Annotated in this window: 42 protein-coding genes and 2 pseudogenes; 14 read left to right on the plus strand and 30 right to left on the minus strand. The window is 63.9% G+C overall.

What is annotated here, in order from left to right; genetic code table 11:
* A partial coding sequence (locus CF161_RS24695) for a collagen-like triple helix repeat-containing protein (protein WP_020299354.1) occupies nt 1–1,200 on the minus strand: 1,200 nt, incomplete at its 3' end.
* 416 nt (nt 1,201–1,616) lie between these two features.
* Here CF161_RS24695 and CF161_RS24700 point away from each other — a divergent pair.
* Nucleotides 1,617–2,066 (plus strand): DMT family transporter, encoded by a 450-nt coding sequence (locus tag CF161_RS24700; protein WP_020299355.1) that lies wholly within the window; start codon nt 1,617–1,619, stop codon nt 2,064–2,066.
* Nucleotides 2,067–2,074: 8 nt separating this feature from the next.
* Here the strand turns inward: CF161_RS24700 and CF161_RS24705 are convergent, their stop codons facing one another.
* Together CF161_RS24705 and CF161_RS24710 are read right to left on the minus strand one after the other, a co-directional pair.
* Entirely contained in the window at nt 2,075–2,929 is an 855-nt protein-coding gene (locus tag CF161_RS24705) for a MaoC family dehydratase (protein ID WP_043230320.1), read from the minus strand.
* Between the two features lie 2 nt (nt 2,930–2,931).
* Nucleotides 2,932–4,284, minus strand: a complete 1,353-nt coding sequence (locus CF161_RS24710; protein ID WP_020299357.1) for a 3-oxoacyl-ACP reductase — start codon at nt 4,282–4,284, stop codon at nt 2,932–2,934.
* Nucleotides 4,285–4,469: 185 nt separating this feature from the next.
* Here CF161_RS24710 and CF161_RS24715 point away from each other — a divergent pair, with 185 nt between their 5' ends.
* Complete coding sequence (locus CF161_RS24715; protein WP_020299358.1) at nt 4,470–5,747, plus strand: acetyl-CoA C-acetyltransferase; 1,278 nt, start codon at nt 4,470–4,472, stop codon at nt 5,745–5,747.
* 39 nt (nt 5,748–5,786) lie between these two features.
* On the opposite strand, the gene CF161_RS33750 is transcribed toward CF161_RS24715, so the two are convergent.
* Nucleotides 5,787–6,554, minus strand: coding sequence for a methyl-accepting chemotaxis protein (locus CF161_RS33750; protein WP_371106543.1), 768 nt, complete (start codon nt 6,552–6,554; stop codon nt 5,787–5,789).
* 90 nt (nt 6,555–6,644) lie between these two features.
* Nucleotides 6,645–8,015, minus strand: a pseudogene (locus CF161_RS33755) (cache domain-containing protein); the annotation flags it as partial.
* Nucleotides 8,016–8,221: 206 nt separating this feature from the next.
* Here CF161_RS33755 and CF161_RS24725 point away from each other — a divergent pair.
* Nucleotides 8,222–9,118 carry a PA4780 family RIO1-like protein kinase gene (locus CF161_RS24725; protein WP_020299360.1) on the plus strand — a complete coding sequence of 299 codons (897 nt, stop codon included), beginning with the start codon at nt 8,222–8,224 and terminating at the stop codon, nt 9,116–9,118.
* Nucleotides 9,119–9,265: 147 nt separating this feature from the next.
* Here the strand turns inward: CF161_RS24725 and cueR are convergent, their stop codons facing one another.
* The 3 genes from cueR to CF161_RS24740 form a co-directional block, all read right to left on the minus strand.
* A complete protein-coding gene (gene cueR / locus CF161_RS24730) occupies nt 9,266–9,679 on the minus strand; it encodes a Cu(I)-responsive transcriptional regulator (RefSeq protein WP_020299361.1) in 414 nt (137 codons plus the stop codon).
* Nucleotides 9,676–12,072, minus strand: a complete 2,397-nt coding sequence (locus CF161_RS24735; RefSeq protein ID WP_020299362.1) for a heavy metal translocating P-type ATPase — start codon at nt 12,070–12,072, stop codon at nt 9,676–9,678. The genes cueR and CF161_RS24735 overlap by 4 nt, the downstream gene beginning before the upstream one ends.
* Nucleotides 12,073–12,189: 117 nt before the next feature.
* Complete coding sequence (locus tag CF161_RS24740) at nt 12,190–12,573, minus strand: hypothetical protein (protein ID WP_020299363.1); 384 nt, start codon at nt 12,571–12,573, stop codon at nt 12,190–12,192.
* 147 nt (nt 12,574–12,720) lie between these two features.
* On the opposite strand from CF161_RS24740, the gene CF161_RS24745 reads away from it, so the two are divergent.
* Together CF161_RS24745 and CF161_RS24750 are read left to right on the plus strand one after the other, a co-directional pair.
* A complete protein-coding gene (locus tag CF161_RS24745) occupies nt 12,721–12,918 on the plus strand; it encodes a heavy-metal-associated domain-containing protein (RefSeq protein WP_020299364.1) in 198 nt (65 codons plus the stop codon).
* Nucleotides 12,919–13,013: 95 nt separating this feature from the next.
* Nucleotides 13,014–14,210 (plus strand): multidrug effflux MFS transporter, encoded by a 1,197-nt coding sequence (locus CF161_RS24750; protein WP_020299365.1) that lies wholly within the window; start codon nt 13,014–13,016, stop codon nt 14,208–14,210.
* A gap of 1 nt (nt 14,211) precedes the next feature.
* On the opposite strand, the gene CF161_RS24755 is transcribed toward CF161_RS24750, so the two are convergent.
* The 3 genes from CF161_RS24755 to CF161_RS24765 all read right to left on the minus strand — a co-directional run bounded on the left by CF161_RS24755 (nt 14,212) and on the right by CF161_RS24765 (nt 15,863).
* Nucleotides 14,212–14,391, minus strand: a complete 180-nt coding sequence (locus tag CF161_RS24755) for a hypothetical protein (protein ID WP_020299366.1) — start codon at nt 14,389–14,391, stop codon at nt 14,212–14,214.
* 133 nt (nt 14,392–14,524) lie between these two features.
* Nucleotides 14,525–15,538, minus strand: coding sequence for a zinc-binding alcohol dehydrogenase family protein (locus CF161_RS24760; protein ID WP_020299367.1), 1,014 nt, complete (start codon nt 15,536–15,538; stop codon nt 14,525–14,527).
* A 31-nt stretch (nt 15,539–15,569) separates the two neighbouring features.
* On the minus strand, nt 15,570–15,863 hold the full coding sequence (locus CF161_RS24765) for a putative quinol monooxygenase (protein WP_020299368.1): 294 nt from the start codon (nt 15,861–15,863) through the stop codon (nt 15,570–15,572).
* A gap of 119 nt (nt 15,864–15,982) precedes the next feature.
* Here CF161_RS24765 and CF161_RS24770 point away from each other — a divergent pair, with 119 nt between their 5' ends.
* Together CF161_RS24770 and CF161_RS24775 are read left to right on the plus strand one after the other, a co-directional pair.
* The gene (locus tag CF161_RS24770) at nt 15,983–16,912 is read left to right on the plus strand and encodes a LysR family transcriptional regulator (protein WP_020299369.1); all 930 of its coding nucleotides are present in this window, start codon (nt 15,983–15,985) and stop codon (nt 16,910–16,912) included.
* Nucleotides 16,913–17,020: 108 nt separating this feature from the next.
* Nucleotides 17,021–18,397 carry an MFS transporter gene (locus tag CF161_RS24775; protein WP_020299370.1) on the plus strand — a complete coding sequence of 459 codons (1,377 nt, stop codon included), beginning with the start codon at nt 17,021–17,023 and terminating at the stop codon, nt 18,395–18,397.
* A 110-nt stretch (nt 18,398–18,507) separates the two neighbouring features.
* On the opposite strand, the gene CF161_RS24780 is transcribed toward CF161_RS24775, so the two are convergent.
* The 3 genes from CF161_RS24780 to CF161_RS24790 all read right to left on the minus strand — a co-directional run bounded on the left by CF161_RS24780 (nt 18,508) and on the right by CF161_RS24790 (nt 21,750).
* Nucleotides 18,508–19,461 (minus strand): adenosine deaminase, encoded by a 954-nt coding sequence (locus CF161_RS24780; RefSeq protein ID WP_020299371.1) that lies wholly within the window; start codon nt 19,459–19,461, stop codon nt 18,508–18,510.
* Between the two features lie 96 nt (nt 19,462–19,557).
* Nucleotides 19,558–20,523, minus strand: a complete 966-nt coding sequence (locus CF161_RS24785) for a 2-oxoglutarate and iron-dependent oxygenase domain-containing protein (protein ID WP_020299372.1) — start codon at nt 20,521–20,523, stop codon at nt 19,558–19,560.
* A 144-nt stretch (nt 20,524–20,667) separates the two neighbouring features.
* Complete coding sequence (locus CF161_RS24790; RefSeq protein ID WP_020299373.1) at nt 20,668–21,750, minus strand: BMP family ABC transporter substrate-binding protein; 1,083 nt, start codon at nt 21,748–21,750, stop codon at nt 20,668–20,670.
* Between the two features lie 314 nt (nt 21,751–22,064).
* Here CF161_RS24790 and CF161_RS24795 point away from each other — a divergent pair, with 314 nt between their 5' ends.
* The gene (locus CF161_RS24795) at nt 22,065–23,153 is read left to right on the plus strand and encodes a calcium:proton antiporter (RefSeq protein ID WP_020299374.1); all 1,089 of its coding nucleotides are present in this window, start codon (nt 22,065–22,067) and stop codon (nt 23,151–23,153) included.
* A 47-nt stretch (nt 23,154–23,200) separates the two neighbouring features.
* Here the strand turns inward: CF161_RS24795 and CF161_RS24800 are convergent, their stop codons facing one another.
* From CF161_RS24800 to CF161_RS24810, 3 genes are all read right to left on the minus strand, one after another.
* Nucleotides 23,201–24,559, minus strand: coding sequence for an 8-oxoguanine deaminase (locus CF161_RS24800; RefSeq protein WP_020299375.1), 1,359 nt, complete (start codon nt 24,557–24,559; stop codon nt 23,201–23,203).
* Between the two features lie 179 nt (nt 24,560–24,738).
* Entirely contained in the window at nt 24,739–25,425 is a 687-nt protein-coding gene (locus CF161_RS24805; RefSeq protein ID WP_020299376.1) for an SDR family oxidoreductase, read from the minus strand.
* A gap of 25 nt (nt 25,426–25,450) precedes the next feature.
* Nucleotides 25,451–25,801 carry a MerR family transcriptional regulator gene (locus CF161_RS24810; RefSeq protein ID WP_020299377.1) on the minus strand — a complete coding sequence of 117 codons (351 nt, stop codon included), beginning with the start codon at nt 25,799–25,801 and terminating at the stop codon, nt 25,451–25,453.
* Between the two features lie 82 nt (nt 25,802–25,883).
* Here CF161_RS24810 and CF161_RS24815 point away from each other — a divergent pair, with 82 nt between their 5' ends.
* A complete protein-coding gene (locus CF161_RS24815) occupies nt 25,884–26,318 on the plus strand; it encodes a hypothetical protein (RefSeq protein WP_020299378.1) in 435 nt (144 codons plus the stop codon).
* 42 nt (nt 26,319–26,360) lie between these two features.
* On the opposite strand, the gene CF161_RS24820 is transcribed toward CF161_RS24815, so the two are convergent.
* From CF161_RS24820 to CF161_RS24850, 7 genes are all read right to left on the minus strand, one after another.
* Nucleotides 26,361–27,287 (minus strand): ABC transporter permease, encoded by a 927-nt coding sequence (locus tag CF161_RS24820; protein WP_020299379.1) that lies wholly within the window; start codon nt 27,285–27,287, stop codon nt 26,361–26,363.
* Nucleotides 27,287–28,393, minus strand: coding sequence for an ABC transporter permease (locus CF161_RS24825; RefSeq protein WP_020299380.1), 1,107 nt, complete (start codon nt 28,391–28,393; stop codon nt 27,287–27,289). Before CF161_RS24825 ends, CF161_RS24820 begins: the two co-directional genes overlap by 1 nt.
* An 11-nt stretch (nt 28,394–28,404) precedes the next feature.
* Entirely contained in the window at nt 28,405–29,970 is a 1,566-nt protein-coding gene (locus CF161_RS24830; RefSeq protein ID WP_020299381.1) for an ABC transporter ATP-binding protein, read from the minus strand.
* A gap of 551 nt (nt 29,971–30,521) precedes the next feature.
* A complete protein-coding gene (locus CF161_RS24835; protein ID WP_020299382.1) occupies nt 30,522–31,103 on the minus strand; it encodes a YigZ family protein in 582 nt (193 codons plus the stop codon).
* A gap of 11 nt (nt 31,104–31,114) precedes the next feature.
* On the minus strand, nt 31,115–31,777 hold the full coding sequence (locus tag CF161_RS24840; protein ID WP_020299383.1) for a TetR/AcrR family transcriptional regulator: 663 nt from the start codon (nt 31,775–31,777) through the stop codon (nt 31,115–31,117).
* Between the two features lie 87 nt (nt 31,778–31,864).
* Nucleotides 31,865–33,259 carry a uracil-xanthine permease family protein gene (locus CF161_RS24845; protein WP_020299384.1) on the minus strand — a complete coding sequence of 465 codons (1,395 nt, stop codon included), beginning with the start codon at nt 33,257–33,259 and terminating at the stop codon, nt 31,865–31,867.
* Between the two features lie 131 nt (nt 33,260–33,390).
* The gene (locus tag CF161_RS24850) at nt 33,391–34,311 is read right to left on the minus strand and encodes a LysR family transcriptional regulator (RefSeq protein ID WP_020299385.1); all 921 of its coding nucleotides are present in this window, start codon (nt 34,309–34,311) and stop codon (nt 33,391–33,393) included.
* 125 nt (nt 34,312–34,436) lie between these two features.
* On the opposite strand from CF161_RS24850, the gene CF161_RS24855 reads away from it, so the two are divergent.
* Together CF161_RS24855 and CF161_RS24860 are read left to right on the plus strand one after the other, a co-directional pair.
* The gene (locus CF161_RS24855) at nt 34,437–35,786 is read left to right on the plus strand and encodes an aspartate aminotransferase family protein (protein WP_020299386.1); all 1,350 of its coding nucleotides are present in this window, start codon (nt 34,437–34,439) and stop codon (nt 35,784–35,786) included.
* A 74-nt stretch (nt 35,787–35,860) separates the two neighbouring features.
* Nucleotides 35,861–37,355 (plus strand): annotated as a pseudogene (locus CF161_RS24860) (CoA-acylating methylmalonate-semialdehyde dehydrogenase).
* Nucleotides 37,356–37,421: 66 nt separating this feature from the next.
* Here the strand turns inward: CF161_RS24860 and CF161_RS24865 are convergent.
* Both CF161_RS24865 and CF161_RS24870 read right to left on the minus strand, forming a co-directional pair.
* The gene (locus tag CF161_RS24865) at nt 37,422–38,210 is read right to left on the minus strand and encodes an IclR family transcriptional regulator (RefSeq protein WP_020299389.1); all 789 of its coding nucleotides are present in this window, start codon (nt 38,208–38,210) and stop codon (nt 37,422–37,424) included.
* A gap of 351 nt (nt 38,211–38,561) precedes the next feature.
* A complete protein-coding gene (locus CF161_RS24870) occupies nt 38,562–38,993 on the minus strand; it encodes a PaaI family thioesterase (RefSeq protein WP_020299390.1) in 432 nt (143 codons plus the stop codon).
* A gap of 393 nt (nt 38,994–39,386) precedes the next feature.
* Between CF161_RS24870 and CF161_RS24875 the strand changes: the two genes are divergently transcribed.
* The 3 genes from CF161_RS24875 (at nt 39,387) to CF161_RS24885 (ending at nt 43,614) form a co-directional block, all read left to right on the plus strand.
* A complete protein-coding gene (locus CF161_RS24875) occupies nt 39,387–41,090 on the plus strand; it encodes a long-chain fatty acid--CoA ligase (RefSeq protein ID WP_020299391.1) in 1,704 nt (567 codons plus the stop codon).
* A gap of 48 nt (nt 41,091–41,138) precedes the next feature.
* Nucleotides 41,139–42,500, plus strand: a complete 1,362-nt coding sequence (locus tag CF161_RS24880) for an MFS transporter (protein WP_043230323.1) — start codon at nt 41,139–41,141, stop codon at nt 42,498–42,500.
* A gap of 109 nt (nt 42,501–42,609) precedes the next feature.
* Nucleotides 42,610–43,614 (plus strand): nitronate monooxygenase family protein, encoded by a 1,005-nt coding sequence (locus CF161_RS24885; protein ID WP_020299393.1) that lies wholly within the window; start codon nt 42,610–42,612, stop codon nt 43,612–43,614.
* A 36-nt stretch (nt 43,615–43,650) separates the two neighbouring features.
* On the opposite strand, the gene CF161_RS24890 is transcribed toward CF161_RS24885, so the two are convergent.
* The 4 genes from CF161_RS24890 to CF161_RS24905 all read right to left on the minus strand — a co-directional run.
* Nucleotides 43,651–44,904, minus strand: a complete 1,254-nt coding sequence (locus CF161_RS24890) for an OprD family porin (protein ID WP_043230326.1) — start codon at nt 44,902–44,904, stop codon at nt 43,651–43,653.
* A 372-nt stretch (nt 44,905–45,276) separates the two neighbouring features.
* Nucleotides 45,277–46,419 (minus strand): acyl-CoA dehydrogenase family protein, encoded by a 1,143-nt coding sequence (locus CF161_RS24895; protein WP_020299395.1) that lies wholly within the window; start codon nt 46,417–46,419, stop codon nt 45,277–45,279.
* A 10-nt stretch (nt 46,420–46,429) separates the two neighbouring features.
* Nucleotides 46,430–47,626 carry an acyl-CoA dehydrogenase family protein gene (locus CF161_RS24900; RefSeq protein ID WP_020299396.1) on the minus strand — a complete coding sequence of 399 codons (1,197 nt, stop codon included), beginning with the start codon at nt 47,624–47,626 and terminating at the stop codon, nt 46,430–46,432.
* 15 nt (nt 47,627–47,641) lie between these two features.
* On the minus strand, nt 47,642–49,264 hold a 1,623-nt coding region (locus CF161_RS24905; RefSeq protein ID WP_020299397.1), incomplete at its 5' end, for a 3-hydroxyacyl-CoA dehydrogenase.

A 49,264-nucleotide genomic window follows, 5' to 3' on the forward strand; every position in this document is an offset into this window, starting at 1 on the left:
GAGGCCGGTGGCCGCACCGACTTGTTGAGTCAGGCCGCTGACGCTGCTGGTGACCGGGTTGAGCGCCGAGCCGAAGTTGCCGCCGACGCTGGCCAGAGGAGCACTGACCACCAGGTTCGGGCTGCCGCTGCCGCCGAGGGCGCCACCGACCGAAGCGATCAGGCCGCCGATCGAGGCACCGGCCACGCCGCCAGCGCTGACCACGCCATTGCTGTTGCCAGCGTTCAGGCCGTTGCTGAGATTGGCCACTGCGCCGCCCACGGTTTCCAGCAGGCCGTTGTTGCTGGTGCCTCCAGAACCTGTGCCGGTGCCGTTGGGGCTGACATAGCCGCCGACTTTGCCGACCGCGGTGCCGACGTTGCTCAGGGCGCCACCGAGGGTGTCGGTGAGCGGGTTGCCGTCACCGGCATCGGTGACTTTATCGCCGGCACCGTCAACCGCCTGGGCGACTCCATTGAGTACCCCTTTGACCGGAGCGCCGAGACCGGTTGCGCTGCCGACTTTGCCGGTCAGGCCTTCCGCCAGGGTGACCACGGGCACCAGCACATTGTTGCCCACGCCATCGGTCAAGTTGCCGACCGGGCCGCTGCTGGTCACGGTATTCAGGGTGTTGCCGAGCATGGTCACCCTGTCCCCCACACCGTCCAGCACCGGAGCGACTTTGGTGACGATGCCACCCACCACTGGAACGCTTTGGGTGGTGGTGGCGAGTTTGCCGCTGAGGTCGGAAACACCGTTGCCGACATCGCTCACGACATTGCCCACCACGGCGGTGGTTTTGCTCACGGCTTTAGGGTCGGTGCCCAGTTTGCCGAGGCCGTTGGTCAAGCTCGAACCCACGGTGTCGACCACATTGCCGGTGGTATTGACGGCGCTCTGGACCACGCCGCCGACCACTGGAACCGCGGCCAGGGAGTCGCCCAGGTCGCTGACGCCATTGCCTACGCCGCTGACGGTGCTACCCACGGTGGACACCAGGCTGCTGGTGACCAGTGGGGTGGTAGTGCCACCGCCGGTGCCTCCACCGGTACCACCGCCAGTACCACCACCCGTGCCGCCGCCGGTACCGGTGGTGCTGTCAGGGGTGGAGCTGCTGGAACTGCTTTTGTGGCCGCCACCGCCGCTGCTGCAGCCTGCCAGGCTGAGGGAGAGGATAAGGGCTATTGCTGTGCTTGTTTTCAACCAGACTTGAGTGTTCATGAGAGAAATTCCTTGCACCTGTACAACGTTCGTTGTTTTCGATAGCTCTCCAGTTCTGTCGCTGGAGATGCCTTCGTCCGTTGTCTACATAAAAGGCTCAGGGGCTGTTTCCCACCATTCTCAACTTGGTATTAACAACTTATATATTGGCTCTCCGATCTCGCGTAGTGACTAATACCAAGGGGGAGGGTGACGGTATTTTGTTGCGATAAAAGCCTTTGAAATCAAAGGCTGTCAGCTTTCTGTCGGTGGGCGTGGGGCGGCTTAAAACTTAAGTTATATATATACAATTAATCATCGGATTCAGCGCTCGAGGTGCTGGGCGAGGGAGTTTAAGTGTTGACCCGCTACACCCATCTTTATCGCCGGGCGGATTAACCTATACTGCGCAGCCAAAAATCCTGCCGGAGTTCCTTATGCCCGCCCCAGTCTGGTGGCTGTTGTGCCTGCCTTTTATTGCCGGTGCCTTTTTGCCCTTGCAAGCCGGAATCAATGGCCAGTTGGCCAAGCAGGTCAGCAGTGTGCTGGCCGCGGCCTTGATTTCCTTTTTTGTCGGGACCCTGGCCCTGCTGGTGCTGGTGATGATGCAACGTGAAGTGCCGAGCCTGGGGGCGCTCAAGGGCCTGACCTGGTGGCATTGGTGCGGTGGCCTGCTGGGGGCGTTTTTCATCACCACGGCGGCTTTCGCCGGCCCGCGGATCGGCGCCATGCTGTTTATGTCCCTGGTCCTGGCGGGCCAGTTGGGCATGGCGCTGGCCCTGGACCACTTCGGCTGGGCCGGTTTTCGCGAGGCGCCGATCAGTGTCGGCAAGGCCGCCGGGCTGGTGTTGATCCTGGCGGGCGTGTTCCTGATTCGTCGCGGTTGAGACGCCGCTCAGGCAATCGGGCGCCAGCTGCCCAACATGTGCTGCAACTCGCCTGCACCCACCAGTTGCAGATCGCCGCTTGAGCCTGGCGCGCTGCTCAGCAGCGTGACCTCGCTGGGCAGGCGCACCGGCTTCCTGAACTCCACGGCAATCTCGATGTTGGCCGCCGGCAGATGCTCGGCCAGCGCGGCCAGGGTACGTGCCTTGTTCCACAGGCCATGGGCGATGGCCTGGGGGAAGCCGAACAGTTTGGCGCTGGCGGCGCTAAGGTGGATCGGGTTGTAGTCCCCGGACACCTTGGCATAACGCCGACCGATGTCCGCCGGGGCTTGCCAGCGCGTCAGCTCTTCAAGGGCAGTGGAGGCCTGCAGGCTGTCGGCCGGCGGCGTACCGGGCAGCTCCACACCTTTGCACAGCATCCGGCTCTCGGCTTCCCACAAGGGGCCAAGCTGGTCGTCGACCTGGGTGATGATATCGAACACCGCGCCCTTGGCATGGGCTTGCAGATTGCGCACCCGCACCCCGACCTGCAGCCGGCCGACACCGCCCAGGGGGCGGATGACACGGATCCGGTTGGCCAGGTGAATCAGCCCCAGCAACGGAAACGGAAAGTCCTTGGCGGTCAGCAATTGCATCTGCAGGGCGAATGCCAGCACATGTGGATAAGTGGGCGGCAGCAGGCCGTTCTCGGCAAAGCCGCAGACCTTGCGATAGGCCGCGAGCTTGCCGGGCTCGACATCCAGCCACAACCGCAGGCCGGATTCCGGGAGCTGGGTGCCGGTGATCTTGCGGCGCAGGGCCGCCCGCAGGTACAGCTCGGGCAGTTTGGGTGGGGCGTCGAGTTGCTGCCAATGCTCAGCCATGGTCATGCTCCCAATACGCTTTGCCCGCAGACGCGCAGGGCTTGCCCGGTGACCGCGCCGCTGCCGGGCTGGGCCAGCCAGGCCACGGCTTCGGCGACGTCCTGGGGCAGGCCGCCCTGGCCCAGGGAACTCATGCGGCGCCCGGCTTCGCGCAGGGCGAAGGGAATATGCGCGGTCATCTGGGTTTCGATAAAGCCCGGTGCCACCGCGTTGATGCTGATGGCGCGTTGCTGCAACAGCGGCGCCCAGGCCTGGGCCAGGCCGATCAGCCCGGCCTTGCTCGCGGCGTAGTTGGTCTGCCCGCGGTTGCCGGCGATGCCGCTGATGGAGGCCAGCAGAATCACCCGGCCCTCGTCATGCAGGGTGCCGCTGTCGAGCAGGGCCTGGGTCAGGATCTGCGGCGCATTGAGGTTGACCGCCAGCACCGCATCCCAGAATTCGGGCGTCATGTTGGCCAGGGTCTTGTCGCGGGTGATGCCGGCGTTGTGCACCACAATGTCGATGCCATCGGGCAGTTGTGCGATCAATTGTTCGGCGGCGTCGCTGGCGCAGATGTCCAGGGTAATGCTGCGCCCGCCCAGGCGTGCAGCCAGGGCCTCAAGGTCGGCCTTGGCCGGGGGCACGTCGAGCAGCACCACGTCGGCGCCATCCCGGGCCAGGGTTTCGGCAATCGAGGCGCCAATGCCTCGGGCGGCCCCGGTGACCAGGGCCTTGCGCCCGGCCAGGGGGCGACTCCAATCCTGCACCTGGGCCGCGCAGGCCTGCAGGCGCACGACCTGGCCGGAGACGAACGCGCTCTTGGGCGACAGGAAAAACCGCAGCGCCCCTTCCAGCTGTTCTTCGGCGCCGGCCCCCACGTACAGCAACTGCAGGGTGCCGCCGTCGCGCAGCTCCTTGGCCAGGGAACGGCTGAAGCCTTCCAGGGCGCGCTGGGCGCTGGCGGCGAAGGGCTGGTCGAGGGTTTCCGGGGCGCGGCCGAGAATCACCAGATGGGGGCTGTGATCGAGGTTTTTCATCAGCGGCTGGAAGAACTCGCGCAACTGCTTGAGCTGGTCGGTGTGCACCAGGTCACTGGCATCGAACACCACTGCCTTAAGCTTGGGTCCGTGGCCGGGAATCCATGGGGTGCCCAGGCTGGGGTCGTTGCCGTAGTGATAGGTGGCATCGGTCAGGCGCTTGGCCAACTCACCCACCTGCTGCGTCAGCGGCCCGCCGCCGATCAGCAGAGCACCGTCGATGGGCCGCAGGCGGCCGGCCTGCCAGCGTTCCAGGCGTACCGGTGACGGCAGGCCAATGGCCGAGACCAGACGATGGCCGAAGGCCGAGTTGGCGAAGTCGATATAACGGTCAGACATGGAATGCTCTCCGATTCAGGCTGTCTGAAAACTGCTGCGTGCTGAACGCGTTCGGCGCCCGGTCCACTCTCAGCCTGGTTGCTGGGGGGTTAAGACTGTGGACCACCTCGGGCCTTCAGTCGTTCGATCCACGAGATACAACCTACGCTTGTGGGTTGTCGCACTCACAGAATAGGGAGCTTTCCATGACTCAGCTGCGCCGCGTCGCGATTATCGGCGGTAACCGCATCCCCTTTGCCCGCTCCAACGGCCCGTACGCCACCGCGAGCAACCAGGCGATGTTGACCGCAGCGCTCGAGGGCCTGATCGAACGCTATAACCTGCACGGCCTGCGCCTGGGGGAGGTCGCCGCGGGGGCGGTGCTCAAGCATTCGCGGGATTTCAACCTGACGCGCGAATGCGTGCTCGGCTCGCGCCTGGCGCCGACCACGCCGGCCTATGACATTCAGCAAGCCTGCGGCACCGGCCTGGAAGCCGCGTTGCTGGTGGCCAATAAAATTGCCCTGGGGCAGATCGAATGCGGCATTGCCGGCGGGGTGGACACCACCTCCGACGCGCCGATCGGGGTCAATGAGGGCTTGCGCAAAATCCTGCTGCAGGCCAATCGGGAAAAGAGCCTGGGCGCCAAGCTCAAGACCTTTCTCCAACTGCGTCCCCATCACCTCAAGCCCGAGCTGCCGCGCAATGGCGAGCCCCGCACCGGGCTGTCCATGGGCGAGCATTGCGAGTTGATGGCGCAGACCTGGAACATCCCCCGCGCCGAGCAGGATCAACTGGCCCTGGAAAGCCATCAGAAAATGGCCGCGGCCTATGCCGAAGGCTGGCACAACGATCTAATCACGCCTTTTCTGGGCCTGACCCGCGACAACAACCTGCGCCCGGACCTGACCCTGGAAAAACTTGCCAGCCTCAAGCCCGCGTTCGAGCGCAGCGCCAAGGGCACCCTGACCGCCGGCAACTCCACCCCGCTGACCGATGGCGCTTCCCTGGTGCTGCTGGGCAGCGAGGAATGGGCTAAAGAACGCGGCTTGCCGGTGCTGGCCTACCTGCGCGACGGCGAGGCGGCAGCGGTGGATTTCGTCAACGGCGCCGAGGGCCTGCTGATGGCGCCGGTGTATGCCGTGCCGCGCTTGCTGGCGCGCAATGGGCTGACGCTGCAGGACTTTGATTACTACGAAATCCATGAGGCGTTCGCAGCCCAAGTGCTGTGCACCCTCAAGGCCTGGGAAGACGCGGACTACTGCAAAAGCCGCCTCGGGCTTGAGGCGCCATTGGGGGCTATCGACCGCAGCCGCCTCAACGTCAAGGGCAGTTCGCTGGCGGCGGGGCACCCGTTTGCGGCCACCGGCGGGCGCATTGTGGCCAATCTGGCCAAGTTGCTGGAGGTGGCAGGGCAGGGGCGCGGGCTGATCTCGATCTGCGCCGCCGGTGGCCAGGGCGTGACGGCGATTATCGAGCGCTGAAGGAGGGCGCCTGCCGGACAGGGGCAGGCGCCGCTTGCATCAGGTCTTGAAGCGGCGGACCAGGCTGTCCAGTTCATCGGACAGGCCGGCGAGGCTCTGGGAGTCCTGGCGCGCCGAGTTGGCCAGTTCCGCCACCAACTGCGCATCGCCATGGATCTGGCTGATGTGGCGGTTGATGTCTTCCGCCACCTGATGCTGTTCTTCGGCGGCGGTGGCGATCTGGGTGTTCATGTCGCGGATCACGTCCACCGACTCGCGGATCTGCCCGAAGCTGCTGCGCGCCAGGCCGATACGGCTCACTGACTGCTGCGACACTTCCAGGCTGGCGTGCATCTGCTGGGTCACCGCACTGGTGCGCTTGGCCAGGTTGCCCAGCAGGCCGTCGATTTCCGCGGTGGAGTCGGCAGTGCGCTTGGCCAGGGCGCGAACTTCGTCGGCCACCACGGCAAAACCACGGCCCTGTTCACCGGCACGGGCCGCTTCAATGGCCGCGTTCAGGGCCAGGAGGTTGGTCTGTTCGGCAATTGAGCGGATGGTGCCGAGGATCGACTGGATGTCATTGCTGTCGCGTTCCAGTTGCTGCATCGACTGCGCCGACTGTTCGATTTCCTGGCTCAACTGATCGACGCTGTGCACGGCGGCGTCGATCTGCTGCTGGCCTTCCCGGGCCTGGCGCTGGCCGCTGTCAGCCGACTCGGCGGCCTGGCTGCAGGAGCGGGCGACTTCGTTGGCGGTGGCGACCATTTCGTGGAACGCGGTGGAGACCATGTCCACGGCTTCGCGCTGGCGTCCGGCGGCTTCGGCCATGTCGTTGGAGACCTGGGTCGAACTGCGGGAGGTGGCGAGAATCTTGTTTGCTGCCTGGCCGATGCTCTGGATCAGATTGCGGATCGCGGTCAGGAACTGGTTGAACCAGTTGGCCAGTTGCGCGGTTTCATCGCTGCCCCGGATGTTGAGGTTCTGCGTCAGGTCGCCTTCACCCTGGGCAATGCCTTCCAGGCCGCTGGCCACACTGCGGATCGGGCGCACGATCACGCTGGCGAAACTGGCGCCCACCACCGCAAACAGCACCGCGAGCACGCCGGCAATGAGTGCGATCAGCCAGGTCAGCTGGGTCGCTGCGCCCATCACTTCGTTCTGTTTGATCAGGCCGATGAAGGTCCAGCCCAATTGCTCCGACGGCCAGACGTTGGCCATGTAGCGTTCGCCATTGAGTTCGACTTCCACCAGGCCCTTGCCGGCCTTGGCCAGTTGGGCATAACCCGCGCCCAGGCTGTCGAGGGCCTTGAAGTTGTGTTCCGGCAGTTTCGGGTCCACCAGTACGGTGCCGGTGTTTTCCAGGAGCATCAGGTAGCCGGACTCGCCCAGCTTGATCTGCTTGACGATCTCGGTGAGCTGCTTGAGCGATACGTCGATGTTGACCACGCCGCCCTGGGCGCCCAGCTGGTTGGCCACGGCGCGCACGGTGCTGACCAGCACGGCGTCGTCACCGGCCCAGTAATAGGCGGCAGTCCGTACGGTCTTGCCCGGGTTGGCCATGGCGGTCTTGTACCAGGGGCGGATGCGCGGGTCATAGTTGGACATTTTCGGGTCCCCGGGCCAGAAGGCGTAACCGCCACTGGACAGGCCGTAGGACACATAGGAATACGCCGGGTGGCTGGCGGCCAGGCTGGCGAACAGATCAAACAGCTGCGTGTCCAGCTCGCCGTCGGGGAGTTGCGCGGCATCGGCACCGACGCGGCTCTTCACGCTGGCGTCGGCCGACTTGACCAGGGGTTGGCTGGCCAGGTAATCGACGTTCTGGCTGATGCCCTCGAAAAACAGCTGCATGGCGTTGCTGACCTGGCGGATTTCCCGGGCGCTGCCGTCGACGAAATCGTCCTTGGCCTCGCTGCGCAGGTTCAGCACCACAAGCGTGGCGACCAGCACCACCGGCAAGCAGGCGATGATTGCAAAGGCCCAGGTCAGTTTCTGTTTGATGTTCATCCGCGCTCCAGATTTTTTCTTGTAGGCCCACGACGTGCACATGACTCGCGGATTAACGGCAGCTTTAAACAATGCGGTGGTTTGCGTCCGTTGGGCGGGCATCGAGCGAGGCAGGGCGAACGAATGCCGGGTGCTGACGTCTCTATCGGATTGTCGAACAAACTCCTTTTGTCCCTGATGACTTCGGCTGCATAAAGGGAAAATTGAGGTGCTTCGAGAAAATTCCTGCGCTAAACAAGGAAAAATATCTCGGCCTGTATTGGAAATGTCTGCGACTTGCATCCCCACGGCCTGGCTGCCACTGGGCTATGATCTGCGTCGGTCGATTGGCGTCGGCTGATGTGTTCGATTTATCTGGCACATTGAGTGCATCTTTACCGTTGCTATCTGCGGTTCATAGGTCGGCACCCTCTCCCCGCCATGCGAGGATTGCCGTATAACGAGTGACATTCGCGTGTTCGGTAATAAAGGACCCACAATAAAAGCTGATGAAGACTCCAAAACGCATTGAACCCCTGATCGAGGACGGTCTGGTCGACGAGGTGCTGCGCCCACTCATGAGTGGTAAAGAAGCAGCTGTTTATGTGGTGCGCTGCGGCAACGAGTTACGTTGCGCCAAGGTTTACAAGGAGGCGAATAAACGAAGTTTTCGTCAGGCGGCCGAATATCAGGAAGGCCGCAAGGTGCGTAACAGCCGGCAGGCGCGAGCCATGGCCAAGGGCTCCAAGTTCGGTCGTAAAGAAACCGAGGATGCCTGGCAGAACGCTGAAGTGGCGGCCTTGTTCCGTTTGGCGAGTGCCGGCGTGCGAGTGCCCAAGCCGTTCGATTTCCTCGAAGGCGTGTTGTTGATGGAGCTGGTGGCCGACGAATACGGCGACGCCGCCCCGCGCCTTAATGACGTGGTGCTGGAGCCGGACCAGGCCCGTGAATATCACGCGTTCCTGATCTCGCAGATTGTGCTGATGCTGTGTACCGGCCTGGTGCACGGTGACCTTTCCGAGTTCAACGTGCTGCTGACGCCGGACGGTCCGGTGATCATCGACCTGCCACAGGCGGTGGATGCGGCGGGCAACAACCACGCGTTCAGCATGCTGGAGCGTGACGTCGGCAACATGGCGTCCTACTTCGGGCGCTTTGCCCCGGAGCTCAAGCGCACCAAGTACGCCAAGGAAATGTGGGCCCTGTACGAAGCCGGGACCTTGCACCCGGCCAGCGTCCTGACCGGTGAGTTCGACGAGCCGGAAGAGCTGGCAGATGTCGGCGGGATCATGCGCGAGATCGAAGCTGCGCGTCTCGACGAAGAACGCCGGCAAGCGGTGCGTGCCGCTGACGATGCGCCCCCCGGCAAATCCGAAGAGCCGCCGCCTCCGCCCTGGATGCAGTAAGCCTCAAAAAAATCCGGCCTTGGCCGGATTTTTTTTGCCCCTGAATCGGTAGTCGTTGCCGAAGGCTTGGGCCGCTGTGAAAGGTCAGCGCTATGACGTGCGTTGCAGGGGGCCAGCGCCGCCTTCGGCAGCGGCTACAGGTATTGCTCAGGCCGGAACAGGCTCGCAGCAGCTACCCGATGCCAATTCCTTGAGGATTGGACAGTCCGGTCGATGATCGCCCTGACAATGCTCCACCAGGTCCTGCAAGGTGTCGCGCAGCGCGGCCAGTTCGCGGATCTTCTGGTTCAACTCGTCGATATGCTGCCGAGCCAGGGCTTTGACATCGGCGCTGGCCCGCTGGCGGTCCTGCCACAGGGTCAGCAGCTTGCCGACTTCCTCCAGGGAAAACCCCAAATCCCGTGAGCGCTTGATAAAGGCCAGGGTGTGCAGGTCGTCCTGGCCATACAGGCGGTAGCCGCTGTCGCTGCGATGGGCCGGCTTGAGCAAGCCGATGGATTCGTAATAACGGATCATCTTCGCGCTCAGGCCGCTGTGGCTGGCTGCTTGGCCGATGTTCATTCCAGCTTCTCCAGGTCTTTGGGTTTCCAGGTCTTCAAGAGCAGGGCGTTACTGACCACGCTGACGCTGGACAGCGCCATCGCCGCGCCCGCCAGCACCGGATTCAGCAGGCCGAAGGCCGCCAGCGGGATGCCGATCAAGTTATAGACGAAGGCCCAGAACAGGTTCTGGCGGATTTTCGCATAGGTCTTGCGGCTGATCTCCAGGGCCGCAGGCACCAGGCGCGGATCGCCACGCATCAGGGTGATCCCGGCCGCATGCATCGCCACGTCGGTGCCGCCGCCCATGGCAATCCCGATGTCGGCGGCCGCCAGGGCCGGGGCGTCGTTGATGCCGTCGCCGACCATGGCCACCACCCCGGTTTTCTTCAGTTCGGCGACGGTGGCGGCTTTATCCGCCGGCAGCACTTCGGCGTGCACATCGGTGATGCCCAGGGCCTCGGCCACGACTTTGGCGCTGCCGCGGTTGTCGCCCGTCAGCAGGTGGCTGCTGATATGGCGTGCGTTGAGTTGTTGCACCGCTTGCAGGGCGCCCGGCTTGAGGGTGTCGCCAAAGGCGAACAGGCCCAGGACCCGCAGTTGCGGACTTTGCTCGATCAGCCAGGACAGGGTCCGACCCTCGGTCTCCCAGGCCTGGGCCGACTCGGCCAGGTCGCCGGCGCTCAGGCCGCTTTCTTCGAGCATGCGTTTATTGCCCAGGGCCAGTTGCCGGCCGTCGAGGCTGCCGGCGATGCCGCGACCGGTCAGCGACTGGCTGGAGCTGACGTCGGCCACCGGCAATTGACGTTCGGCGCACAGGTCCAGTACCGCCTTGGCCAGGGGGTGTTCGCTGCCACGTTGCAGGGCGCCGGCCAGTTGCAGCAGGGTGCTTTCATCGGTATCCACCGCGCGCAGGTGGGCGATCCGCGGTGTGCCGGAGGTCAGGGTGCCGGTCTTGTCGAATACCACGGCGCTGACTTCATGGGCGCGTTCCAGGGCTTCGGCATCCTTGATCAGAATGCCGTGGCGGGCGGCGACCCCGGTGCCGGCCATGATGGCGGTCGGCGTGGCCAGGCCCAGGGCACAGGGACAGGCAATGACCAGTACCGCGACGGCGTTGATCACGGCGGTTTCCAGCGGTGCGCCGTACAGCCACCAGCCGATCAGGGTTACCGCTGCCAGCAGGATCACCACCGGGACGAACACCTGGCTGACCCGATCCACCAGCTTCTGGATCGGTGCCTTGCCGGCCTGGGCGTCTTCTACCAGGCGGATAATGCGTGCCAGCACGGTTTCCGCGCCGAGGGCCAGGGTCCGTACCAGCAGCCGGCCTTCACCGTTGATGGCGCCACCGGTGACCTGGTCGCCCGGCTGTTTCGGCACGGGCAGGCTTTCGCCGCTGATCAGGGCTTCATCGGCGTGGCTCTGGCCTTCGATCACTTCGCCGTCCACCGGGAAGCGCTCGCCCGGCTTGACCATGACCAGGTCGCCCAGGCGCAGGGCACTGATGGCGACGTCCTGTTCGCGGCCGTCGATCACTTGTATGGCTCGTTCCGGACGCAGGGCTTCCAGGGCGCGGATGGCGCTGGCGGTCTGGCGCTTGGCCCGGCTCTCCAGGTATTTGCCCAGCAGCACCAGGGCGATCACCACGGCCGAGGCTTCGAAGTACAGGTGCGGGGTGTGGCCATGCATGGCCGTGGCCCATTCGTAGAGGCTCAGCCCATAACCGGCACTGGTGCCCAGGGCCACCAGCAGGTCCATGTTGCCGGCGCCGGCGCGTACGGCTTTCCAGGCAGCCACGTAAAAACGTGCGCCAAAGATGAATTGCACCGGAGTGGCCAGGGCGAACTGGGCCCAGGCCGGCAGCATCCAGTGCAGGCCAAAGGGTTCCACCAGCATCGGCAGGACCAGGGGCAGCGCGAGGAGGATGGCCAGCACCAGGGTCCAGCGTTCGCGGCGCAGGCGTTGCTGCTGATCATCGGGTGCTTTCTGGTCGGCTTGCCACAGGCTGGCGCTGTAACCGGCCTTGGTCACCGCGTCTATCAACACCGCAGGCTCGACCTGGCCCAGCAACTCCACATGTGCGCGTTCGTTGGCCAGGTTGACGCTGACGCGGCTGACCCCCGTCACCTTGTTCAGAGCCCGCTCGACACGGCCGGCGCAGGAAGCGCAGGTCATGCCGCCGATGCTCAGTTCCAGGCTCTGGGCCGGTACGCTGTAGCCGGCGCTGTGCACCGCCTCCAGCAAAGCCGGCAAGCTGTCCGTGGGCGCCTCGACCCGGGCCTGTTCGGTGGCCAGGTTGACGCTGACCGCGCGAGCGCCGACGACCTTGCTCAGGGCGCGCTCCACGCGCCCGGCGCAACTGGCGCAGGTCATGCCGGCAATGGGCAGGTCGAAGGTGGTTGATTCAGACATCGCTGACACTCCCTGTAAAAGTTGCCTACAGGATCAACCTTGCCATGCGGGCAAGGTCAAGCACCATGACGCGGGGTGCTTCAATTTGTCTCGCCGGCCCCGGTGTGGGGCCCGCGCTCAATAACCCAGGGCGGCGGGTTTGAGGTAAATACCGGACTCGCTCATGGCGATGCGGTATTTGACGACGTCACCGGCCTTCAGGGAAATGTCCTGGGAGCCCGGTGCGAGCAGGCCGGGGCTGCAACCCGGGGCCTGACCCGGCAGCAGTTTCAGGCGAAGCGAAACTTTGCCTGGCGGCAGGTTGAACGAGGCGGACTGCTCCTGAAACAGTCGGCCTGCCAACTGATCCTGAATGTACAGGCCGATTTCGCAGGAGGTGGCGACTTCCAGGCGTTCCCTGGAAATGATCAGAACCCCGTAGTCTTCTCCGGCGGCGCTGGCCGCAGGCGCGGCTGCCAATAAACCAAGCAGGCTGAATAGGCTGAAAGCTGACCAGCGCATGGCTGAATCTCCTACTGTCGTGTCATAGAGGGGCAAGCTTGGCCGAGCGCGGCGCTGATTGCCAGCCCGGCAGTGCAACGCAGAACTTGACCTTGCCATGGTGGCAAGGAAGAGACTGCGTCCAACCCTCACAACAGGAGCAACCTCATGCAAGTATTCAATGTTCAAGGTATGTCGTGCGGCCACTGCGTCAAGGCCATTACCCAGGTGTTGCAGGCCAAGGATCCGGCGGCCGAGGTCAAGGTCGACCTGGGCGCGAAGGAGGTCGGTGTGCAAAGCCGGCTGACCGACGACGAGGTCATCGGCCTGATCAGCGGCGAAGGCTACAAGGTGCAATTGGCCTGAGTCTTTTTGATAGGTAGCGACCTATCGGAATGTTCAAGGCATCCAAGCGCGGCTAGACTGTCGGGTTGCTGACTGATGCTCGACTTGGATGCCTGATGAATTTACGCACGATCCTGATTCTGGGCGCCCTGAGCGCCTTTGGCCCGCTGGCGATCGACTTCTATCTGCCGGCTTTTCCGGCGATGGCGCTGGCTTTTGGCACCGATGAAAAACACGTTCAACTGACCCTGGCGGCCTATTTCCTGGGGCTGTCCATCGGCCAACTGGCCTATGGCCCGGTGGCGGACCGCTTCGGGCGGCGCATGCCGTTGCTGGTCGGCGTCAGTTTGTTCACCCTGGCGTCGCTGGCCTGTGCCTATGCGCCGAACCTTGAGTGGCTGATTGCGGCACGCTTCGTCCAGGCCCTGGGCGGTTGCGCAGGGATGGTGATTTCCCGGGCGGTGGTCAGCGATAAATGTGATGCCGTGGGTTCGGCCAAGGTGTTTTCCCAGCTGATGCTGGTGATGGGCCTGGCACCGATCCTGGCGCCGATGCTCGGTGGCCTGCTGGTGAACCTCTATGGCTGGCAATCGATCTTCATCATGCTCACCGCGTTCAGTGCCCTGTCCGGCCTGGCGGTGGCCCTGGGCTTGCCGGAAAGCCTGCCGGCCGGCCTGCCACGCCAGCCGCTGTCCGGTTCGTTGCGCCAGTACGGGCGCCTGCTGGCCGACCGGATATTCCTCGGCCACGCCCTGACCGGCGGCATCGCGATTGCCGGGATGTTTGCCTATATCGCCGGTTCGCCCTTTATCTTCATCAAGCTGTATGAGGTGCCGGCCGAGCATTTTGGCTGGTTCTTCGGGATCAACGCCGGCGGTTTTATCCTGGTGGCGCAGATCAATGCGCGGTTGTTGGCCAAGCGTGGCCCGACCTTCCTGCTGGCGCGCACGGTGTGGATCTACCTGGCGGCGGCTCTGGTCCTGCTGGGCATCAGTTCAATGCACACGCAAAAGCTGTGGCCGCTGTTGCTGCCGCTGTTTGTGTGTATTGCCAGCCTTGGCTGCATTATTCCCAATGCCTCGGCATGCGCCATGAACGGTCAGGGCGCGCGCGCCGGCAGTGCCTCGGCCTTGCTCGGTTGCCTGCAGTTCAGTGTGGCGGCCGGGGCGGCCTGGCTGGTGGGGTTCCTGCACGATGGCAGCGCCATGCCGATGGCCATGGTGATCAGCCTGTGCGGCATTCTTGCGGTGACGATGGCCGTGCTCACCCGGCGTTTGCAAAACGCCAGGGCAGTTGAGGCGGCGAAGCTCTGACTCAGCCGGCAGCGCGCTGCTGGCTTTCGGGGAATCGGTGGGGAGCTTGCAGACGGGCTTCCAGGGTTTGAGCGAAGGCGCGGGCTTCGGCTTCGCTGCGAAAGGTGACCGCATGCTGGTCCAGGCGGACCTGCCATTGGGAGCCTTGGGGTTTCGCCAATTCTTTTATCAGGATCTTCATTACTGACCTCCTCGGGTAAAAGACTGCGTTGCAAAGGCCTCCAGTGTAGACCCGAATACGGTCATGAATATGACAAGCGTCAACTCTCGGACTGACGGCATTGCCCCTTTGGCAATGCCGCCTGCCCGGGCCTTCAGAAGCCTTCGAGGACGATCTTGCCCTTGGCCGTGCCGCTTTCCAGCAGGGCATGGGCCCGCCGCAGGTTGGCCGCATTGATGGTGCCGAAGTGCTCGCCGACCGTGGTTTTCAAGGTGCCGGCGTCGATCAGCGCGGCGATGCGGTTGAGCAAGACATGCTGTTCTTGCATGTCTGGGGTTTCGAACAACGAACGGGTGTACATGAACTCCCAGTGCAGCGACAGGCTCTTGCGCTTGAGCTTGGTCACGTCGAGGCTTTTCGGGTCGTCGATCAGCGCCAGCTTGCCTTGGGGGGCGAGGGCTTCCACCAATTGGTCGAGGTGCAAATCGGTCTGGGTCAGGCTGGCGACGTGGGTCACGCTGGCGTGGCCGGCACGCTTGAGTTCCTCGCTCAGCGGCTGGCTGTGATCGATCACCAGGTCGGCTCCCAGGTCTTGCACCCAGCGTTGGGTCTGTTCCCGTGACGCGGTGCCGATGACCTTGAGCCCGGTGAGCTGGCTGGCCAACTGGGTCAGGATCGAACCCACGCCACCGGCGGCGCCGACGATCAGCAGGCTCTGGCCCTGGTCTTCGCGGCCTTCGCGGATCTGCAGGCGTTCAAACAGCAGCTCCCAGGCGGTGATCGCGGTCAGCGGCAGGGCCGCCGCTTCAGCAAAGCCCAGGGTCTTGGGCATATGGCCGACAATCCGCTCATCCACCACGTGCAACTCGCTGTTGCCGCCGGCACGGGCGATGGAGCCGGCGTAGAACACCTTGTCGCCGGCCTTGAACAGGCTGACTTCGCTGCCCACGGCCTTGACCACCCCGGCCACGTCCCAGCCCAGGACCTTGGCCGCGCCACCTTCGGGCTGGGCGTTCTGGCGCACCTTGGTGTCCACCGGGTTGACCGAGATGGCTTTGACTTCCACCAGCAGATCACGGGGGCCGGCGACGGGCTCGGGGAGTTCGATGTCCTGCAGGGACTTGGGGTCGTTGATCGGCAGGGCGTTGTAATAGGCGATGGCTTTCATGCTGGGTTCCTGATGAAGGGGGCGAAGAGGGTCAGATAATCAACTGCAGGCGCTTGAGCTCGAAATGCTCGATCGCCTCGCGGGTCTGGGCAATGAAATGCTGGAAGTGCGCGGTGTTGTTGTGAAACTCCAGGGCCGCCTCATCGTCCCAGCGCTCCAGCACGTAGAAGGTGCCGGGCTGTGCGGCGTCCTGGTGCAGTTTGTAGTACTGGCAGCCGGCTTCGTCGCGGCTCGGTGGGACCAGGGCGCTGAGCTCGCGCTGCAGCGTGGCCTGTTGATCGGGCTTGGCAATCAGGGTGGCAATGGCGGTGAAGGACTGGGACATGTGGGGTTCCTGAAGTAGCTAGCGGGGCGATGGACAGATGATTGGCTATTTCTCTTGAAGATAAAACCGGCTAAAAGAGCAGGCTCTTTCAATATTTTTTTGATAATTCCGGGTGCAAGATGCTGCGATTCGACGACCTGCAATTGTTTGTGCGCGCGGCCGACCTGGGCAGCCTGTCGGCCGCGGCGCGGGTCATGGACATGTCGGCGGCCGTGGCCAGCGCCGCCCTCAAACGCATCGAACTGCAATTGGGCGCGCGTTTGCTGGCGCGCTCGACCCGCAGCCTGCGCCTGACGGCCGAGGGCGAGGGGTTTCTCGAATATGCCCGCGCGGCCCTGAGCAACCTCGACGAAGGCCGGCGTCTGCTGGCCAGCGGCCAGGATCAGGTCAGCGGGATTCTGCAGTTGTCGGCGCCCTCGGATTTCGGGCGCAATCTGCTGCTGCCCTGGCTCGACGAATTCCAGCGCGAGCACCCCAAGTTGACCCTGCGCCTGCTGCTGGGGGACCGCATCGCCGATCTGTTTCGCCAGCCGGTGGACATCGCCCTGCGCTACGGCGAGCCCGAAGACTCGAGCCTGGTGGCGCTGCCGGTTGCCCCGCAGAATCGCCGGGTGCTGTGCGCCGCCCCCGGCTACCTGGCCAGGCATGGCGAGCCGCGCCAGCTGGAGCAACTGGCGCAGCACAATTGCCTGCTTTATATGCTCGGCAGCCGGGTCCACGACCACTGGAGTTTCCATGACGGCAAGCGCGAAGTGGGCCTGACCGTCAGCGGCGACCGCTTCAGCGACGACGCCGATGTGGTGCGCCTGTGGGCGGTGGCCGGGGCGGGGATTGCCTACAAGTCCTGGCTCGATGTGGCCGCCGACGTGCTGGCCGGGCGCCTGAAAGTGCTGATGCCGGAACTGCTCTGCGAGCGTGCGCCGCTGAACCTGTTGTGCGCCCACCGCGCGCAGTTGAGCAAACCGGTCAATCTGCTGCGCGAGATGCTCCAGTCGCGCTGCGCCGCGATTTCCGCCCACTACCCCGCCGGCAGCGCTTTGGATCAATGATTACAGGGCCCGCGCGTCGTTCTCGGACGCAGCCGAGTCGCATCCAGCAATAGCCGCCAGCCTCGATCGCGCACACTCGATTGCAGACCATCAATCGGGGGACGGGCTATGAATATTCAGGGGTACAGCGCCGCAGAGCGCCTGGAACGGTTGCCCATCAGTGGCTATCACCGGGTTATTTTCATCATCATTGCCCTGGCGTTTTTCTTCGACTCCATGGACCTGGCGATGATGACGTTCCTCCTGGGCTCGATCAAAACCGAGTTCGGCCTGAGTTCGGCCCAGGCCGGGTTGCTCGCCAGTTCGAGCTTTTTCGGCATGGTGCTCGGGGCGTCCCTGTCGGGAATGCTCGCCGACCGTTTCGGCCGCAAGCCGGTGTTCCAGTGGAGCATCGTGCTCTGGGGGATCGCCAGTTACCTGTGCTCCACGGCGCAGACCGTCGAGAGCCTGACGCTGTTCCGCATCCTGCTGGGGATCGGCATGGGCATGGAGTTTCCAATCGCCCAATCGATGCTGTCGGAGATGATTCCGGCCAAGCGCCGCGGGCGTTACATCGCGTTGATGGACGGCTTCTGGCCCCTGGGGTTTGTGGCCGCCGGGGTGCTGTCGTACTTCCTGCTGCCGTTGATTGGCTGGCGCGATATCTTCCTGGTGCTGGCGATACCGGCGGTGTTTGTGCTGGTGATCCGCTTTTTTATTCCCGAGTCGCCGCGCTGGCTGGAGCAGGCCGGGCGACACGCCGATGCGGACCGGGTGCTGTGCGCCATCGAGGACAAAGTCCGTGCTTCATTGCAGCGTGTCGACCTGCCCGAGCCCATTGCCTTGCCCCGGGTTGAAAGCGCCCCGGGCACGTTCTTTTCGGCGTTGCGCGAGATCTGGTCGCCGCTCTATCGCCAGCGCACGATGATGATCTGGAGCGTGTGGTTCTTTGCCCTGCTCGGGTTTTACGGGCTCACGTCCTGGCTCAGCGCCTTGCTGCAACAGTCGGGGTTCGCGGTCACGCAGTCGGTGTATTACACGGTGCTGATTTCCCTGGGCGGGATTCCCGGGTTCTTGATGGCGGCCTGGCTGGTGGAGCGCTGGGGGCGCAAGCCGGTGTGCATCGTCACCCTGTTGGGCGGCGGGGTGATGGCGTTTCTCTACGGGCAGAGCGCGGTGTTTGGCGGCAACGTCAGCCTGCTGATCGGCTCCGGGCTGTTGATGCAGTTTTTCCTGTTCGGCATGTGGGCGGTGCTCTACACCTACACCCCTGAGTTGTACCCGACCTCTGCGCGGGCGACCGGCTCCGGGTTTGCTTCGGCAATCGGGCGGGTGGGCTCGTTGCTCGGGCCGTTGGTGACCGGGCTGGTGTTCCCGATCACCGGACAGGGCGGGGTGTTCGCCCTGGGGGCACTGTGCTTCGCGATTGCCGCGGCAGTGGTCTGGCTATTCGGCATGGAAACCCGCGGCAAAACCCTCGAGGAGTTGAGCGAAGCCAGCGTGTAGCCGTTGCCGGCAGGCTGCGCTGGCCACACCAGACACCGTCCACTGACCTGGCACCCCTCGGCGATCTGCCGGGCCCGCGCAGCTTCGCGAGCTCGGCAGCAGCGACAGACTTACGGTTTGACCAGGCGCGCGTCGAGGCTGTTCTGGGCCAGGCGTTTGGCCTGGTCCTGGGTCATGCCGAGGTGAGTGTGCAGGGCGTGGAAGTTTTCGGTGACGTAGCCGCCGAAGTACGCCGGGTCGTCCGAGTTCACCGTGACCTTCACCCCACGCTCGAGCATGTCGAGGATGTTGTGCTGGGACATGTGGTCGAACACGCAGAGTTTGGTGTTGGACAGTGGGCACACGGTCAGCGGGATCTGCTCGTCGATGATCCGCTGCATCAAACGCTCGTCTTCGATGGCGCGCACGCCATGGTCGATGCGCTGGATTTTCAGCAGGTCGATGGCTTCCCAGATGTATTCCGGTGGTCCTTCTTCGCCGGCGTGGGCCACCGTCAGAAAGCCTTCGTGACGCGCCCGGTCGAACACGCGCTGGAACTTGCTCGGCGGGTGACCCATTTCCGAACTGTCCAGGCCCACGGCGACAAAGGCGTCACGGAACGGCAGCGCCTGGTCCAGGGTTTTCTCGGCTTCTTCTTCGCTTAAATGGCGCAGGAAGCTCAGGATCAGGCCGCTGGTGATGCCCAGTTGCTGTTCGCCATCTTTCAACGCAGCGGCGATGCCGTTGAGCACCACTTCAAACGGCACGCCACGGTCGGTGTGGGTCTGCGGGTCGAAGAAGGGCTCGGTGTGAATCACGTTCTGCGCCTTGCAGCGCAGCAGGTAGGCCCAGGTCAGGTCGTAGAAATCCTGGGAGGTGCGCAGCACGTCCGCGCCCTGGTAATACAGGTCGAGAAACTCTTGCAGGTTGTTGAAGGCGTAGGCCTTGCGCAGGGTTTCGACGTCGCTCCACGGCAGGGCGATCTTGTTGCGTTCGGCCAGGGCGAACAGCAGCTCGGGCTCCAGCGAACCTTCAAGGTGCAAATGCAGCTCGGCCTTGGGCAGGGCGTTTAGCCAGTCGTACATGGTTCAGTCTCATCAGGTGCAGTCGGGTGCTGCGAAAAGCTCGCCATTCTACAGGCGCTCGCTGAAATATTCGGTAAAACCTGACCAAGCGGTTGCTCAGGCGTCTTCCCGCTCACGCCGGTAAGCATAGGTGTCGGCAAAGCGCGAGAGCAGGAATTCGGCGCAGCTGGTGGCCGGGTATTTTGCGGGTTGTTCGGCGCTCTGGCAGCCGGGCAGGCACTCGATGCGGGTGTCGGGATGGGGCTCGGCGAAGAACGGCATCGAATAGCGATCGACCCCCAGCGGGCTGATGACCCGGTGCGGCGTCGACAGGTAACGGTCGTTGCTCCAGCGCGCCATCATGTCCCCCAGGTTGACCACGAACGTGCCCTCGATCGGCGGTGCGTCGATCCACTGGCCCTGGACATTGCGCACTTGCAGGCCGCCGGCGGCGTCCTGGTAGAGCAGGGTGATGCAACCGTAGTCGGTGTGGGCACCGGCGCCTTGCTGCTCCTCGGAACTGGCGCTATGACGCGGCGGGTAGTGGATCATCCGCAGCACGCTCACCGGCTGGTCGAAGCGGCTGTCGAAAAAGTCGCGGTCGATGCCCAGGGCCAGGGTCATGGCCCGCAGCAGGGTCTGGGCCAGGGCCTGCATGTCCTGATAGTGGCGTTCCATCAGGGTTTCCCAGCCAGGCAGCTCCGGGTGGCGGTTGGGCCCGCGCAGGGGTTTTTCCGCCAGCACCTCCGGGTGATCGGCCGGCAGGTGCAGGCCCATGTCGAAGGTTTCCTTCAAGTCGCTGGGTTTGCTCGGGTCCAGTTGCTCGGTGGCGATGGCGCCGTAGCCGCGGTGATGGCGGGTCTGGGTGATGTCGATCTTGAGCTTTTCGGCGCTGGGCAAGGCGAAAAATTGCCGGGCGCTGTCCAGCAGGTGTTCGATGCGCTGGGGGCTGATCGGGTGGCCCTTGATGTAGAAGAACCCCCACTCGCGGCAGGCCTGGTCGATCTGTTGCGCAACGCTGTGCCAGCCCTGGGGATGATCCTGGTAGAGCGGGCTGATATCGATGATGGGCAGTGGGTTCATGGGCGGGTCTGCTCCTTGTCGTTCGCGATAAAACTGTAGCCGCTGCCGAGCCTGCCAGGCTGCGCTGGCCCTCCGCTACGCCGTGCAAAGGCCAGCGTCAAAACGCTGCGAAAGCCTGCGGCAGCGGCTACAGGTTCAGAGGGGTTATTTCGGGATGTCGGCTTTCATGCCTTCGACGTAGTAGTTCATCGAGGCCAGTTCGGCGTTGCTGGCGCTGACGCCTGGGTCGAGTTTTTCGACGCCGGCCTGGTCCTTGATCGGCCCGGTGAAGGGGTGGAAGGCGCCGCTCTTGATGTCGGCGATGATCTGTTCGGCTTCGGTTTTGACCGGGGCCGGCACCAGGTCGCTGATGGGCAGTTCAACCGTGCCTTCCTTCAGGCCGCCCCAGTAGTCCTGCGGTTTCCAGCTGTGGTCGAGCACGCCCTGGGTGGCCTGGATGTAATGCGGGCCCCAGTTGTTGACGATGGAGGTCAGCACGGCCTTGGGCCCGAAGTGCGCCATGTCCGAGGCATAACCCACGGCGTACACGCCACGCCGTTCGGCGGCCTGGATCGGTGCCGGGCTGTCGGTGTGCTGGAAAATCACGTCGGCGCCCTGGTCGATCAGGGCATTGGCGGCGTCGGCTTCCTTGCCCGGGTCGAACCAGGAGTTGACCCACACCACCTTGATCTCGGTGCCCGGGTTGTATTTGTTCAGGGCCAGCTGGATGGCGTTGATGTCGCGGATCACCTCCGGAATCGGGAAGGAGGCGACATAGCCGATCTTCTTGGTCTTGGTCATCTTCGCCGCCAGGAAGCCGCCGACGTAGCGCCCCTCATAGGTGCGCGCGAGGTAGGTGCCCAGGTTCTTGTCCTGTTTGTAGCCGGTGGCGTGTTCGAAGGTGACCTTGGGGAACTGCTTGGCCACTTTCAGCGTCGGGTTCATATAACCGAAGGACGTGGTGAAGATCAGGTCGTACTTGTCCTTGGCCATATTGCGGATCACCCGTTCGGCATCCGCGCCCTCGGCGACGTTTTCCACGTAGTTGGTCTTGATCTGGTCGCCGAACTTTTCCACCAGCGCCTTGCGGCCCTGTTCATGCTGATAGGTCCAGCCGTGGTCGCCGATCGGGCCGATGTAGACGAAGCCGACTTTCAACGGATCGGCCGCGCTGGCACTCAGGCCGGTACTCAGGCCGATGGCCGCGGTCAGGGCGCACAGCAGCTTCTTCAACGGACGTTTATGCATGAATTCGAACTCCATGTTGTTGTGGGGAGGGCTGGGCTTTCAGGCTCTGACAGCCCAATGCAAATAGCTGACCAACAAGACAACAAAACCCCGAGGCAGGGTTTGTCCGGGCCTGAAGGCCCTGGCACGGCGGTTCGGCTGGTGGAAGAGGGAGGGGCTTGAAAGCGCCCGGAAGCAACCCCGGGAGCCAACCCAGTGCGCTGGCCGCCCGGCATGCCAACCCCTGGTGCACTAAGGTGTAACGAAACGTTAGTGACTCGCTGCAGTCTGTAGCTCATCTCCTGTCTTTGTTTCGAATTGTGTAAAGGACTGCAATGCTCACGTCACTCAAGCAAGAAACCTTCCTGTTGCTGGCGCTGGTCGCCGCGCTGGTGGCCTATCCCCTGGAACATGTGTTGCTCAACAGCGGCCAGGGCGTGGCGCTGGGGTCCGGGCTGGTACTGATCGGCTTTATCGTCGCCGCCTCGATGCGCGTGGCGCACCATGCCGAGCTGCTGGCGGAAAAAGTCGGCGACCCCTACGGCACCATGATCCTGACCCTGGCCGCGGTGCTGGTGGAAGTGGTGATCCTGGCGATCATGATGAGCAACGAGGCCTCGCCGACCCTGGTGCGCGACACCATCTACTCGGCGGTGATGCTCGACATCAACGGCATCCTCGGCCTGGCCGCGCTGATGGGCGGGATCAAGCACGGCGAGCAGTCGTACAACGATGATTCGGCGCGCACCTACAGCGTGATGATCCTCACCGCCATGGGCGTGTCGATGGTGGTGCCGGAGTTCATTCCCGAGTCCGACTGGAAGGTCTACTCGGCCTTCACCATCGGCGCGATGGTGGTGCTCTACACGTTGTTCCTGCGGATGCAGGTCGGGCCTCACAGTTACTTCTTCAGCTACAGCTACCCGCAGAAGCGCCGGGCCAAGGACCCGTCCGAGCAGGCGCCGACGATCAACCTCGGGCTGAGCATCGGCATTCTGGTCTTCGGTGTGGTGGTGATCGGCGCGCTGGCCGAGGTGATGTCCAAGCCTCTCGACCTGGGGCTGGAAGGCACGGGGGCGCCGCCGGTGATCACGGCGATCCTGGTGGCGGCGATTTCCGCCGCGCCGGAGATCCTCACCGCATTGCGCGCCGCGTTGGCCAACCGCATGCAGTCGGTGGTCAACATCGCCCTGGGGGCCTCGCTGTCGACGGTGATCCTGACGGTGCCGGTGATGGAAGCCATGGCGCTGTACACCGGCCAGCCGTTCCAGATGGCCATGACCCCGGTGCAGACCGTGATGATTTTCATCACCCTGATCGTCAGCGCGATCAACCTCAATGACGGTGAAACCAATGCCATCGAAGGCATGACTCACTTCGTGCTGTTTGCCACCTTCATCATGTTGTCGCTGCTGGGGCTGTAGCCCCTTCGCCGACCCGCCGGTTGCAACGGGTCGGCGAAAGCCGGCGGTCAGCTGCCGGCAATCAACTGCCGGGCCGCCTGGCTGTGATCGGCGATCAGGCCTTTCAGATCGAGGCCCTCGACCTGGCCATCGACCACCCGCCACTGACCGCCGACCATTACCCGGTCCGCTCGATCAGCGCCGCACAACAGCAGCGCCGACAACGGATCGTGGCTGCCGGAAAAGCGCAGTTCATCGAGCTTGAACAGGGCCAGGTCAGCCTGCTTGCCCACCGCCAGCTCACCGATATCGCTGCGCCCCAGCAGTCGCGCCGAGCCCCGGGTCGCCCAGCCCAGGACCAATTCGGGGGTGATCTTCTCGGCGCCGTAGCGCAAGCGTTGCAGGTACAGAGCCTGGCGGGTTTCGAGGATCATGTTCGAGGCGTCGTTGGACGCCGAGCCATCCACCCCCAGGCCCACGGGGGCGCCGGCGGCGATCAGGTCCAGGGTCGGGGCGATGCCCGAAGCCAGGCGCATGTTGGAACTCGGGCAATGGCAGATGCCGGTGCCGGCGGCGCCGAGGCGGGCGATTTCATCGGGGTTGAAATGGATGCCATGGGCCAGCCAGGTGCGGGGGCCGAGCCAGCCGACGCTGTCCAGGTAGTCCACGGTGCGCAGGCCGAAGCGTTGCAGGCAGAAGTCTTCTTCATCCAGGGTTTCCGCCAGGTGCGTGTGCAGCCGTACATCCAGCTGCTCAGCCAGTTTGGCGCTGGCGCTCATGATTTCCGGCGTCACCGAGAACGGCGAGCAGGGCGCGAGGGCGATCTGCACCTGCGCCCCGGCTCCACGCTCGTGGTACTGCGCGATCAGGCGCTGGCTGTCGTCGAGAATCACTTGCCCCTGTTGCACCGTCTGCTGCGGCGGCAGGCCACCATCGGCCTCGCCCAGGCTCATGGAGCCGCGTGTCAGCATGGCGCGCATGCCCAATTCACGGACGCTTTCGACCTGCACATCGATGGCGTTTTCCAGGCCCTCGGGAAACAGGTAATGGTGGTCCGCCGCCGTCGTGCAGCCCGACAGCAGCAGCTCGGCCAGGGCGACCTTGGTGGCCAGGGCCAGCTTCTCCGGAGTCAGTCGGGCCCAGACCGGGTACAGGGTTTTCAACCAGGGAAACAGCGGCTGGTTGACCACCGGCGCCCAGGCGCGGGTCAGGGTTTGATAGAAGTGATGGTGGGTGTTGATCAGCCCCGGCAGCAGCACATGCTCGCGGGCGTCGAAGACCTGCGCGCAGGGCGTGGACGGTTGCTGTCCGGCGCCGAGCACTTCGACGATCAGGCCGTCTTGCAGCACCAGGCCGCCACGGGCGTCGAGGGCATTGCCGGTGAAAATGGCGAGGGGGTTTTTTAACCAGGTACGGGTCGCAGGCATGGTGGCCGGCTCCTCTGAAAGTGGGTTCAGGTTAGCCAGCTCAGTGTTTTCCTGTCTGCTGATCCAGGTTCGTCGCGGGGACGAGGTGCGCAGTCTAGCGAAAGATCGGGCGCTCGACAAAACTTCTCGGCGGCGCCTTGCAGCCGCGGCCAGGGGCCACGGCTACAGCGGCTCTGGGCTTACCAGGGAATGGTTTCGCCCTTGTAGTTCACGAAGTGGTGCCCACCCTTGCCGGTGTAGGCGTTGACTTGGGCGATCAGGCCGCGGGTGCTGGTTTCCACGTCGATGTCGGCACCTTCGCCGCCCATATCGGTTTTCACCCAGCCCGGGTGCAACGACAGCACGGTCAGCTTCTGCGAGCCAAGCTGGCTGACGAAACTGTTGGTCATGGAGTTGAGCGCCGCCTTGCTCGCCTTGTACAACGCCAGGTCCGGCGCGTCGGGCATGGTCACGCTGCCCAGCACCGAACTCATGAACGCCAGTACGCCGCTGCCATCGCGAATCTGCCCGGCAAAGCGCTGGGCGAGGTTGATCGGGGCCACGGCATTGGTGAAGAACAATTGGCCGACTTCGGCCAGGGTCGCCTTGCCCGGCGTCTGGTCATCCGGGCCCTTGACCCCGGCGTTGACGAACAGCAGGTCGAACACCTGCTCCTTGAGCTTCTGGCTCAGGGCGATCACGGCCTGCTGGTCGTCCATGTCCAATTGTTCGATGCGCACCGCGCCCAGCGCCTGCAAGGCTTCGGCCTTGTGCGGGTTGCGCACGGTGGCGGTGACCTGCCAGCCATCTTCCAGCAGGCGCTGTACCAGGCCCAGGCCGAGGCCGCGGGAGGCGCCGATGATCAGTGCGTGTTTAGGCGTAGACATGAGTGGCTTCCTTGATAAGTGAATGTCACGGATTCAATGGACAACGTTGCCCGAGCCGTTGTTGCAGCTCCTGGCGCAGCTCGCCCAGTTCATTGATGCGGGTTTCGATCAGGGTCAGTTTGTCTCGCAGCAGTTGGCTGACGGCGCTGTCGGGGTCGGCCGCTTGCCACAGGGCGCCGACGCTGCTGCCGATCTCGCTCAGGCTGAAGCCCAGGCGCTGGGCGGTCTTGATGTAGAGCACCAGTTGCACCATTTCCGCGGGGTAGTGCCGGTAACCGTTGGCGCTGCGTTGTGCGGCGATCAGCCCGCGTTCTTCATAGAAACGCAGGGTGTCGCGGCTGACGTCGCAGGCCTGGGCGAGTTCGCCGATGCGCATGGGGATCGCTCAAGAGGGCTTGACCCTGGAGCATACTCCAGGCTTTAGCCTGCGCGCTCCTTGAATATTCGGAGCGAGTTTTATGTGGACTGCACAGCATTACCGGACACTGGTCCGCGCCAGCGGTTGGTACGACCTGCTGGTGACCGCGGCGTTTGTCACCCCCTGGAGTTTCCTGGCCCTGCACGGGCTGCTGCTAGGGCTGGCCCAGAGCTTGAACCTGCCCGGTGAATTCCCGGCGTTCGAACCCGCCCATCTGTTGATGGCCAACCTGATGGGTTCGATTGTCTGCGTGTGGTCGGTGCTGCGTATCCGCGATCCGCAGCAAGCGTTCGGCCGTTATGACGCGGTGGGGCGCATCCTGTTCGCCACCTGGCAGATCTACGCCATCGCCCACGGTGCCACGGCGCTGTTGTGGGGCATCGTGTTTTTCGAGCTGGCCTGGTGCATCGCGCAACTGCTGCCGGTGCAATCTAGCGAGAGAGCGGGCTCCCGCCCGTCTGCGCAGCAGGCGTAAACCCTGCACCCCCAGCTCCCGAGCTGAACGCCGTGCGCGGCTTCAATGCCCGGCCTGCCACGGCTGTCCCAGCGACACCGGGGCATACAGCCGGGTGCGCAATGCATCCCGCGACAACAGCACCAGGACCAGGATGGTCGCCACATACGGCAGCATCGCCAGCAGGTTCGACGGGATCGCCAGCCCCAGCCCCTGGGCTACCAGGTGCAGGATGCTGGCGAGACCGAACAGGTAGGCGCCGAGCAGCAGGCGCCAGACCCGCCAGCTGGCGAACACCACCAGGGCCAGGGCGATCCAGCCACGCCCGGCGCTCATGTTCTCGGCCCACATCGGCGTATAGGCCAGCGACAGATAGGCCCCGGCCAGCCCGGCCATGGCCCCGCCAAACAGCACCGCCAGGGTGCGCACCCACAGCACCGGCAGGCCCATGGCACTGGCGGCATCGGGGTTTTCGCCCACGGCCTGGATGATCAGGCCGATCCGGCTCTTGAGAATGACCCAGGCCACCAGGGCAAACAGGGCGAATGACAGGTAGACCAGCAGGTCCTGGGCAAACAGCATGCGCCCGATCAACGGGATCTCACTGAGCAGCGGGATCGCCAGGGGTTCGAAACCGGCCAGGGGCTTGCCGACCCAGGCCGCGCCGACAAAACTCGACAGGCCCACGCCAAAGATGGTCAGGGCCAGGCCGGTGGCCACCTGGTTGGCATTGAACACCAGCGCCACCAGGGCAAACAGCGCCGACAGCAGCATCCCGGCGAGCATCGCCAGCAGCACCCCGAGCCACAGGTTGCCGCTGCTCAGGGCGACGATAAAACCGATCACCGCGCCGAACAGCATCATGCCTTCCTGGCCCAGGTTGAGGACGCCGCTTTTCTCGCAGATCAGTTCGCCCAGGGCCACCAGCAGCAACGGCGTGCCGCAACGGACCATGGCGTAGAAAATATTGCTCAGCAGATCGATATCCATCACAGGGCTCCTGCGTGCACGGAAGAGGGGGCGGCGCGGCGGGCCCAGCGCAGGTTCAGGCGTGGCCGATAGAGAATCAGCACATCACTGGCCAGCAGAAAGAACAGCATCATGCCCTGGAACAATTGGGTGATGGCCTGGGGCAGGTTGAGGCTCATCTGCGCGCTTTCGCCGCCGATGTACAGCAGGGCCATCAGCAGGCTGGAGAACAGAATGCCGATCGGGTTCAAGCGCCCGAGAAAGGCCACGGTGATCGCCGCATAGCCGTAACCCGGGGAGACCTGCGGCACCAGTTGGCCGATCGGCCCGGTGACTTCGCAGACCCCGGCCAGCCCCGCCAGCCCACCGCTGATCAACAGCGCGAGCCAGATCAGGCGTTTCTCGCGAAAGCCGACAAAGCCGGCGGCGCGCGGGTCCAGGCCCAGTACCTTGATCTGAAACCCGACAAAGCTTTTTTGCAGCAGCACCCAGACCGCCACCAGGGCCAGCAGGGCGAAGTACACCCCGGCGTGGATACGGCCGTCTTCGAGCAGCAGCGGCAGGCGGCTGGCGTCGCCGAACATCGCCGATTGCGGGAAGTTGAACCCTTCCGGGTCCTTGAGCGGGCCGTGGACGAAGTACAGCAAAAGGTTGAGGGCGATGTAGTTGAGCATGATGCTGGTGAGGATTTCATTGGCATTGAAGCGCGTGCGCAACCAGGCCGTAAGCCCGGCCCAGGCGGCGCCGGCCAGGGTCCCGGTGAGCAGGATCAGCACCAGCGCCCAGCGGCTTTGCATATCGATGATGTTCACCGCCAGGGCGCTGCCGGCCAGGGCGCCGAGCAGCAGTTGGCCTTCGGCGCCGATGTTCCAGATCCGCGCCCGGTAGGCCACGGCCAGGCCCAGGGCGCAGAGCAGAATTGGCAGGGCCTTGACCAGCAATTCCGAGACGCCGTAGAGGTCGCTGATGGGGGCGATCAACAGCGTGTGCAGGGTCAGCAACGGGTCATGGCCCAGGGCGATAAACAGCAGCGAGCCGCAACCCAGGGTCAAGGCCGCCGCCAGCAGCGGCGAGCACCAGAGCATCAGGCGCGATTGCTGGCCACGGGGTTCGAGAGAAAGCAGCATGGGAAACTCCGTCAAAGCGCCAGGGCGGTTGGGGGGCAAGGGGCGTCGAACTGGCCGGCCATCCAGCCGCCCACTTCCACCAGGGTGGTGTCGTCGGTGGCCTTGAGCGCCGACAGGCGGCCGCTGCACAGGGCGCCGAGGCGGTCGCTGATCTGGAACAGTTCATCGAGGTCTTCGGAGATCACCAGGATCGCTGCCCCCGCATCGCGCAAGGCAATCAGCGCGCGGTGGATGGTGGCGGCGGCGCCGACGTCGACGCCCCAGGTCGGGTGCGCGGCAATCAGCAGCCGGGGTTGCTGGAGGATTTCCCGGCCCAGGATGAATTTCTGCAGATTGCCCCCCGACAGGCTGCGCGCCGGGGTCTGGGCATCGGGTGTTTTGACCCCGAAACGCTGGATGATCTGCTGGGCCAGGGCCTGCACCTTGTCGCGCTGGATCAGGCCGTGGCTGACCAGGCCTTGCTGGAAAGCGGTCAGCAGGGCGTTGTCTGCCAGGCTCAACTCCGGCACCGCACCATGGCCCAGGCGTTCGGCGGGGACGAATGCCAGGCCCAGGGCGCGGCGCGCATCGGGCCGCAAGTGGGCCACGGCGTGCTCGGCAAAGCGGATGCGGGTGCTGTCCGCGCGGGCCAGTGTCTGTTCGCCGCTGAGCAACGCCAGCAGTTCGTCCTGGCCATTGCCCGCGACCCCGGCAATGCCGACGATTTCACCGCTGCGCACCTCCAGGTCCAGGCCTTGCAACGAGCAGCCGAACGGGTCGGGGTTGTGCCAGGCAAGGTTCTGCACCCGCAGCAAGGCCGGGCCACCGCTAGCTTTCGGGTAGTGGGCCAGCAACCCCGCGGCTTCGCCGACCATCAGTTGCGCCAATTCCCGGTCCGAGCACTCGGCCGGCACGCAATGCCCGGCCACCCGCCCGCCGCGCAGTACCGTGGCGCTGTGGCACAGGGCGCGGACCTCGCCGAGTTTGTGGCTGATAAACAAAATGCTGCAGCCTTCGCTGGCCAGGCGGCGCAAGGTCACGAACAACTCGTCGGCCTCCTGTGGGGTCAGCACCGAGGTCGGCTCGTCGAGAATCAACAGGCGGATGTCCTGCATCAGGCAGCGAATGATCTCCACCCGCTGGCGTTCGCCAATCGACAGGCTGTGCACCAGACGCTCCGGCTCCAGGGCCATGCCATAGCGGTGCGAGACTTCGCGGATCTTCGGTTCCAGCGCCTTCGGCGTACCCGCCTTGGCGCCCATGGCCAGGGCAATGTTCTGCGCCACGCTGAGGGTTTCGAACAGCGAGAAATGCTGGAACACCATGCCGATCCCCAGGCTCCGTGCCTGGGCCGGGTTGCGCATGAGCTGGCGCTGTCCTTGCCACAGCAGTTCCCCGGAGTCGGCCTGGGTCACGCCGTAGATGATCTTCATCAGGGTGCTTTTACCTGCGCCGTTTTCACCCAGCAGGGCATGGATTTCCCCGGGCTGGATGCTCAGGTCAATGGCGTCGTTGGCCAGGCAACCGGGGTAGCGCTTGCTGATTCGGCGCAGTTGCAGGCGAGGCGTTGGATCAGGGACGGGCACGGGGTTTGGCATGGCGGACTCGGGTCGCTGGGCGTTATGCCTGTGGATAAAGCAATTTCCTGGCCAGTGAGTCAGGAAACCGCCAAAAGCGCAGCGGGCTGCGGCCGCGTGCACCTTGGCGGGATTGATTGCAGGCCCTGGCGGCACCACTTCGGGGCAAGTGGCTGAAAAAGGCGACGGGGCGCGGACATGTGCCTGATCAAAAAACAGTCAGCTGTCTGCGAGCCAGAGGGGATATGGGGTTGGCGCAGCGTTGCACGGGTTATCCACAGCTTGCTCCACAGTATTTGTGTGCAAGCGCTGCGCACGGGCATAAGCGCCGAGGGGCTTTGTTCCAAAGGCGATAAACCGGCCTAAGCCGCTGTTTTGCTGTGGAAAAAAGCCTATCAGTCACGGATTGGACAAAAACTGAACAACCGCCGCAAAGCCACGTTACAGAAGGGTTACAGCCGGATGTTCCCAGTTTATCCACAGCCGGGTGCACAGCAGATGTGGGCAAGTTCGGGTCGGCGCGAAAGGTTGTGCACAGGTAGGCGCGGCGCTGGCGGGCAGTCTTGGTGCAATCAGCGCTGCAAGAGGATGCGTCCGCGGCTCAAATCCGCCAGCTGGTTTTGCAGGGTGTCGAGGTGCGCCTCGCCCAGGGCCAGTTGCAACTCCACGCCATTGGCGGTGAAGTTTTCGGCAACCACCAGGCCACCCAGTTCCGCGACCCGCAGCTTGACCAGTGCCAACTCGCTGAACGCGCAGGCGCAGTGCACCGGCACGCGCTTGATCAGCTCGATGCGTTCGGCGCCTTGCAGGCATTTGTTGGCGCCCCCGCCGTAGGCCCTGGCCAGGCCGCCGGTGCCGAGCTGGATGCCGCCGTACCAGCGGATCACCAGTACCGCCACCTGGTCGCAATCCTGGGCCTCGATGGCCGCCAGGATCGGCCGCCCCGCGGTGCCGCCGGGTTCGCCGTCGTCACTGCTGCGGTACTGGTCGGCCAGCTTCCAGGCCCAGCAGTTGTGGGAGGCATTGAGGTCGCTGTACTGCTCGATAAAGGCCTGGGCCTGGGCCGCGCTGGTGATGGGCGCGGCGAGGCTGATAAAGCGGCTTTTGCGAATCTCTTCGCGGTACTCGCAAAGGCCGGCAAGGGTAAAGGGCATGCGCAGGGTTCTTAGATGACGGGCTTGAGGCCGCAGCCTTTGAGGATGATGCGGATCAGGTTGTTACCGGCGTCTTCCATGTCTTGCTTGGTCAGCTTGCTGCGTCCGGTGACGCGGCAGATCTGGGTGGCGAAGTCGGCGTAGTGCTGGGTGCTGCCCCACAGCAGGAAAATCAGGTGCACCGGGTCCACCGGGTCCATCTTGCCGGCGTCGATCCAGGCTTGGAACACCGCGGCACGGCCCTGGAACCAGGCGCGATAGTCCTGGCTGAAATATTCGCTCAGGCATTCGCCGCCGCTGATGATTTCCATGGCGAAGATCCGCGAGGCCTGGGGTTGGCGGCGCGAGAATTCCATCTTGGCGCGGATGTAGCGGGTCAGGGCTTCGGTGGGGTCGTCATCGGCGTTCAGGGCGTTGAAGGTGCTGTCCCACAACTCGATGATGTTGCTCAGCACGGCGATGTACAGGCCAAGCTTGTTGGTGAAGTAGTAATGCAGATTCGCCTTGGGCAGCCCGGCATTCTGGGCAATGGTGTTCATGCTGGTGCCTTTGAAACCATGACGGGCGAACTCGTCTTCGGCGGCCTTGATGATCGCCTCTTCGTTCTTTTGACGAATGCGGCTGGCGGGTTTTCCGGAGTGAGCACCGGCGTGGGCAGGGACTTCAAGGGTCATAGGCATTTCCGAGCGGGTCTGTGGGTGCAACCAGTGCGTTGATAGCGCACCCACAGGCATCAGACAAGCCTTATGGCCATAAAAGCCTTAAAGCGGTTCCAGGGTGTCGCTTTCCAGGGCCGGTTTTGCATCACGGGCCTCGCGGGAGGTTTCCGGCAGCAGCAGGCACATGATCAGCGCCGTCAGGCCGCCGCTGGTGATTGCCGAGTCGAACAGGTTTTGCACCAGCTTGGGCAGCAGGTGCAGCAGGTTGGGCTGCGCGGCGATGCCCAGGCCCACGCCGAACGAGGTGGCGATGATCAGCATGCTGCGCCGGTCCAGCGGCGCCTGGGCCAGGATGCGCACGCCGGCGGCGGCCACGCTGCCGAACATCACCAGGGTCGCGCCGCCCAGCACCGGCTTGGGAATCTGCTGCAACACCGCGCCAATTAGCGGGAACAACCCCAGGCAGAACAGCACCAGGCCGATGTACAGGCCGACGTAGCGGCTGGCCACGCCGGTCAACTGGATCACCCCGTTGTTCTGGGCAAAGGTGGTATTGGGAAAGGCGCTGAAGGTGGCGGCGATCATGCAACTGACGCCATCCCCCAGGACCCCGCCCTTGAGCCGGCTTATATAAGAAGGACCGCTGATGGGCTGGCGGGCGAGCATGCAGTTGGCCGTGAGGTCGCCCACGGTTTCGATGGTGCTGATCAGGTAGATCAGAGCCACTGGCAGAAAGGCGCTCCAGTCGAAATTGAACCCGAACTTGAACGGGATCGGCAGGCTTACCAGGGGCAGATCGGGCAGGGGCTGAGGCACCAGCTTGCCGCTGAAGCAGGCCGCCACGCAGCCCAGGGCCAGGCCGATGATGATGGCGCAGAGGCGGATCCACGGGGTGTTGGAGCGGTTGAGCAGGATGATGGTCAGCAGCACGAACAGGCCCAGTGCCAGGTTGCCCGGTGCGCCGAAGTCTGCGGCATTGAAACCGCCTCCCAGGTCGGTGATGCCGACCTTGATCAGGCTGATGCCGATCAGGGTGATGACGATGCCGGTCACCAGCGGGGTGATCACCCGGCGCAACTGGCCGATAAAACGGCTGAGCACGATCTGCACCAGTGCGCCGAAAAAGCACACGCCGAAGATCATCGCCAGGATGTCTTCCGGGCTGCCACCGCGCTGCTTGACCAGAAACCCGGCCGAGAGCACGGCGCCGAGGAAGGCGAAGCTGGTGCCTTGCAGGCAGATCATCCCGGCACCGATGCCGAACGGACGACGCGCCTGGATAAAGGTCCCGACCCCGGACACCATCAGCGCCATGCTGATCAGGTAGGGCAGGTGGGCCGTCAGGCCCAGGGCCGAGCCGATCACCAGCGGCGGCGTGATGATGCCGACAAAACTCGCCAGCACATGCTGCAACGCGGCAAGCAGGGCGGCCACGGGTTTGGGGCGATCATCGAGGCCGTAGATCAGATCGTTGGGGGTGGACGATTGCTCTTGCATGGGCGTGGAACTCTGGGCTGACGGTTCAAGGTGTCTATGCCCTGCAAAAAGCTGTCCAGGTGCTCAGGTTATTTGTCCGCATGGCGGACGGTGCCCAATGGATACGGGTTTGCCATGGGTGCTAATGCTCTTCAGCGAGTGGCCGCCAGGCTCTCGAGAAAGCTTTCAAGCACCAGATGGGGGCGTCGGCCCTTGCGCGTGACCGATGCCAGGCTCAGGTCATAGAAGCGCGAAGCCGGCTTCAGCGCACGCAGCCGCCCCTGTTGCACCCAGAGCTGGGCGTAATGGTCCGGCAGGTAACCGATGTAACGCCCGGTGAGAATCAGGAACGCCATGCCTTCGCGGTCCGACGCGCTGGCGGTGCAATTGAGTGCCTGGTAATGGGCCTGGATCTCCCCCGGCAGGCGGAAGGTCGGGGCGATGGCGTCCTGATCGTTGAGGCGCGCATCCTCGAGCTTTTTATCGTCGACATAAAACAGCGGGTGACCGACCGCGCAGTAGAGCAGCGAACGCTCGCTGTACAGGGGCTGGTATTCCAGACCGGACAAGGCGCTGGCCTGGGGCACCACGCCGACGTGCAGGCGGCCGTCGAGTACGCCCTGCTCGACTTCGTTGGGGGCGATCATGCGGATCTGGATCTGCACGTCGGGCCCGCGCTCCTTCAACTGCGCCAGGGCGTGGGTGATGCGCATGTGGGGCAGGGTCACCAGGTTATCGGTCAGGCCGATAATCAATTCACCGCGCAGGTGACGGTGCAGGCCGTTGACCTCGGTGCGGAAACTTTCCAGGGCACTCAACAGCTGCAAGGCCGACTGATAGACCTCGCGGCCCTCTTCGGTTAGTGAGAAACCCGCGCGCCCGCGCTGGCACAGGCGCAGGCCGAGGCGTTGCTCCAGATCGCTCATCTGCTGGCTGATGGCCGAGCGCCCGATGCCCAGTACGGTCTCTGCCGCCGAGAAGCCGCCGCATTCGACCACGCTGCGAAAGATCCGCAGCAGGCGGATATCAAAGTCGCTGACCTGGGCCAGCGGATCGGCTCGACGGCTGCTCATAGTTTAGTAAAGGCCTGACTGAAGGTTATAAAAGTTGGATTTCACCGACTTTATAGCCGTGGCAACTTAGCTGCAACAACGCTTTTGGCTTCCTACGCCGCTTATTGCCCTGCGAGGTTTTGCTCATGAACATGCCTGAAAACGCTCCAGCTTCCCTGGCCAGCCAGCTCAAGCTCGATGCTCACTGGATGCCGTACACCGCCAACCGCAACTTCCAGCGCGACCCACGGCTGATCGTTGCCGCAGAAGGCAGCTACCTGATCGACGACAAGGGGCGCAAGGTTTACGACTCCCTGTCCGGTCTGTGGACCTGCGGCGCCGGCCACACGCGCAAGGAAATCCAGGAAGCCGTTTCCAAGCAATTGGGCACCCTCGACTACTCGCCGGGCTTCCAGTACGGCCACCCGCTGTCGTTCCAGCTGGCCGAGAAAATTACCGACCTGACCCCAGGCAACCTGAACCACGTGTTCTTCACCGACTCCGGCTCGGAATGTGCCGATACCGCGGTGAAGATGGTGCGTGCCTACTGGCGCCTGAAAGGCCAGTCGACCAAGACCAAGATGATCGGCCGCGCCCGTGGCTATCACGGGGTGAACATCGCCGGCACCAGCCTCGGTGGGGTCAACGGCAACCGCAAGCTGTTCGGCCAGTCGATGATGGACGTCGACCACCTGCCGCACACCCTGTTGGCCAGCAACGCGTTTTCCCGTGGCATGCCGGAGCAGGGCGGTATCGCCCTGGCCGATGAGCTGCTGAAATTGATCGAACTGCACGACGCCTCGAATATCGCGGCAGTCTTCGTCGAGCCGATGGCCGGTTCCGCCGGTGTCCTGGTGCCGCCACAGGGTTACCTCAAGCGCCTGCGTGAGATCTGCGATCAGCACAGCATCCTGCTGGTGTTCGACGAAGTGATCACCGGCTTCGGTCGTACCGGCTCGATGTTCGGCGCCGACAGCTTCGGCGTGACCCCAGACCTGATGTGCATCGCCAAGCAAGTCACCAACGGCGCGATCCCGATGGGCGCAGTGATTGCCAGCTCCGAGATCTACCAGACCTTCATGAACCAGGCGACGCCCGAATACGCAGTGGAATTCCCCCACGGCTATACCTATTCGGCTCACCCGGTGGCTTGCGCGGCCGGTCTGGCGGCACTCGATCTGCTGCAGAAGGAAAACCTGGTGCAGAGCGTGGCCGAGGTTGCCCCGCATTTCGAGAATGCCCTGCACGGCATCAAGGGCTCGAAAAACGTGATCGACATTCGCAACTACGGCCTGGCTGGCGCGATCCAGATCGCCCCGCGCGATGGCGACGCGATTGTCCGTCCATTCGAAGCCGGTATGGCCCTGTGGAAGGCCGGGTTCTACGTGCGCTTTGGCGGCGACACCCTGCAGTTCGGCCCAACCTTCAACAGCAAGCCGCAGGACCTGGATCGCCTGTTCGACGCGGTCGGCGAAGTGCTGAACACGATCGACTGATTCGCCCTTCTATATAGAACACTGATCAGGCGTCCAGCGATGGGCGCCTGTGGACAACTTTTCAGGAGCCCTGCATGAGCCTTATCCAGCATTTGATCAACGGCGAACTGGTGACCGATAACGGTCGCAGCGCTGATGTCTTCAACCCGTCCACCGGCCAAGTGATCCACCAGCTGACCGCTGGCCAGCCGTGAAACCATGCAAGCCGCCATCGACTCGGCCAAGGCTGCGTTCCCGGCCTGGCGCAACACGCCACCGGCCAAACGCGCCCAGGTGATGTTCCGCTTCAAGCAATTGCTGGAGCAGAACGAGGCGCGGATCTCGCAACTGATCAGCGAAGAGCACGGCAAGACCCTGGAAGACGCCGCCGGTGAACTGAAGCGCGGTATCGAGAACGTCGAGTACGCATGCTCGGCTCCGGAGATTCTCAAGGGCGAGTACAGCCGCAACGTCGGCCCGAACATCGATGCCTGGTCTGACTTCCAGCCTCTGGGCGTGGTGGCGGGTATCACCCCGTTCAACTTCCCGGCCATGGTGCCGCTGTGGATGTACCCGCTGGCGATCGTCTGCGGCAACTGCTTCATCCTCAAGCCCTCGGAGCGTGACCCAAGCTCGACGTTGCTGATCGCCCAACTGCTGCTGGAAGCCGGTTTGCCTAAAGGTGTGCTGAGTGTGGTGCACGGCGACAAGGGTGCAGTGGATGCGCTGATCGAGGCGCCGGAAGTCAAAGCGTTGAGTTTCGTGGGTTCGACGCCGATTGCCGAGTACATCTATTCCGAAGCCACCAAGCGCGGCAAACGCGTTCAGGCATTGGGCGGGGCGAAGAACCATGCGGTGCTGATGCCGGATGCCGACCTAGATAACGCGGTGAGTGCGCTGATGGGCGCGGCCTATGGTTCCTGCGGCGAGCGCTGCATGGCGATCTCCGTGGCCGTGTGTGTCGGCGACCAGGTGGCGGATGCTCTGATTGCCAAGCTGGTGCCGCAGATCAAGGCGCTGAAAATCGGTGCCGGCACTTCGTGTGGCCTGGACATGGGGCCGCTGGTCTCCGCCCAGGCGCGGGACAAGGTCAGTGGCTATATAGAAGACGGCGTGTCGTCGGGCGCCAAACTGGTGGTGGATGGTCGTGGCCTGAGTGTGGCGGGTAACGAAGACGGATTCTTCCTGGGTGGCTGCCTGTTTGATCGGGTGACGCCGCAGATGCGCATCTATAAAGAAGAGATCTTCGGCCCGGTGCTGTGCGTGGTTCGGGTCAACAGCCTGGAAGAGGCCATGCAACTGATCAACGATCACGAGTATGGCAACGGCACGTGCATCTTCACCCGTGACGGTGAAGCGGCGCGCCTGTTCTGCGATGAGATCGAAGTGGGCATGGTGGGCGTCAACGTACCGCTGCCGGTGCCAGTGGCTTACCACAGCTTTGGCGGCTGGAAGCGTTCGCTGTTCGGCGACCTGCATGCCTATGGCCCGGATGGTGTGCGCTTCTATACCCGTCGCAAGGCCATTACCCAGCGCTGGCCGAAGGCGGCCACTCAAGAGTCCACGCAGTTCGCGTTTCCCAGCCTGTAGGCGTCGCGGGCGATGACCCGGGCGATGACCCGGGCGGCGTCCCGGGTCATCGGCCTGGGCCCGGGTTTACACGCCGAGGCTTTCCAGGTCCCGGGCCAGCATCACCAGTTGGTGGGCCAGGGAGTTTTCGAGTTTCTCGCTCGACAGCTGGAAGCTCGGGGCACCGCAGGTCAGGGCCATGATGCTGCCGTCTGCCAGGTGCAGCGGCACGCCGGCGCCATTGACGTTGCGGTCCCACTCGCCCAGGGACAGGCAAAACCCCAGGGACTCGTATTCGCGGAACGAGGCTTCCAGGGATTTTTCCAGGGCCGGCCATTCGTCGCCGGCCTTTTTCGCCACTTCCCCCAGCAGATGGTCGCGCTCGTTTTTCGGCGTGGCGGCCAGGTAGGCACGCCCGGCGGCGCTGGTGGCCAGGGGCAGGCGTACGCCGGGCTCCATGCGCAGGCTGGCGACTTCCGGCGGGCGGCTGCTGTCGACGTGGATCATCGACAGCCGATCGCGGCAGGTCAGGCTGACGGTGGTGTTGGTCCGGCGCGAGAACTCATCCATATACGGCTTGCCGAGCTGGCGCACCCGCAGGCTGGCGGAGTAGGCGTACCCGAGGGCCAGCACCGCGGAATCGAGCTGGTACTTCTCCAGGTCCTGGTTGTATTTGAGGTAACCCAGTTGCGTCAGGGTGTAAGTCAGGCGCGAAACTGTCGGTTTCGGCAGCCCGGTGATGCGTGCGATGTCCTGGTTGCCGCGCACCGCATGGCCATGGGTAAAGGCCCGCAGGACTTCCAGGCCTCGGGCCAGGGCCTCGACGAACTTGCGGTCCTTGGGGTCTTTTTCCGGGGAATCGTTCTGGTCGTGCATAGGCGTATCCGATGGGGGCTGGTGCCGGTCCAGTGCCTGGGATCTGCACCAAAACGACCTGTGGTTCGATCATGCTGGGTTAAAAACACGCTCGGACGCGAGTCCGATCGGAAGGCTCATGTAGGCCTCTACACTCTGCTTCCTTGCCTGTTTTTGCCTTGCCTGATCGTTGCTCGGCAAGTTTTCGTACAGGCCCGAGTGACCACACAGCAGGCGGGTGAAATTCAACTGAAAAATGGTAGCGCGGAACCGCTTGAATTGACATCGCCGATTCCCTGTCGGAACCCGGTTTCGCAGGTGCGTGGCAGGCGCGCGTATTGCGCATGTCTGCACGCACGCCGCGCACCCGCTTCAGTTGCCATCCGGCGCCAGGCGCCCGCGCTTGAAAACCCCTTCGGCGCTGGCGAGTAATTGCCCCTCGACGTCGAGCAAGTCGCAGGTGGCCATAAAGATCTTGGCGCCACCGCCCCGGGTCCGCGCCACGGCCCGGACCTCGGTCCCGGGGGCGGCCGCTGCCATGTAGATGATGTTCAGCGACAGGGTCAGGGCCAGCCGCCGCTGGGCGGCGACGGCGTGCCAGGTTCCGCTCATGCCCATGGCCGAGTCCGCCAGTGAGGCGATCACACCGCCGTGCAGGTTGCCGGCCCGGTTCAGGTGATGGGCCTGCACGGTGAAGCCGATGATGGTTTGCGCCTGGCTGTACTCGTGCAGGGTCAGGCCGATATGGGCGGAAAACCCATTGAAGGGGTCTTGCTGCGGTGGTTGCGGAGGGACGGCGGTCATGGGCGATAGCTCGTGTGGGTCAGTCAGTGAGACAGGAGTCAAAAGTGGCTTCCCGTGCCTGCGATGGCTGTACGGTGTTTCGCAAAGGTCTATTTAAGTCCAGTCAGGCGGATGAATCTAATTATTTCGCGAGATATATGGAACCAAATTCCGCAGTGCGAAATAAAAAAGATTGAAATAGGCTTGCGTCATGGGGCAGGATCGGCCCTGATGTGACGGCCGCTGCGACCTGTGCCTGCCTTATCGCGTTCAACGCCGGCAAGCTGCGAACAGGGCCCGCGCGCCAGGTCGCGCAAGCGTTGTCGGCCCTGTTCCAGGTCGCTCGGGGTACATCCGCAAGAGCCCCTGCCAGCGCAACTCGTGCTTGATCACCTTCGGAGTCAAGGAGTCTCGATGCCCACTATCAGCAGCGTGCGCCCCCACCAACGCGTCTGGCCCAAACGCCTGCCACACGCGTTATCGGTCCCGGCCACTTCCCTGTGGTTCAACCTGGAGGTGTCTGCGCGGCGCTACCCGGACAAGACCGCCTACCTGTTTTTTGGCCAGCCCCTGAGCTTCAGCGCATTGCAGGCCCAGGCGCAGGCCGTGGCCGGCTGGCTGCAAAGCGTGGGGGTCAAGGCGGGCGACCGGGTGGCGCTGTACCTGCAGAACTGCCCGCAATTCGTCGTCGCCTATTACGCCATCCTGCGGGCGAACGCGGTGGTGGTGCCGGTGAACCCGATGAACAAGGTGGAGGAGTTGACCTACCAATTGCGCGACGCCCAGGCCCAGGTGGTGATCTGCGCCGCCGACCTGGCAGCGACCGTGCAGGCCGCCGAGTCAGCCCTTGAACCCCACGAACGCCTGCGGCAGGTACTGGTGACCCATTACAGCGACGCGATGCCGCCCGTGGCCGCCATGGACCCGGCCGAGCTTGCTGCCGAGACCACCGATGCCTGGCTGCGCGCCGAGCCGCCATTGCCCGCGACCTGCCTGCGCTGGAGCGAGATCCTCGGCCAGGCCTGGCCTCTCGGTGCGCACACCGCCGAGGCGGACGATCTGGCGATGCTGCAATACACCTCGGGCACCACCGGCCATCCCAAAGGCTGCATGCACAGCCACCGCAGCTTGATGAGCAATGCCGTCACCGGCTGCTGGACCCAGTCCACGGTGGCCTCGGTGGGGTTGGGCGTGGTGCCGTTTTTCCATATCACCGGCCTGGTGTGTTTTGTCCTGCGCGCGGTGTTCGATGCCACCAGCACGGTGATCCTGCCGCGCTGGGACCGGGAGCTCGCCGGGCGCCTGATTTCGCGGCACAAGGTCACCCACTGGACCTGCATACCGACCATGGTCATCGACCTGTTCGGCAGCCCCAACTACAAGGATTTCGGCCTCGGCGGGCTGGTTCATATCAACGGCGGCGGGGCGGCGATGCCCCAGGCCGTGGCCGAGCGCCTGCAACAGGAGTTCGGCCTGACCTTCCTCGAAGGCTACGGGCTCACCGAAACCGCAGCGGCCACCCATGGCAACCCACCCGAACGGGCCAAGTTGCAGTGCCTGGGCATGCCGTTCTTCGGCGTCGATTCGCGGGTGGTCGACCCCAATACCCTGCGCGAGCTCGAACCCGGCGAGGTCGGGGAAATCGTCAGCCGCGGGCCGATGCTGTTCCAGGGTTACTGGCGCAATCCCGAGGCCACGGCGGCGGCCTTTATCGAGTTGGAGGGGCAGCGGTTTTTCCGCACCGGCGACCTGGGGCATATGGATGAAGAGGGCTACTTTTTTCTCACCGACCGGCTCAAGCGGATGATCAACTCCAGCGGCTTCAAGGTCTGGCCGGCCGAGGTGGAAGCGCTGCTGTTCAAGCATCCGGCGGTGCACGAGGCCTGCATCATCTCCAGCCAGGACGCCTACCGGGGCGAGAGCGTCAAGGCGCTGGTGGTTCTGCGCGGCGAAGCCCAAGGCCAGACCACCGAGCAGCAGATCATCGACTGGTCCCGTGAGCACATGGCGGCCTACAAGGTGCCGCGCCAGGTGCAATTCGTCGAAAGCCTGCCCAAGTCCGGCTCGGGCAAAGTCATGTGGCGCCTGTTGCAGGAGCGTGAAACCGCAGGCACCTGATCACCGATCCCCCCGTCCCAGCAATTACCGACTCTGCCGGAGATGACCATGACAACAAAAATAATAAACGTCCAAGGTCCGCAATCCCTGCCGACCCATGCTGCTCGGCTCGACTCGCTGTATTCCAGGATCCGCTGGCGCCTGCTGCCGTTGTTGATGCTGTGCTACATGGTTGCCTTCCTCGATCGGGTCAACATCGGCTACGCGCAGTTGCAAATGAAGCAGACCCTGCCGTTCAGCGACGCGGTGTACGGCTTGGGCGCGGGTATTTTCTTCGTCGGCTATTTCCTGTTCGAAGTGCCCAGCAACCTGATGTTGCAGCGCAGCGGGGTGCGCAAGACCCTGCTGCGGATCATGGTCTGCTGGGGCCTGGTGGCATCGGCAATGATGTTTGTGCGCACCCCTCTGCAGTTCTACGTGCTGCGGTTTTTGCTCGGGGCGTTTGAGGCCGGGTTTTTCCCTGGGGTCATCCTGTATTTCACCTTCTGGTTCCCGGCGGCCCGACGTGGCCAGGTGATTGCGTTGTTCATGACGGCTGCGGCGTGCGCCGGCCTGATCGCCGGGCCATTGTCCGGCAGCATCTTGAAGTACCTCAACGGCGTGGCGGGCTTCAATGGCTGGCAATGGCTGTTCGTGCTCCAGGGGCTGCCGGCCAGTGTGCTGGGGGTGGTGGCGTTCCTTTACCTTCAAGATGGCCCGGATCAGGCAAAGTGGCTGAGCACCGAAGAAAAGCGCCTGCTGAGCGACGACCTGGCGCAGGAATTGAAGAACCGCAAGGACCGCTCCCTGCACACCGTGGGCCAGATGTTTCGCGATCCCAAGGTGTACCTGCTTTCCACGGCGTACTTCATGTTCCTGGGGGCCACCTACATGCTGGTGTTCTGGATGCCGAGCCTGATCCAGGGCTGGGGCGTGGCGGATCTGTTGCTGGTGGGGTTGATCACCACCATCCCCAACATCGTCGGCATTATCGGCACCATCGTCATTGGCCTGCACTCGGACAAACGCCGCGAGCGGCGCTGGCACTTTGTCTGCTGCATGGGGTTGGCGGTGTTCGGCCTGGGCATCACCACGCTGTTGAACGGCCATCTGGTGATGTCGGTGGCGGCGCTGTCTTTGGCGTACCTAGGAATCAAGGCGGCGACACCGTTGTTTTTCGCCCTGGTCAGCGAATACCTGTCGGTGGCTTCCGCGGCAGCCGGCATTGCCCTGATCAGCAGCCTGGGCAACCTCGGGCCGGCGGTGACGCCGTGGCTCAACGGGGTCATCAACACTCATACCGGTGGCCATGTATCGAGCATGTACCTGGGCATCGGCATGTACCTGCTGGCCGGGTTGCTGGTGTTGCTCTCTGCCGGAACCGCCGGGGCGGCAAGGGTCAGTCCAGGCATCGCGCTGGCCACCAAGTGAACCATCGCCTTGTGCCGCCTGCCCTCCAGCGGCAGGTGCATGGGGTCTGGCTCAGCTGCTGACTGCCGGCGGCGATGGGCATATTGATCGATCTGAAAGGAGGTGTTCCATGAGCTTGCCCGAGGTGTTGTCCCGGCGGTTGCGCCTGCCGTTGGTGGCCGCTCCGCTGTTTATCATTTCCACCCCCGAGCTGGTGATTGCTCAGTGCAAGGCCGGGATCGTCGGTTCGTTTCCGGCACTCAACGCCCGGCCTGCAGCGCAACTGGAGCAATGGATCGAACGCATTACCCGGGAGTTGGCCGAGCATGATCGGCTGCACCCGGAGCAGCCCTCGGCGCCCTTTGCCGTGAACCAGATCGTCCATCGCTCCAACGAGCGCCTGGAGCAGGATATGGCGGTCTGTGTGCGGCACAAGGTGCCGATCATCATCACGTCCCTGGGCGCACGCCCCGAGATCAACCAGGCGGTGCACAGCTACGGCGGCATTGTGCTGCACGATGTGATCAACAATAAGTTCGCGCACAAGGCCATCGACAAGGGGGCCGACGGGTTGATCGCGGTGGCGGCGGGAGCGGGCGGGCATGCCGGGACACTGTCGCCCTTTGCCCTGGTGCAGGAGATCCGCCAATGGTTCGACGGGCCCCTGTTGCTCTCGGGGTCGATTGCCTCGGGAAGCTCGATTCTCGCGGCCCAGGCAATGGGGGCTGACCTGGCCTATATCGGCTCGGCCTTTATCGCCACCCGCGAGGCCAATGCGGTGGATGGCTACAAGCAGATGATCAGCCAGGCGAGTGCCGACGACATCGTCTACACCAACCTGATCACCGGGGTGCATGGCAATTACCTCAAGCCGTCATTGCAGGCGGCAGGGCTCGATCCGGAGAACCTGCCCAGTAGCGACCCCTCACAGATGAACTTCGGCAGCGACCGCCAGCGGCCCAAGGCCTGGAAGGAAATCTGGGGCTGTGGCCAGGGCATTGGCGTGCTTGACCATGTACCGACAGCCGAGGCGCTGGTGGCACGGTTTGCCAGGGAGTACCGCGAAGCACGCCTGCGCCTTGGCAAGGTTTCGGGCGATCTCCAGGGGCCCACGGCGGCCGTGAGCCTGGAATAGGCAACTGCCGGCCAGCGCAGGCAGTTGGGGGCGGGGTTACCAGACCTTCAGGTTGTATTCGACGATCAGCCGGTTCTCATCGACGTTGGCCGCATAGTTGGCGCGATACACCACGTTGCGCCAGCGCAGGCCGAGGTTTTTCAACGGACCTTGCTGGATCACATAAGCCAGGTCGGTATCGAATTCCCGTTCTCGGCCATTGCGTTGCCCGATCTTGAAGTGGTTGCCCTGCACATAGCGGCTCATCCACGTCAGGCCGGGCAGGCCTACTGCGGCGAAATCGTAGCGGTAGCGCAATTGCCAGGCGTCTTCCCCAGCGTTGATAAAGGACTTGTAGGTCGAGGTGTTGAACCCGTAAGGGTCGGTACCGTTGATAAAGGGCAGGCCGCTGCGCCCGCTCTGGTTGTGATAGATGAAGCCCAGGGCATGGCCCTTGTAGCTGAAGGTTTCCATGAGCCCCAGGTAACGGTTGTCGACCTCGGCCCGGCCCTGGCTGCCGCTGTGGAAGTAACGCACTTCGGATTTCAGCGAGAGGCTGTCGGTCAGCCGCGCATCATGGGTCAGGTTGCCGTAGTGCTGGTCATAGTTGTCCTTGAGCTCGGCGTAGAAGTAGCTGGCCTTGAGCGCGGGCGTTACTGCGTAGCTGGCCCCGGCATAGCTGAACCGATCGCTGCTGACCCGGCCAGCGACCTGGCGGCCGTTTCTGGCGAGGGCCGACATGCTCATTTCCTCGTAGTCCGTGGAGTTGCGCAGGCGTACCGCCGTGAATTGACCGAGGGTCAGGGTCAGATCCTTCAGGTCACTGGAGACCAGTTGCGTGCCCTTGAAGGTTTGCGGCAGCAGGCGGGTATCGTTTCTGAAGGCGACGGGAAGCAGCGGTTCGTGGGTGCCGATGCTCAATACGCTGCTGGCGACCCGGGCTTTGGCGGTCAGGCCGAACGAGCCGTATTGATCGGCGACATCGCCATTGCGGTCGACCAGCAAGGCCCCGGTATGGGCCGTGCCACCGCCGGAGTCGAGCTTGAGGCCGAGTGCCCCCAATGCGTCAACGCCAAAACCCACGGTGCCTTCGGTGTAGCCCGACTGGTAACGCAGGGTAAAACCCTGGGCCCATTCTTCCGCCTTGTTCTGTGACGGTGCGTCGCCGTGGAAGTCGCGGTTCATGTAGAAGTTGCGGGCGCCCAGGGTCAACTGGCTGTCTTCAATCAGTTGTGCCTGGCACACCAGCGGCAGCATGCAACCACCCAGCAGGGCGGAAAGGGGCAGTAAAGGTTTGGATGCCGAATGCATGGATTTACCTATGTTGTTGTTTTTATTTTTAGGAATGCCCACGTCGTATACGTCCACGCTGAGGTTGGCCTGCGCGCGGCACCTGGAGGCTGCTGCAAAGGCAGCAGGCAATGCCAGGGTTCGTCGCGGGCGTAGCAACCCCTGACCCAGCTGAAGGCGAGGGTCATGCAAACGGGCGCGAAAGACGAGAGGGCTGGGTGGGGGGGCGCAGACCATGCTCGCCGGGGCATTCAGCCCTGGATGGCACAGTTGCGGACCCGCCCGGTGGGGGCTTTCAGCGCAGCGTGAGGCAGCCCGCTGCGCGCCAGCCAAGGAAGGCGGCGACACCTGCGACGGTTACGGCGGCGCGATGCCGGTTCATCGACAGGGGGTTCATGCGGCGAGTTCTTTGCCGAGGGCGATAAAGCGCTGCAAGTGGTGATCTTCATCACCCAACTGATGGTCGATCATCACCAGACGCTTGGCGTAATGGGCCAGGGGCAGTTCCCAGGTCATGCCGATGCCGCCGTGCAACTGGATGCTTTCCTCGGCCACCAGGGTACCAATGCGCCCGATACTGACCTTGGCCGCCGACAGTGCCCGCTCGCGAGTCAGCCGGTCGGCGTCCAGGGCGGCGGCAGCGTTGATCACCGCCGAGCGGGCTTGCTCGATCTCCAGCAGCAGTACCGCCATGCGGTGTTGCAGGGCCTGGAAGCTGCCGATCAGGGTGCCGAATTGCTTGCGGGTGCGCAGGTAATCCAGGGTGGCTTGCTTGGCCACCTCCATCGCTCCCAGCGCTTCTGCGCACAGGGCCAGCACCCCCCGGCCAATGGCACGCTCCAGGGTGGCGTAGCCCTGGTGTTCGGCCCCCAGCAGGGCGTCGGCCGAGAGTTTCACGTTGTCCAGTTGCACCTGGGCGACGCGGCCACCATCGATGGTGGCGCAACCCTGAATCCGCAATCCCGCAGTGCTGCTCGGCACCAGGAACAGGGAGATTCCCGCTTCGTCGTCAATGGCACCCGCGGTGCGTGCCGAGACCAGCAACAGGTCGGCGTGCTCGCCTTGCAGCACCATGGCCTTGCTGCCATTCAGCAGCCAGCCTGGGCCGTCATGCTCGGCACGGGTGGCGACCCGGCTGGTTTCATAGTGAGTGCCGGGTTCTTCATGGGCGAAGGCGGCGAGCAGGCTGGCGTCGACAATGCCCGGCAGCAGGGCCTTCTGCTGAGGGGAACCGGCTGTGGCGATGGCGTCGCCCACCAGTATCGCGCTGCCCAGCAGCGGCTCGACCAGCAACCCGCGACCGATGGCTTCGAACACCACGGCAATGTCGAAACCGCTGCCGCCAAAGCCGCCGTGCTCTTCGCTGAGCAGTGCGCCGATCACGCCGAGGTCGGCCAGTTGCTGCCAGATCTCGCGGCTGAAGCCGTGGCTTGCCTGGAGAATGTGTTCGCGTTTGTCAAAGCTGTATTGCTCCGCGATAAAGCGGTTCAGGCTGTCGGCGAGCATGCGCCGTTCTTCGCTGTGTTCGAAGTTCATGTGCGTGCCCTCAGAGCCCGAGAATCGTTTTCGAAATGATGTTTTTCTGGATTTCGTTGGACCCGCCGAAAATCGACAGCTTGCGGTTATTGAAATACTGGGCGCTGGCGCTGGCGGCAAACGCTGGACCCAGGTCCAGGGCGCTGAAATCGTCCGCCTCGGCTTCAGGCACCAGGGCCCGGGCGCTGGACCCCATGGCCCGGCGCATCAATGAGGTCAGCTCCTGGCGGATTTCCGTGCCGCAAATCTTCAGCATCGAGCTTTCTGCGCCAGGGACGCCGCCCCCGGCCACTGCGGCGATGACCCGCAGGTTGGTGGTCTTCATGTTTTCCAGGTCGATTTCGACCCGCGCCAGTCGCGCGGCGAAGGCCGGGTCTTCGGCCAGTGGCCGGCCGTTGCGGCGCTGCAGGGCGGCCAGGCGCTTGACCCGTTCCAGGGCCGCCATCGACAGGCCGACCCCAGCGATGTTGGTGCGCTCGTAAGTCAGCAGGTATTTGGCGCAGGTCCAGCCCTTGTGTTCCTCGCCCACCAGGTTGCCTACCGGCACCCGTACATCGGTGAAAAACACTTCGTTGATCTCGTGGGCGCCCTCCAGGGTAATGATCGGCCGTACCTCGACCCCAGGCGAGTTCATGTCGATCAGCAGGAAGCTGATGCCTTCCTGCTTCTTCGCTTCACGGTCCGTGCGCACCAGGCAGAAAATCATGTTGGCGTGCTGGCCGAGGGTGGTCCAGGTCTTCTGGCCGTTGACCACATAGTGATCACCGTCGCGCACGGCGCTGGTTTTCACCGCGGCCAGGTCCGAGCCCGCGCCGGGTTCCGAATAGCCCTGGCACCACCAGTGCGTGCCATCGAGAATGCGCGGCAGCCAGTAGCGTTGCTGCTCCGGGGTGCCGTATTTGATCAGCACCGGGCCGAGCATATTGACGCCAAAGGGCACGATGCGCGGCGTATTGGCCAGGCTGCATTCGTGCTCGAAGATAAACTTCTCGAACGCACTCCACCCCGGGCCACCCTGTTCGACCGGCCAGTGATTGGCCAGCCAGCCACGGGCATTGAGGATCGAGTGCCACTGCTCCATGTCGGCCTTGGACAGGTGCCTGCCGTTGGCCACTTTTTCGCTGAGGTCCGCGGGCAACTCTTCGGCGAGAAAGGCCTGTACTTCGCGGCGAAAGGCTTCTTCTTGGTTGGTAAAACGCAAATCCATATTGGCTTCCCCCGGTTAGTGCGGCTGATTGAGGCTGTCGAAGCTGGCACCGCGTTCCACCAGCTCCACCAGTAACGGCGAGGGCTTCCAGAACTGCGGGTCGGTTTCGGCGAACTCGTGGATATCGGCCAGCACCTGGGGCAGGCCGATCCCGTCGGCGTACTTCATCGGGCCACCCAGGTGCCGCGCGAAGCCGTAGCCATGAATAAAGGTCACATCGACATCCAGGGGGCGCAGGGCGATGCCTTCATGCACCACATTGGCCCCTTCGTTGATCATGGCGGCCATATAGCGGCGGACGATTTCCGAGTCGCTGAAGCTGCGAGGGGTGATGCCGGCCCGAGCGCGCTCGGCGTCGATGATCGCCAGCACTTCGGGGTCGGGCGTGGCGCTGCGGGAGCCTGCGGGGTAGAGGTAATAGCCACGGCCGGTCTTCTGCCCGAACCAGCCGCGTTCGCAGAGGCGGTCGGCAATGTGTACATAACGGGCATCGGCGGGGCGGCTGGCGGCCTTGCGCTTGCGGGTGGCCCAACCGATGTCGCCCCCGGCCAGGTCCGACACCTGGAAGGGGCCCATGGGGTAGCCGAAGTCGCGCAGGGCCTGGTCGATCTGATAGGGCGAGGCGCCGTCCTCCATCATGCAGTCGACTGCCTGGCGATACACCGCAAGGATCCGGTTGCCGATAAAACCATCGCAGACCCCGGCCCGGACCGGGACCTTGTTCAGTTGCCTGGCGAAGGCGAAGGCACTGGCCACCACCTCGGCCGACGTCTTGGCCGGGACCACGATTTCCAGCAGTTTCATGATGTTGGCCGGAGAGAAGAAGTGCAGCCCGAGCACATCGGCAGGGCGCGAGGTGCTGTCGGCAATGGCATTGATGTCCAGGTAGGAGGTGTTGCTGGCGAGGATGGCGCCGGGTTTGCAGACCTGATCCAGCTGGCTGAATACCGCCTGCTTGACCGCGAGGTCTTCGAATACGGCCTCAATCACCAGGTCGGCCTGGGCCAGGCTGGCGTAGTCGAGGCTGGTGTTGAAGCGTGTCAGGGTCGCGGCCTTGTCGCTGGCCTTCAGGCGACCCTTGGCGATCAATGCGTCGTAGACCTGCTCGACATGGGCCTGGCCGCGCGCCAGGGCGCCTGGGTCGCGCTCGATCAGGGTCACGTGCAGGCCGGCATCGAGTGCCGCCACGGCAATGCCGGCGCCCATGGTGCCACCACCGATCACGCCCACCCGTTCGATTCGGCGGGGTGTGGCGTCACGGGTTTCGGGTGCCTTGAGCACTTCGCGCTCGGCGAAGAAGGCATGCACCAGGCCTTTGTGCTGCGGGCTGGCGAGGCATTGCAGAAACAGCTCGCGTTCCAGGCGCAGGCCTTCATCGAAGGGCTGCTCCAGGGTTGCCTCGACCGCCAGGATATTGTTCAGCGGGGACAGCAGGCCTCGGGCTTTGCTGATTGTTGCAACGCGCGCCGCGTCGATTGCCGCGTAGTGGCTGGCCGGCTCGGCCAGGGCCTGGGCGTCCCGGGTGCGGCGGACGCCGGCGTTGGTCGCCAGCAGGTGACGGGTATAGGCCAGGCCCTCGGCCAGCACATCGGCGCTGCCGGCCAATTGATCGACCAGACCCAGGGCCTGGGCTTCTTC

Source organism: Pseudomonas sp. CF161, assembly GCF_000416215.1.
GTDB lineage: Bacteria > Pseudomonadota > Gammaproteobacteria > Pseudomonadales > Pseudomonadaceae > Aquipseudomonas.

Excerpts from the sequence above, each read along its gene's own strand:
- CF161_RS24700 (WP_020299355.1), top strand. The coding sequence starts at position 1,617 with ATGCCCGCCCCAGTCTGGTGGCTGTTGTGCCTGCCTTTTATTGCCGGT.
- CF161_RS24705 (WP_043230320.1), bottom strand. The coding sequence starts at position 2,929 with ATGGCTGAGCATTGGCAGCAACTCGACGCCCCACCCAAACTGCCCGAG.
- CF161_RS24710 (WP_020299357.1), bottom strand. The coding sequence starts at position 4,284 with ATGTCTGACCGTTATATCGACTTCGCCAACTCGGCCTTCGGCCATCGT.
- CF161_RS24715 (WP_020299358.1), top strand. The coding sequence starts at position 4,470 with ATGACTCAGCTGCGCCGCGTCGCGATTATCGGCGGTAACCGCATCCCC.
- CF161_RS33750 (WP_371106543.1), bottom strand. The coding sequence starts at position 6,554 with ATGGCCGAAGCCGCCGGACGCCAGCGCGAAGCCGTGGACATGGTCTCC.
- CF161_RS24725 (WP_020299360.1), top strand. The coding sequence starts at position 8,222 with ATGAAGACTCCAAAACGCATTGAACCCCTGATCGAGGACGGTCTGGTC.
- cueR (WP_020299361.1), bottom strand. The coding sequence starts at position 9,679 with ATGAACATCGGCCAAGCAGCCAGCCACAGCGGCCTGAGCGCGAAGATG.
- CF161_RS24735 (WP_020299362.1), bottom strand. The coding sequence starts at position 12,072 with ATGTCTGAATCAACCACCTTCGACCTGCCCATTGCCGGCATGACCTGC.
- CF161_RS24740 (WP_020299363.1), bottom strand. The coding sequence starts at position 12,573 with ATGCGCTGGTCAGCTTTCAGCCTATTCAGCCTGCTTGGTTTATTGGCA.
- CF161_RS24745 (WP_020299364.1), top strand. The coding sequence starts at position 12,721 with ATGCAAGTATTCAATGTTCAAGGTATGTCGTGCGGCCACTGCGTCAAG.
- CF161_RS24750 (WP_020299365.1), top strand. The coding sequence starts at position 13,014 with ATGAATTTACGCACGATCCTGATTCTGGGCGCCCTGAGCGCCTTTGGC.
- CF161_RS24755 (WP_020299366.1), bottom strand. The coding sequence starts at position 14,391 with ATGAAGATCCTGATAAAAGAATTGGCGAAACCCCAAGGCTCCCAATGG.
- CF161_RS24760 (WP_020299367.1), bottom strand. The coding sequence starts at position 15,538 with ATGAAAGCCATCGCCTATTACAACGCCCTGCCGATCAACGACCCCAAG.
- CF161_RS24765 (WP_020299368.1), bottom strand. The coding sequence starts at position 15,863 with ATGTCCCAGTCCTTCACCGCCATTGCCACCCTGATTGCCAAGCCCGAT.
- CF161_RS24770 (WP_020299369.1), top strand. The coding sequence starts at position 15,983 with ATGCTGCGATTCGACGACCTGCAATTGTTTGTGCGCGCGGCCGACCTG.
- CF161_RS24775 (WP_020299370.1), top strand. The coding sequence starts at position 17,021 with ATGAATATTCAGGGGTACAGCGCCGCAGAGCGCCTGGAACGGTTGCCC.
- CF161_RS24780 (WP_020299371.1), bottom strand. The coding sequence starts at position 19,461 with ATGTACGACTGGCTAAACGCCCTGCCCAAGGCCGAGCTGCATTTGCAC.
- CF161_RS24785 (WP_020299372.1), bottom strand. The coding sequence starts at position 20,523 with ATGAACCCACTGCCCATCATCGATATCAGCCCGCTCTACCAGGATCAT.
- CF161_RS24790 (WP_020299373.1), bottom strand. The coding sequence starts at position 21,750 with ATGCATAAACGTCCGTTGAAGAAGCTGCTGTGCGCCCTGACCGCGGCC.
- CF161_RS24795 (WP_020299374.1), top strand. The coding sequence starts at position 22,065 with ATGCTCACGTCACTCAAGCAAGAAACCTTCCTGTTGCTGGCGCTGGTC.
- CF161_RS24800 (WP_020299375.1), bottom strand. The coding sequence starts at position 24,559 with ATGCCTGCGACCCGTACCTGGTTAAAAAACCCCCTCGCCATTTTCACC.
- CF161_RS24805 (WP_020299376.1), bottom strand. The coding sequence starts at position 25,425 with ATGTCTACGCCTAAACACGCACTGATCATCGGCGCCTCCCGCGGCCTC.
- CF161_RS24810 (WP_020299377.1), bottom strand. The coding sequence starts at position 25,801 with ATGCGCATCGGCGAACTCGCCCAGGCCTGCGACGTCAGCCGCGACACC.
- CF161_RS24815 (WP_020299378.1), top strand. The coding sequence starts at position 25,884 with ATGTGGACTGCACAGCATTACCGGACACTGGTCCGCGCCAGCGGTTGG.
- CF161_RS24820 (WP_020299379.1), bottom strand. The coding sequence starts at position 27,287 with ATGGATATCGATCTGCTGAGCAATATTTTCTACGCCATGGTCCGTTGC.
- CF161_RS24825 (WP_020299380.1), bottom strand. The coding sequence starts at position 28,393 with ATGCTGCTTTCTCTCGAACCCCGTGGCCAGCAATCGCGCCTGATGCTC.
- CF161_RS24830 (WP_020299381.1), bottom strand. The coding sequence starts at position 29,970 with ATGCCAAACCCCGTGCCCGTCCCTGATCCAACGCCTCGCCTGCAACTG.
- CF161_RS24835 (WP_020299382.1), bottom strand. The coding sequence starts at position 31,103 with ATGCCCTTTACCCTTGCCGGCCTTTGCGAGTACCGCGAAGAGATTCGC.
- CF161_RS24840 (WP_020299383.1), bottom strand. The coding sequence starts at position 31,777 with ATGACCCTTGAAGTCCCTGCCCACGCCGGTGCTCACTCCGGAAAACCC.
- CF161_RS24845 (WP_020299384.1), bottom strand. The coding sequence starts at position 33,259 with ATGCAAGAGCAATCGTCCACCCCCAACGATCTGATCTACGGCCTCGAT.
- CF161_RS24850 (WP_020299385.1), bottom strand. The coding sequence starts at position 34,311 with ATGAGCAGCCGTCGAGCCGATCCGCTGGCCCAGGTCAGCGACTTTGAT.
- CF161_RS24855 (WP_020299386.1), top strand. The coding sequence starts at position 34,437 with ATGAACATGCCTGAAAACGCTCCAGCTTCCCTGGCCAGCCAGCTCAAG.
- CF161_RS24865 (WP_020299389.1), bottom strand. The coding sequence starts at position 38,210 with ATGCACGACCAGAACGATTCCCCGGAAAAAGACCCCAAGGACCGCAAG.
- CF161_RS24870 (WP_020299390.1), bottom strand. The coding sequence starts at position 38,993 with ATGACCGCCGTCCCTCCGCAACCACCGCAGCAAGACCCCTTCAATGGG.
- CF161_RS24875 (WP_020299391.1), top strand. The coding sequence starts at position 39,387 with ATGCCCACTATCAGCAGCGTGCGCCCCCACCAACGCGTCTGGCCCAAA.
- CF161_RS24880 (WP_043230323.1), top strand. The coding sequence starts at position 41,139 with ATGACAACAAAAATAATAAACGTCCAAGGTCCGCAATCCCTGCCGACC.
- CF161_RS24885 (WP_020299393.1), top strand. The coding sequence starts at position 42,610 with ATGAGCTTGCCCGAGGTGTTGTCCCGGCGGTTGCGCCTGCCGTTGGTG.
- CF161_RS24890 (WP_043230326.1), bottom strand. The coding sequence starts at position 44,904 with ATGCATTCGGCATCCAAACCTTTACTGCCCCTTTCCGCCCTGCTGGGT.
- CF161_RS24895 (WP_020299395.1), bottom strand. The coding sequence starts at position 46,419 with ATGAACTTCGAACACAGCGAAGAACGGCGCATGCTCGCCGACAGCCTG.
- CF161_RS24900 (WP_020299396.1), bottom strand. The coding sequence starts at position 47,626 with ATGGATTTGCGTTTTACCAACCAAGAAGAAGCCTTTCGCCGCGAAGTA.